Annotated in this window: 46 protein-coding genes and 8 tRNA genes; 12 read left to right on the top strand and 42 right to left on the bottom strand. The window is 31.1% G+C overall.

What is annotated here, in order from left to right; genetic code table 4:
* Window positions 1–382 precede the first annotated feature (382 nt).
* The 12 genes from T329_RS0102815 to gyrA all read right to left on the bottom strand — a co-directional run bounded on the left by T329_RS0102815 (window position 383) and on the right by gyrA (window position 11,109).
* Window positions 383–1,582 (bottom strand): YitT family protein, encoded by a 1,200-nt coding sequence (locus T329_RS0102815; RefSeq protein WP_029608922.1) that lies wholly within the window; start codon window positions 1,580–1,582, stop codon window positions 383–385.
* 39 nt (window positions 1,583–1,621) lie between these two features.
* Complete coding sequence (locus tag T329_RS0102820) at window positions 1,622–2,353, bottom strand: DNA-processing protein DprA (RefSeq protein WP_029608923.1); 732 nt, start codon at window positions 2,351–2,353, stop codon at window positions 1,622–1,624.
* Between the two features lie 112 nt (window positions 2,354–2,465).
* Window positions 2,466–2,744, bottom strand: coding sequence for a 50S ribosomal protein L27 (rpmA, locus tag T329_RS0102825; RefSeq protein ID WP_029608924.1), 279 nt, complete (start codon window positions 2,742–2,744; stop codon window positions 2,466–2,468).
* 4 nt (window positions 2,745–2,748) lie between these two features.
* Window positions 2,749–3,048 carry a 50S ribosomal protein L21 gene (gene rplU / locus T329_RS0102830; RefSeq protein WP_029608925.1) on the bottom strand — a complete coding sequence of 100 codons (300 nt, stop codon included), beginning with the start codon at window positions 3,046–3,048 and terminating at the stop codon, window positions 2,749–2,751.
* Between the two features lie 137 nt (window positions 3,049–3,185).
* Window positions 3,186–3,440 carry a hypothetical protein gene (locus tag T329_RS0102835; protein WP_029608926.1) on the bottom strand — a complete coding sequence of 85 codons (255 nt, stop codon included), beginning with the start codon at window positions 3,438–3,440 and terminating at the stop codon, window positions 3,186–3,188.
* 98 nt (window positions 3,441–3,538) lie between these two features.
* Window positions 3,539–3,967 carry an MscL family protein gene (locus T329_RS0102840; protein WP_029608927.1) on the bottom strand — a complete coding sequence of 143 codons (429 nt, stop codon included), beginning with the start codon at window positions 3,965–3,967 and terminating at the stop codon, window positions 3,539–3,541.
* 23 nt (window positions 3,968–3,990) lie between these two features.
* Window positions 3,991–4,818, bottom strand: coding sequence for a nucleotide exchange factor GrpE (grpE, locus tag T329_RS03800; RefSeq protein WP_029608928.1), 828 nt, complete (start codon window positions 4,816–4,818; stop codon window positions 3,991–3,993).
* Between the two features lie 2 nt (window positions 4,819–4,820).
* A complete protein-coding gene (gene hrcA / locus T329_RS0102850; protein ID WP_029608929.1) occupies window positions 4,821–5,825 on the bottom strand; it encodes a heat-inducible transcriptional repressor HrcA in 1,005 nt (334 codons plus the stop codon).
* An 85-nt stretch (window positions 5,826–5,910) separates the two neighbouring features.
* Window positions 5,911–6,123, bottom strand: a complete 213-nt coding sequence (gene rpmE / locus T329_RS0102855) for a 50S ribosomal protein L31 (RefSeq protein ID WP_029608930.1) — start codon at window positions 6,121–6,123, stop codon at window positions 5,911–5,913.
* 23 nt (window positions 6,124–6,146) lie between these two features.
* Window positions 6,147–6,743: a 30S ribosomal protein S4 gene (gene rpsD / locus T329_RS0102860; protein WP_029608931.1), complete on the bottom strand. Its 597-nt coding sequence runs from the start codon at window positions 6,741–6,743 to the stop codon at window positions 6,147–6,149.
* A gap of 184 nt (window positions 6,744–6,927) precedes the next feature.
* On the bottom strand, window positions 6,928–8,442 hold the full coding sequence (locus T329_RS0102865; protein ID WP_029608932.1) for an MAG5620 family putative phospho-sugar mutase: 1,515 nt from the start codon (window positions 8,440–8,442) through the stop codon (window positions 6,928–6,930).
* 21 nt (window positions 8,443–8,463) lie between these two features.
* Window positions 8,464–11,109: a DNA gyrase subunit A gene (gene gyrA, locus T329_RS0102870; RefSeq protein ID WP_029608933.1), complete on the bottom strand. Its 2,646-nt coding sequence runs from the start codon at window positions 11,107–11,109 to the stop codon at window positions 8,464–8,466.
* A 243-nt stretch (window positions 11,110–11,352) separates the two neighbouring features.
* On the opposite strand from gyrA, the gene cypl reads away from it, so the two are divergent.
* From cypl to T329_RS0102895, 5 genes are all read left to right on the top strand, one after another.
* Complete coding sequence (gene cypl, locus T329_RS0102875) at window positions 11,353–12,729, top strand: ABC transporter thiamine pyrophosphate-binding lipoprotein p37/Cypl (protein WP_029608934.1); 1,377 nt, start codon at window positions 11,353–11,355, stop codon at window positions 12,727–12,729.
* A complete protein-coding gene (locus tag T329_RS0102880) occupies window positions 12,719–13,471 on the top strand; it encodes a phosphonate ABC transporter ATP-binding protein (protein ID WP_029608935.1) in 753 nt (250 codons plus the stop codon). The genes cypl and T329_RS0102880 overlap by 11 nt, the downstream gene beginning before the upstream one ends.
* A complete protein-coding gene (locus tag T329_RS0102885) occupies window positions 13,435–15,183 on the top strand; it encodes a PhnE/PtxC family ABC transporter permease (RefSeq protein ID WP_029608936.1) in 1,749 nt (582 codons plus the stop codon). Before T329_RS0102880 ends, T329_RS0102885 begins: the two co-directional genes overlap by 37 nt.
* Window positions 15,184–15,269: 86 nt before the next feature.
* Entirely contained in the window at window positions 15,270–16,670 is a 1,401-nt protein-coding gene (gltX, locus tag T329_RS0102890) for a glutamate--tRNA ligase (RefSeq protein WP_029608937.1), read from the top strand.
* Window positions 16,661–17,071 (top strand): hypothetical protein, encoded by a 411-nt coding sequence (locus tag T329_RS0102895; RefSeq protein ID WP_029608938.1) that lies wholly within the window; start codon window positions 16,661–16,663, stop codon window positions 17,069–17,071. The genes gltX and T329_RS0102895 overlap by 10 nt, the downstream gene beginning before the upstream one ends.
* Window positions 17,072–17,288: 217 nt before the next feature.
* On the opposite strand, the gene metK is transcribed toward T329_RS0102895, so the two are convergent.
* From metK to T329_RS0102930, 6 genes are all read right to left on the bottom strand, one after another.
* On the bottom strand, window positions 17,289–18,431 hold the full coding sequence (gene metK / locus T329_RS0102905) for a methionine adenosyltransferase (protein ID WP_029608940.1): 1,143 nt from the start codon (window positions 18,429–18,431) through the stop codon (window positions 17,289–17,291).
* Between the two features lie 191 nt (window positions 18,432–18,622).
* On the bottom strand, window positions 18,623–19,006 hold the full coding sequence (locus tag T329_RS03880) for a hypothetical protein (RefSeq protein ID WP_156933793.1): 384 nt from the start codon (window positions 19,004–19,006) through the stop codon (window positions 18,623–18,625).
* 676 nt (window positions 19,007–19,682) lie between these two features.
* Window positions 19,683–20,390 (bottom strand): hypothetical protein, encoded by a 708-nt coding sequence (locus T329_RS0102915; protein WP_156933794.1) that lies wholly within the window; start codon window positions 20,388–20,390, stop codon window positions 19,683–19,685.
* 146 nt (window positions 20,391–20,536) lie between these two features.
* Window positions 20,537–21,352 carry a hypothetical protein gene (locus tag T329_RS0102920; protein WP_029608943.1) on the bottom strand — a complete coding sequence of 272 codons (816 nt, stop codon included), beginning with the start codon at window positions 21,350–21,352 and terminating at the stop codon, window positions 20,537–20,539.
* A gap of 4 nt (window positions 21,353–21,356) precedes the next feature.
* Window positions 21,357–22,712, bottom strand: a complete 1,356-nt coding sequence (locus T329_RS0102925; protein WP_156933795.1) for a hypothetical protein — start codon at window positions 22,710–22,712, stop codon at window positions 21,357–21,359.
* A gap of 56 nt (window positions 22,713–22,768) precedes the next feature.
* Complete coding sequence (locus T329_RS0102930) at window positions 22,769–23,557, bottom strand: hypothetical protein (protein ID WP_029608945.1); 789 nt, start codon at window positions 23,555–23,557, stop codon at window positions 22,769–22,771.
* A gap of 217 nt (window positions 23,558–23,774) precedes the next feature.
* On the opposite strand from T329_RS0102930, the gene rpmF reads away from it, so the two are divergent.
* The 4 genes from rpmF to eno all read left to right on the top strand — a co-directional run bounded on the left by rpmF (window position 23,775) and on the right by eno (window position 28,189).
* The gene (gene rpmF / locus T329_RS0102935) at window positions 23,775–23,975 is read left to right on the top strand and encodes a 50S ribosomal protein L32 (RefSeq protein WP_029608946.1); all 201 of its coding nucleotides are present in this window, start codon (window positions 23,775–23,777) and stop codon (window positions 23,973–23,975) included.
* A gap of 95 nt (window positions 23,976–24,070) precedes the next feature.
* Complete coding sequence (locus tag T329_RS0102940; RefSeq protein WP_029608947.1) at window positions 24,071–25,669, top strand: hypothetical protein; 1,599 nt, start codon at window positions 24,071–24,073, stop codon at window positions 25,667–25,669.
* Complete coding sequence (thiI, locus tag T329_RS0102945; RefSeq protein WP_029608948.1) at window positions 25,659–26,798, top strand: tRNA uracil 4-sulfurtransferase ThiI; 1,140 nt, start codon at window positions 25,659–25,661, stop codon at window positions 26,796–26,798. The genes T329_RS0102940 and thiI overlap by 11 nt, the downstream gene beginning before the upstream one ends.
* Window positions 26,799–26,812: 14 nt before the next feature.
* Complete coding sequence (eno, locus tag T329_RS0102950) at window positions 26,813–28,189, top strand: phosphopyruvate hydratase (protein WP_029608949.1); 1,377 nt, start codon at window positions 26,813–26,815, stop codon at window positions 28,187–28,189.
* Between the two features lie 48 nt (window positions 28,190–28,237).
* On the opposite strand, the gene T329_RS0102955 is transcribed toward eno, so the two are convergent.
* The 16 genes from T329_RS0102955 to T329_RS0103030 all read right to left on the bottom strand — a co-directional run bounded on the left by T329_RS0102955 (window position 28,238) and on the right by T329_RS0103030 (window position 38,796).
* The gene (locus tag T329_RS0102955; RefSeq protein ID WP_051630146.1) at window positions 28,238–28,963 is read right to left on the bottom strand and encodes a signal peptidase II; all 726 of its coding nucleotides are present in this window, start codon (window positions 28,961–28,963) and stop codon (window positions 28,238–28,240) included.
* Complete coding sequence (gene ileS / locus T329_RS0102960; protein WP_029608951.1) at window positions 28,956–31,631, bottom strand: isoleucine--tRNA ligase; 2,676 nt, start codon at window positions 31,629–31,631, stop codon at window positions 28,956–28,958. The genes T329_RS0102955 and ileS overlap by 8 nt, the downstream gene beginning before the upstream one ends.
* Before the next feature lie 111 nt (window positions 31,632–31,742).
* A complete protein-coding gene (locus tag T329_RS0102965; protein WP_029608952.1) occupies window positions 31,743–32,924 on the bottom strand; it encodes an NADH-dependent flavin oxidoreductase in 1,182 nt (393 codons plus the stop codon).
* Window positions 32,925–32,927: 3 nt separating this feature from the next.
* Entirely contained in the window at window positions 32,928–33,965 is a 1,038-nt protein-coding gene (gene lplA / locus T329_RS0102970) for a lipoate--protein ligase (protein WP_029608953.1), read from the bottom strand.
* The gene (locus T329_RS0102975) at window positions 33,943–34,806 is read right to left on the bottom strand and encodes an SIR2 family NAD-dependent protein deacylase (RefSeq protein ID WP_029608954.1); all 864 of its coding nucleotides are present in this window, start codon (window positions 34,804–34,806) and stop codon (window positions 33,943–33,945) included. The genes lplA and T329_RS0102975 overlap by 23 nt, the downstream gene beginning before the upstream one ends.
* Before the next feature lies 1 nt (window position 34,807).
* Window positions 34,808–35,152 carry a glycine cleavage system H family protein gene (locus T329_RS0102980; RefSeq protein WP_029608955.1) on the bottom strand — a complete coding sequence of 115 codons (345 nt, stop codon included), beginning with the start codon at window positions 35,150–35,152 and terminating at the stop codon, window positions 34,808–34,810.
* Window positions 35,136–36,137, bottom strand: coding sequence for an MsnO8 family LLM class oxidoreductase (locus T329_RS0102985; RefSeq protein WP_029608956.1), 1,002 nt, complete (start codon window positions 36,135–36,137; stop codon window positions 35,136–35,138). The genes T329_RS0102980 and T329_RS0102985 overlap by 17 nt, the downstream gene beginning before the upstream one ends.
* Window positions 36,138–36,373: 236 nt before the next feature.
* The gene (locus tag T329_RS0102990; protein ID WP_029608957.1) at window positions 36,374–37,993 is read right to left on the bottom strand and encodes a CTP synthase; all 1,620 of its coding nucleotides are present in this window, start codon (window positions 37,991–37,993) and stop codon (window positions 36,374–36,376) included.
* A gap of 108 nt (window positions 37,994–38,101) precedes the next feature.
* Window positions 38,102–38,177: transfer RNA gene (locus tag T329_RS0102995), tRNA-Phe, on the bottom strand.
* 1 nt (window position 38,178) lies between these two features.
* Window positions 38,179–38,254 (bottom strand) — tRNA-Asp (locus tag T329_RS0103000).
* Between the two features lie 3 nt (window positions 38,255–38,257).
* Window positions 38,258–38,334, bottom strand: a tRNA-Met gene (locus tag T329_RS0103005).
* Between the two features lie 34 nt (window positions 38,335–38,368).
* Window positions 38,369–38,461, bottom strand: a tRNA-Ser gene (locus T329_RS0103010).
* Between the two features lies 1 nt (window position 38,462).
* Window positions 38,463–38,538 (bottom strand) — tRNA-Ile (locus T329_RS0103015).
* A gap of 21 nt (window positions 38,539–38,559) precedes the next feature.
* Window positions 38,560–38,636: transfer RNA gene (locus T329_RS0103020), tRNA-Met, on the bottom strand.
* Window positions 38,637–38,640: 4 nt separating this feature from the next.
* A tRNA-Ala gene (locus T329_RS0103025) sits at window positions 38,641–38,717 on the bottom strand.
* 2 nt (window positions 38,718–38,719) lie between these two features.
* Window positions 38,720–38,796 (bottom strand) — tRNA-Pro (locus T329_RS0103030).
* A gap of 156 nt (window positions 38,797–38,952) precedes the next feature.
* Here T329_RS0103030 and T329_RS0103035 point away from each other — a divergent pair.
* Window positions 38,953–39,999 (top strand): Cof-type HAD-IIB family hydrolase, encoded by a 1,047-nt coding sequence (locus tag T329_RS0103035; RefSeq protein WP_051630147.1) that lies wholly within the window; start codon window positions 38,953–38,955, stop codon window positions 39,997–39,999.
* Window positions 40,000–40,161: 162 nt separating this feature from the next.
* Here the strand turns inward: T329_RS0103035 and T329_RS0103040 are convergent, their stop codons facing one another.
* The 5 genes from T329_RS0103040 to T329_RS0103060 form a co-directional block, all read right to left on the bottom strand.
* Complete coding sequence (locus T329_RS0103040; RefSeq protein WP_029608959.1) at window positions 40,162–40,833, bottom strand: hypothetical protein; 672 nt, start codon at window positions 40,831–40,833, stop codon at window positions 40,162–40,164.
* A 513-nt stretch (window positions 40,834–41,346) separates the two neighbouring features.
* Window positions 41,347–41,706, bottom strand: coding sequence for a hypothetical protein (locus tag T329_RS03885; protein WP_156933796.1), 360 nt, complete (start codon window positions 41,704–41,706; stop codon window positions 41,347–41,349).
* Window positions 41,707–41,847: 141 nt separating this feature from the next.
* Complete coding sequence (locus tag T329_RS03685; protein ID WP_036461473.1) at window positions 41,848–46,890, bottom strand: beta-N-acetylglucosaminidase domain-containing protein; 5,043 nt, start codon at window positions 46,888–46,890, stop codon at window positions 41,848–41,850.
* Window positions 46,891–47,033: 143 nt separating this feature from the next.
* Complete coding sequence (locus tag T329_RS0103055) at window positions 47,034–49,022, bottom strand: transglutaminase domain-containing protein (protein WP_029608960.1); 1,989 nt, start codon at window positions 49,020–49,022, stop codon at window positions 47,034–47,036.
* Between the two features lie 11 nt (window positions 49,023–49,033).
* Window positions 49,034–50,386, bottom strand: coding sequence for a M17 family metallopeptidase (locus T329_RS0103060; protein ID WP_029608961.1), 1,353 nt, complete (start codon window positions 50,384–50,386; stop codon window positions 49,034–49,036).
* Between the two features lie 167 nt (window positions 50,387–50,553).
* Between T329_RS0103060 and T329_RS0103065 the strand changes: the two genes are divergently transcribed.
* Complete coding sequence (locus tag T329_RS0103065; RefSeq protein WP_029608962.1) at window positions 50,554–51,864, top strand: hypothetical protein; 1,311 nt, start codon at window positions 50,554–50,556, stop codon at window positions 51,862–51,864.
* Window positions 51,865–52,457: 593 nt separating this feature from the next.
* Entirely contained in the window at window positions 52,458–53,147 is a 690-nt protein-coding gene (locus T329_RS0103070) for a hypothetical protein (protein ID WP_029608963.1), read from the top strand.
* Between the two features lie 7 nt (window positions 53,148–53,154).
* Here T329_RS0103070 and gap read toward each other — a convergent pair whose 3' ends face one another.
* The 3 genes from gap to T329_RS0103085 all read right to left on the bottom strand — a co-directional run bounded on the left by gap (window position 53,155) and on the right by T329_RS0103085 (window position 57,461).
* Window positions 53,155–54,162, bottom strand: coding sequence for a type I glyceraldehyde-3-phosphate dehydrogenase (gene gap / locus T329_RS0103075; RefSeq protein ID WP_029608964.1), 1,008 nt, complete (start codon window positions 54,160–54,162; stop codon window positions 53,155–53,157).
* Window positions 54,163–54,381: 219 nt separating this feature from the next.
* Window positions 54,382–56,757 carry a phosphoketolase family protein gene (locus tag T329_RS0103080; RefSeq protein WP_029608965.1) on the bottom strand — a complete coding sequence of 792 codons (2,376 nt, stop codon included), beginning with the start codon at window positions 56,755–56,757 and terminating at the stop codon, window positions 54,382–54,384.
* Window positions 56,758–56,900: 143 nt separating this feature from the next.
* A complete protein-coding gene (locus T329_RS0103085) occupies window positions 56,901–57,461 on the bottom strand; it encodes a hypothetical protein (protein WP_029608966.1) in 561 nt (186 codons plus the stop codon).
* Window positions 57,462–57,671: the final 210 nt, after the last annotated feature.

The raw sequence follows: 57,671 nt of genomic DNA on the forward strand, positions 1-57,671 counted from the left end.
TAATCAGAAGAAAATATAAGAAAGGATTTGACTTTAATCTATTGTCTGAAGAAGAGCTTAACGAGTACATCGATTCAATAAACAATATGCCAAGAGAAATTTTAGGTTGAAAAACATCCAAAGAAGTTTTTCAACGTTATTCTTCTGTTAGTGTGTAATCACACTAAGAAAATTTGTTGCACAAATTTATGTCGGTTTTACAAACCGAGAATTTTCTAATTAAAATAAATAAAAAACAACGTGCTCAACCATGAGTTTGCACGTTGTAATATAATAAAAGTAAGTGTTGCACTTGAACCTTCATTATAGGATAATTAACTTGTTATGAGTTAATTATTTTTTTGTTTTTTTAAACAAAAAAAACATTGCCGATGCAATGTTTTTAATCCTCATCAACAAAATGTGTGTTGAATAAGCCAAATGTTTTCGTCACTGGACTCACACTTATCCAAATGGTTGGATGAAGTTGTTTTAGGTCTTTAATAATGTTTTTAGCCTCTAAAAGCAACATCGTTGTTTTTAGTTTATAAACTTTTTCACCTGTATAACCACTTTTAATTTCATAAATTGAATAAGCGTGTCAATAATCAATATCTTTAAAGTAATTCAACACAACATCGAATTTGCCTGAACAAGATATTTCAAGGTTAACTTTTTTGTATTTTGGATACAATAACGAAACTAAGCCATTAACTACACCAATATATACAAACGAGGTAACTTCGCGCATACCAAAGTACACTCTTGATTGTGTTGGTTTGTATGTCACTGCATAAGAACCCTTCTCGCTAGCTGTATACACATGCTCGATTGAAAGATTATGCGGTTTTACAATTGCAAAGATAATTAAAAAGATCATTGAAGTCACTAAAGCTATAGAAGACAAAACAACGCCAATACTTCTTTGTTTAGTTGTTGAGAAATAATACCCAATAATGTCTGTTCCACCAGTTGAACCACCAAATTTTCAAGCTAAAGCAATTGAAGTTCCAATAAATGCAGACCCAATTAAACCATTGGCTAAAATTGGTCAAGTCGTCGGGTTTTCATATACAACGCCATCTAAAATTATTACTTTTTCTCACCCTGGTGCCACGTTAAACACTTTGTGAAATAGGCCCGATATAGAACCGAATGAAGAACTAAACTCATAAGTCAATAAAAAGTTTATTAATATTTGGAATAACATAAACTCGAGCGTATGCAATGAAAATGATTTTTTAATTCTCCATCCAAAAATTAGGAATAAAGGTACGTTGCAAGCTAAGTACATAACAGCAAACCAAGGTTGAGCAGATGGAAATATTAGTGAAATCAACATTGGTATTCCCGAAAGTCCAGATGGTATTGTTTCTGATTTTTGTAAAAATACTACTACACCAAAGTTAAACAGGAACGCAGCCAACAACATGTATAGTGTTCTAATAAAATACAGTTGTTTTTTCTTAGTTTTTGTTTCTTTTTCGTGTGGGTTGCGATAATCATAAGCATGTGCCCCCATTTTGTAATCTTTTATTTTTTGATTAATTTTTCTAACGGCTACATGTTCAGATTTTTTCTGTGTTTTTGGTGTAATTTTCATGAATACAATTATAGTGAAAAATGTATTTTTTGCAATAAATTAATACGTATTTATATCGGCAATATGAGTGATTAAATTTGCACCATTTTTAAGCAAAAAATTGTTGCCATCTTCTAAATCTATGCTTGGGTAGCAATACACCTCTTTGTTCAAATCTGCAAATTTTGAAGCCAAATTTATTATTCCACTACCTGATTTAGAACCATAAATTATTAGCGATTGCGATAAAGCTGCAATTAATAAATTACGTTCTTTGAATCTAGCTAATTTTGGGTTTACGTGCGGTGGATATTGACTAATATATAGATCATTATTATTAAAAGCATTTGGCTTATTATATGAATGACCATTTGCTAAAACATGAATAATGTTTTGATTTTGTTTTTTAAATTCATTAATGATTTTAGTATCAATATCAGTAAAGTCACTAGTTATTAGCGTAAATTGTTTTGCTAATGACTCAATTGAATTTTTCATATACAAATCTATATTTGCGCTGAATGTGTCTCCTGTAATACACATTATCTTTTGATTCAATAAATTTATATCACCTTGATAATAAATTACATATGGCGGATATTTTAAGGCTTTAAGAATTTGTGGATATTCTTCATCAAAAACCGTTACGAACTTAACGCCCAAACGTTTTAACATGTTTATAACCTGTTTTATATTAGATTCACTTACTTTCTTTTTCTTGGCTAGATTTTTAAAAATCTCGTAATTGTTTCCCTTGTTAATAAATGAAAAGTAGACTAATAATTCATTCATTTATACCTCCGCTTATATATAATCGTTTTTAGCCGATAAAAAATATAAAAAGGAAAAAATTATGATTTTTATACATAAAATTCAATAAAAAATCAGCCATTTGGCTGATGAATTATTGGTTGTTTTTTGGTGTAACAACTCTTGTTTCATATACAGAGGCGTAGGTACGATTTCTACGTTTTTCAAATTTTACATATCCTGTTATTAAAGCATAAATTGTGTCGTCTTTACCAATTCCTGCATTTGTACCTGGGAAAATTTTTGTTCCTCTTTGACGGAAAATAATTGATCCCGCTGTACAGAATTGACCATCACCTAGTTTGATACCTAATCTTTTACTTTGACTATCACGTCCGTTTTTGGTAGATCCACCAGCTTTTGTTTTTGCCATCTTACTATCCTACAATCTTTTGAACTTCAACACGTGTATAAGGTTGACGGTGTCCAAGTTTTCTTTTGTGAGTTGATTTAGCATTGTGACGGTATACAACGATTTTTTTGCTTTTGCCTTGTTTTTGGATTACTCCTTCAACATAAGCTTTTTCAAGATATGGTTTACCAATTTTATCTCCAACTAGTAATACCTTGTCAAATTTAACAACTGAACCTTCTTCACCTTCAATTTTTTCAATGAAGATTGTTTGTCCTTCTTTGACTAAAATTTGTTTTCCTCCAGTTTCAATAATAGCTAACATGTCTATTAATCTCCTGAATTTTGTGGCTCATCTTTAGGGTGGCTTAATGCTCTTGGTTACCCGTTCAGAATGGTTACAAAAAAAGTAACGTCTAAATTATAATGCACATTAGCTTTTTTAATAATATTTTTTACATTTTAATAGCTTAAGTAAATTGTTTTGTAATGTGGTGTTACTTCAACTTTTGGTTCTTTAGTTTCATTACTCCACTTTACAGAACTGGTACCTATTTTATTCTCGCCTGAGCGAGAAGTAAACATGCGAACAATATGGGCGATGGCACTAACACCGGAGATAACAAGTGGCGCTATAGCTGTAACTACGCTTAGTGCGGATCCACCATAAATGTTGGCTTGTTCTTTGGTCGATACTTTCCTAAAATTATACTTCATTTATACCTCCTATAGCAATTTACACATTCATATGCTTGAAACTACTAAAAAGAAAAAAATTAGTAAAAACTGAGTAAAAATTCAATAAAAAACAAAACCTATTGTTGGTTTTGCTCATGTTTTGCGAAATGTTGATTTAATTTTTGTAGTTCTAATAAAATTAATTGGTCTGTATCGGGTTCAACGATAGGTTCTGGTTTATCTTCTTTTTTAAGTTTTAATAATTTTCTAAAGTCAATAGATGCTTTAATCAAGAACACTACCATTAGCATTAGATAAATTACAAATGTAATAATAATGAATGCTAGAAGTGCTGATAGGAATTTACCAATTAAAACTGAACCAATTTGTCAATTCTCAACATCTGATGAGCCCATCAATTGTGAAATTGGGGGCATAATAACATCTTTAGCTAATGATTGAACAACTGCGTTAAATGCGGTACCAATCAATAGACCAATTGCTAGCATGAACATATTGCTTTTTTTAACAACTGCTCATGCGTCTTTACTTGCTTTCTTAAACATGTGCATAATTATAACAAAAAACCTTATTTTTCAACAGATTCTTTTTTACTTAACACAACTAGAGCTGGCTTAATCACTCTGTCTTTAAGTTTATAAGCTTCTGAATTAACTTTAACAATTGTGTTTGCTTCTTTTTCGTTATCAATAACAAACTCGAGTGCTTTTTGATAGCTAGGATCAAAATTTGAGCCAACTTGTGGCAATACTATTTCAAGGCCGTGTGATTTAAACACATTTTCAAGCATTCCTAAAACCATCTTGAAGCCACCAACGTAGGTTTTTACGCCTTGATCAGTGCTATTAACTCCTGATTCAACAGCCATTTTAAAAGTAGAATATGGATTAGTAAAGTCTTCAAAGAATTTTTGTAACGAGTACTCTTTAATGCGATCAATTTCTTCTTTTGGGGCTGTAATACGTGTATTTTCACTTAATTTATTGCTTAGTTCACGAACTTTTTCTTTCAAAGTTGCATTAATTTCTTCTAGAGCTATGAATTTTTCAGATAAAATTTTTAGCTCTTCACTAGTACGTTCAAGAGCTTTTTGTAAGCTTTGGTTTACTTCATTAGCTAATTGATTTTGTGTTTTAAAGCTCAAGTTAATTATTTCAAAAGTTAAAGTTTTGCCAGCGTACTCACTTTCAGCTTGTGCATCAAAAACTACAGTCACTTTATATTTTTTTGCTCAACCGTGCTCCAGAATATATTTATCAATATCAGCATGAATTTGGTTTTTACCTAATGCTAATTCATAATTTTTCTTTGAAATTTCTTTATTGAACTTGCCATTTTCAAAAATTTTGATATTGGTTTTTAAAATTGTACCTTCTTTTATTTTTGTTGAACTCATATTTACTCCTTGTTTTCCTTATCAACTATTAAATCTTCTAAAAGCTTAATAGCAGCTATTGAACGATGATAATCCATTCTGTTTGAACCGACTAAACTAATTTCACTTATGCGTCCAGCACTATTGATTTTTTTAGTAATTATTGAACTATGATCATCCCTGATTGAAATTTTTAATTTAGCATCATCATCTAAATCGTTTTCAATAGTTTGCCAAATTGACTGATTTTCAATTAAATACAAAATATTTGACAAGTCTGGGCGTGAAATATCATCCGCTAAAATTATTTTATCTTTGCCATACACAATGTTTTTGTTTTGCAATTCAAAATCAAAAACGTTGTTAACCATACTTTCTAGAATAGATTCATAATTTTTGATTTGAGCAGCCAAAATTGGTGCTAAACTGTCCGCAGTTTCACGCAATTTTAGAATAGGTACATCTATTAATCTTTCTTTAAAAATGCGGATTGCGATTCTTAAATCAGACATTGAGCTTGAACCTAAATCAAGTGAAACAGTTCTATGGCTTACTTCCCCATAAGACGTAACCAAGACGATTGTGGCATCTGATTCGGATAAGGGTACTAGCTGAATACTTTTTAACGTAGCTGACTCATTGGTTTCACCAGCCACTAGTGTTATACCAACTGTGTCTGAAATTACTTGGCAAGCCTCCTTAACGGTTTCGTCAATATTGCTACGTCTGCGTGCAAAAATATCTTTCATTTTTTCACGCAATGTTTTTGAATCATGAGCTACTAAATTTGCCGCATAATAGCGATAACCTTGAGCCGATGGAATTCTGCCACTTGATGTATGAGTTTTTTCTAAATAGCCTTGTTGTTCAAGTTCTTGCATGATATAACGTACTTTAGCGCTAGAAAAGGGAATATTAAATCTGCTTAATAAAGCGCTAGAACCAACAGGAATGCCGGTTTCAATGTATAAATCTATGGTTCATTTTAGTATTTGTTTTTGAGTCTCATTTAGTATGGTTGTATTCATAATAAGAATTATAGCATAAATTTAGCAATTTAAAAGTTAGAGTGCTAAATTAAGCATACAAAAAAACACTTGCGTGTTTTTAAGATTATTTTTTGCTTGATTTTGCAAGACGTTGGTTGAATTTGTCAATCATACCTGTTGCTTTTGTTTTAGCTCTATCGCCTGTGTAAGCAACGTGGCATCCTGAACAAACGTCAACAGAAATTGATGATTTTGTTGTACCGAATAAGAATTGTGTATTACATGTTGAACATACAACTTCAACTTTGTTGTATTGTGGGTGAATATCTTTTTTCATAAATATCTCCTTGACTTAGTTAATTATTTTGAATAGAACTCAACAACTAAGTTTTCTTTAATTTCAGGTAATACTTCACTTCTTTCTGGTAAACGGTCTAATTTAGCATCAAATTCTTTTAGTGTAATTCAAGCTGATGTTTGTTTTGCTTCTAAATTAGCAACGATTTGTACATTTTTTCTTGATTTTTCTTTAAGAGTAATTGTTTGACCAACTTTAATTGTCATTGATGGAATGTTAGCTTTTTTGCCATCAACTAAAAAGTGGTTGTGTGCTACTAATTGTCTAGCTTGTCTTCTTGTGTTTGCAAAACCTGCACGGTAAACTAGGTTATCTAGACGTGATTCAAGTAATTGAATTAGGTTTGTACCCAAAACACCTTTGATTTTTGTTGCTCTTTCAAAGAATTTTTTAAGTTGTTTTTCACTTGTTCCGTAAACAAATCTAACTTTTTGTTTTTCATATAAGTGTAAACCATAGTCTGATAATTTTACACGTTTGTTTCCGTGTTGACCTGGTGCGTAAGTTCTCTTTTTACCTTTTGAGAACTCTTTGCCTGTTTCAAGAATTGAAAAGCCATAACGACGTGATTTCTTGAATACTGGACCTGTATATCTCATGTTTCCTCTTTCTGCATAAAACATTAAAAGGGATTAACTCTGCTAATGAAATAGTTATTTAATGATTTCAGTTTTCAGCTGACTTACTTTCAAATCAAAGGAACGACTATTTGTAATCAGTATGTTAACCTGCTGTAATATGCCTTTCAATTATAACAAAGGAAGTAAAAAACGTATATAAATACTATTTAATCTTTTTTTGTTTTATAAATCTTTTTAAATCTTTGATTATTTTATTAATCAATAGCGTGATTTTGAATTTGTCGGTAAACGAATAAACAGATTTATATTTGTATGTAATGCGTAAATGAGTGGTTATTTTTAATTCATTAGCTGAGGGATCAAAATAGAAAATTAATTCGTGTTTTTTGTCAGTTTGAATTCTGAATAAAAATAATAATGTTGTGTCTCATTTATTGATTTTTTCAATAAAATAACCACTTTTGGCTAAATTATTAAGATTGAATTGATCTATAAATTCCGTTATGGAATCAATTGTTAAGTTTGTAAGTTTGCATGAAGTAGTGGTTGTTTTAGTTGAGCCAAAATTTTCAATTAATTTATTATATTTAAAGGTAAATAAATTATTTCTATTAGCATATGAATTCAACATCCATACCAGACAGATCATAAAATAATAATCATTGATTTGTTTTGAGTATTTTGGGTTGGCAATGAAGCCATTTTTACTGTAGGCGAATACATAAGATTTATCGTTTAGTACACTAAAACGTGTATTTTCGTCAAAATATTCATAGTAAACATGATACTGCAACAACAATTCTTTAATGTTGTTAGGAGCATCAAAAGGAATTAAAACTTTAAATTTAGACACATCTATTTGTGCGCGTTTGTACTCTTCTAAATAAAAGTCCAAATACACTAAAGCTAAGGAATGAATATCCATAAGCTTATATTTATTTTTTAAAAGAAAGTGAACTGAAAAAGTATTTAATTCATCAAAGTGAAAAACATTATTTATTTCTTTATTCCTATAGTTTTTAGTAAAAATATTCAGTAAAAATTCTAGATTATACAAACTTACTTTACGTTTTCGAAACTTGAAATCACTATTGTAATTAGTAACTAGCTTTGTCATTATCTGTAAAGCAAAATTATTGGCGTGTGATAATAAACTCATGCTTTTATATCTTTGTTTAATATTGACAAATGGCTTAAGCATGTGTTCTTTAGATGTTAGTGTATTGACTAGTCTATTCAGATCTAGTTTAATTAGATCCATTGTTTCAAAATCAATATTAAATACTGAATTTGATGAGTAAATTTGTTCAATATTTGCATATTGTTCCAGTGATAAATATTCAAGTTTTGAGTTTAAAATCAGTAACTTTACGCACTTGTTACGGGTATCAACTACAATCTTGATTACATAGTCAAGATTGTAGTTTTTAACGCAAAATTCATCAACCATCAAAGGCACAGATGTGTGTTTATCATAGGTGTAAACCAGATGGTTGCGATATTGCAAATATCTGGCTATCTTAGATATGTATTGCCCTTGGCCAAAACCTTCCATTGAAACCAGAATCTTACTTTTAGCTTTGATATTTTCACTAATTGCTTGGGCAAGCAATAAAAAAGAATAAAGACTTACTGGATCTTTATCGGATTTATTCGTAAAGACAAAGGCATGATTACATAAAATCAATTTATCTTTAACTAAACCGTTTTGCTCCATTTTGCTTTACTCCGTATTTATTTATTCAGCTTGAGAATCAGTATTTTTGATCACTTCCACAGCTTGAATTTGTTCTTTATTTTTCAAATTAATTAATTTTACACCCTTACCGCTACGTCCGATTTCATTGATTTGTGACATTGGAACTCTAATTGTAAATCCACTGGTGGTGATAATTAATAATTCATCATCTCGGTTTACAAAGCGTGAAAATACAATGTTTCCAGCAGATTTGGCTTTAATACCAATTACACCTTTTCCACCACGGTTAACTAATCTAAACTCATCGTGATGAGTAATTTTTCCATATCCTAAGGCACCAATGGTCAACACCATTTCACCTTCTTCGCTACTTGAAGCAGAGACTACGTATTCATTTTCATCAAGTTTGATCCCTTTTACGCCAGTAGCAACACGCGAAATAGGTCTAATATCTCCTGAATTGAATTTAATTACTCTATCAACGTTATTTGCAAGGATAATTAGTGAATCATCTTTGATAATTGTTGCTCTAACTAATTCATCACCTTCAATCAGTTTAAACGCTAATTTACCATTTGAATTTATTGTTTGGTATTCACTAATTGGTGTTTTTTTAACGATCCCGAATTTGGTTGAAGTGAATAAATATTCGTTGTCGTTGTATGAATTTACTGGCAAAATTGAAATAATTTTTTCTTCATTTTTAACATCAAGAGTTGGGACTAAGTTCACAAAAGGAACACCCTTAGATTGACGAGATAATTCTGGCAATTCGTGTGCACGAATTCGGTACACACGTGCTTGGTTAGAGAATAAGAATAAGTCTGTGTGTGTTGAACAAGTTATTAATGAGGCAACATCGTCATCATCGTAAGTTTTCATTGTAGTAATACCAACCCCACCACGACGTTGAGTTTTGTATTCATCTAGATCCATTCTTTTTACGTATCCGTTTGCAGAAGTAGTAATCACGATTTCACGCATTGGAATTAAATCTTCATCAGTAATTTTTGAACCTGCTTCTAGATTTATTTGGGTTCTACGCGCATCTGAATATTTTTCTTTTACTTCGTTTAATTCGCTAATGATTAGTTTAATTAGTTCGTTATGATCGGCTAAAATCAATTCTATTCTTGCAATTTCAGCAATTAAAGCATTCATTTCTTCAATCATATTTTCAATCGCAAGGCTAGTTAAACGACCTAAACGCATATCAACGATAGCTTTTGTTTGTCTTTCACTTAGACTAAAACGTTCAGCAAGACGTGTTTGAGCGTCTGCATCATTTTTAGATTTTTTAATAATTGCTATTACTTCGTCAATATTTTCAACAGCAATTTTCAATCCTTCAAGAATGTGTAATTTATCTTTAGCTTTTTCCAAATCAAATTGCAATCTTCTTGTAACGACGTCTTCTTGGTGAGTTAAATACACCTCAATGGCTTGTTTAATGTTTAATAATTTTGGCTCGCCATTAACTAAAGCAACAAAGTTGACGCCATAATTTACCTGTAAATTCGTTTGCCGATAAAGTTTGTTTAATAAAACGTGTGGATTGACATTTCTTTTAACGTCGATAACAATTCTTATACCTTCGCGGTTAGATTCATCACGAAGATCGCTAATTCCTTCAATTGTTTTATCTTTAACTAATTCAGCAATTTTTTCAATAATTGCTGTCTTTTTAATTTCATAAGGAATTTGCGTAACTACAATTCGGCTTTTGCCGTTTGCAAATTCGTCAATGTGGGCTACTGAACGAATAGTGATTGAACCTCTACCTGTTGAGTATGCCTCTTTAATACCTTGATTACCTAAAATCGTGGCACCCGTTGGAAAATCAGGCCCAGGCATTAATTGCATAATTTCGCTGATTGTAATTTCTGGATTTTGAGCAACCGCAATTGTTGCGTCAATTGCTTCGCCTAAGTTGTGAGGTGGAATATTGGTTGCCATACCAACTGCTATACCTGAACCCCCTGTAACTAAAAGATTAGGAAAGCGAGAAGGTAAAACAACTGGTTCTTTTTCGCTAGCATCATAGTTATCAACAAAATTTACTGTATTTTTCTTGATGCCATCAAGCATTTCTGAAGCAAGTTTACTCATTCTTGCTTCAGTATAACGCATTGCAGCAGCACCATCGCCATCAATAGAGCCAAAGTTACCGTGGCCATCAACAAGCGGATAACGCATTGAAAAATCTTGAGCCATTCTAACCATGGCTTCGTATACTGAAGAGTCACCATGTGGGTGATATTTACCTAAAACATCCCCAACTATACGCGCACTTTTTCTGTGCTGTGAACTATGAGTAATTCCTAATTCGCTCATATCGTAAAGAATACGTCTATGAACTGGTTTTAAACCATCCCTTGCGTCCGGCAGTGCCCTTGACACAATAACACTCATTGCATACTCAAGAAATGAGTTTTTCATTTCTTTATCAATTTCAATTGGGTGTAAACCATCTAAAGGAGTTTCAATAATTTGACTTTTAACTTCGTAATCATCTTTATTTTGAGGAATTTCTTCTTCCTCTTCTTCAACAATATTTACCTCTGGTTTAAAAGCAACAAACAATTCTTCTTCTGGAACTAAATCTTCATCAAATTCAGTAGGTTTTAGCTCTAAATCTTGGTCATTAATTAAACTTTTTTTAGGATCTTTATCATTTTTTGACATGGCAACTCCTTATAAATATTAATATTTTAAATTATACCAAAAAGATGTTTTTTATTGAGATGATTGCATGCTTAAAATAATTAATATTAAAACTTATAAATTTATATATTAGTTCTTGTTCTTGCTATAATTTAAACGACAAGGGTGCTGCAAGTGCGGCTGAGATATACCTATTAGCAGATCATGGTAATTCATGCGTGGCTAGTTATATTAGATTATTCCTTTGTCAAAGGAGTATTTTTTATGAAATTTTCAAGAAAATTAAACATTTTATGATCTATTTCTGGAATTAGTGGATTTGCAGCTTTAGCAACTGCGTGTAACAATCCAGTAGAAAAAAAACCAGAAACAAAAGATCCACTTCAAGCAGAAAAAGAACAAATTGAACATCTTTGAGATAACACAATTACCATTGTAAACGAATACATTAATGATGGTTTTGGCCCTGCCAACGAAGGTGATGAAATTCCTCAAATTCAAAAAGACTTTTTAGCGTTGCTTTCTGCACGTTTTAATGCCTTAAAAGAACAAGACCCTCTAACCAAAGGTCTTCAAGACGTTAAATTCAAAATAGCAACAGACTATGATAAGCCTGCTTACTATTCAAAACTAGAAAACGATAATAAAGACAAAGACGTTTTTATTGCTAACTATTCAACATATTTCCAAAACTTTTTTGATGCAAATAGACAATTTAAACGCAATTTAGATGTCAACTTAATCGCTCAAGCAGCCACATTAAAATTCAAATGACAAGCTTCAGATAATGATTATTATGTTGACGGTTCAGCAACAGACAAATTAAGAATCACAGCAAACAAAAACAATGAAGTATGAGTTAAAGACACTGGCTATGATTTCCCTGATTGAAAAATTGCTGAAAGCAAGGGGAAAGTACATTTTGATGGCTCAAAATATACAACTTTTTACTCAGATAACGAATTAACATATGTATATCATGGTGCAATTTTAATTGCAGGAAACTTGCAAAAAAGACAACAAATTATTCGTGATTGAGAAGCAAAAGATTGAGATAAGTTTGTAGCTCACGGAATTTCATACAAAGAAAAAGAAAGTTCAGGTTCATACAAATACCAAGTAGCTTTATTAGCTCGTCATTTCAATAAAACCGTCGAATTTGTCAATGAATACTTGCAATCATCAAATGCTAATGTAGTCGCTACAAAAAGCCCAAGAGATCAATTAGGCCGTGCAGCCACAACTATCACACCTCACATTGGCTTTGACTATGAAGGAGCATACAACTGAACAAGATACAAAGAAGGTCGTGTACGTTATGAGCCAACAGGCTACATTTCACAAAGACCTTATGATGATCCAGAAAATGTTGTAATTAGAACACTAACACTAACTAACCCAGCAGCTTATGATGTTGCTTTAGGACGTAAAGGTCTATCAAAAAAACAATCTGAATTGATTGGTAAGGCATTACAATCACTTTCATTACAAGAAAATACATACGGTATTTACACAGGTTACAACAAATTTATGCCAATTACTATGGATTTATTAGAAAAATTTTCTAAATTACAAATCCAAGCTGAAACCACTCAAAACCTAGTTAACGATATCCCTGCAATTAGCACAAGTGGCCAATAACATAATTAAACTTGATAAAGTGGATTTAGCATACACAGCCAAATCCGCTTTAATTTTAAAAAACATCAATTTAACTATCAATCAGGGAGAAATGGTGGCTGTTATTGGTCCTAGCGGGGCTGGTAAAAGTACACTATTTAAAGCATTGGTAAATGCTATTAACGTTAAAAATGGTCAAATAACCTTGTTCAATTCAAACACAAGCAATTGAAAAAGAAAAGATTGAGCCAAGAATATTAAAAAAATTGGTTTTTTAACACAAAAACCAAACTTAATAAACACTGAAAATGTTTATGATAATGTCAAACGAGCATACATTGATTATGATAATTTTTTCTTCAAAATGCTAGGCATTTTGAGCAAAAAACAAAAATTTTTAATCGCTCATACTCTAGACGAATTAGGTATATTGGACAAGATTTTCTATAGAGTTAGCGATTTAAGTGGTGGTCAACAGCAAAGGGTTGAAATAGCTAAATTATTGGTTCGTAATGTTGACTTAATTTTAGCCGATGAACCTACCTCAAATTTGGATAATCAAACCAGCATTGAAGTGTTGAATATATTGCAACAATTAAAACATAAAGGGAAAACAATTTTGGTGAATATACACGATTTAAGCTTGATTAAGGAAAATTTTGATCGTGTTATTGCTATCAATAATCAACAAATTATTTTAGATAAAACAACAGATAACATAGAACAATGAGAACTACAAAAAGCAGTAACCAAGATGGTATAAATCAGCAAAGTACTTTTTTCAAGTATCGTTTTGTTAGCACAAAATCAAATCAACAAAGCAGTTGAAAAATACGCCCTATATTTAAGCATTTATTTTGAATTGCAATAATTGCAATAATTGCGTACTTTTTCTATGCACAAAGCAGCGCTTTTAGAGCTGATAATTTTAAAATTGTTTGACAAAAAATCCAAAACTTATTTGTTTTTAGCAATAAAAATCACCAAAAAACAGGATTTTTTAGTGGTGAGTTCACAAACCTATGAAATGATAGCTTTATAGCTTTATGAGTAACCATTAAATATGCCTTAGTGGGAACTTTTATTGGATTTTTATTTGCCGTGGGCACATCCATTCTTTCATTTGCTAGAGCAACTAATAAATATACAGCTTTCGTTTTTAAAATAACAATGTTAGTGCTGCGATCAGTTCCTGAATTAGTATTCATTACACTTATAACAGGAACATTTAGAAATGAATTAGCGTTGCTAATAGTTTATGCATGATTCACTTGACTTTGATTACATAAATACTATATCGAAATACTTGATAATGTTGATTTAACACCATATTTTGTATCAATTAATCAAGGAAATTCACCTTTTAAAGCCTTTATCAAAGAAATTGTTCCGAGAGTCAAACAAAGATTCAATGCCCTATTTATTTATTCATTCGAATCAAATGTTCGTTGAGCGTCAATTTTAGGGGCGTTAGCGCTGCCTGGAATTGGTATATTACTTAAATATGCATCGGCACAAACTTTTAATTTTGTTGAACTTGGTATACCTTTACTAGTTATGATCATTTTCGTTGGCATATTAGAAGTGGTAAATATATTGTTCAAAAAATTCCTTTTTGAAGCTAAAACACAAAAAATTTATACAAAATCTCAGTATAAATTTGCAAATTATGAACAAATATTCAAAAAAATAAATGTTCGTAAAATCGTGCTTTACTCAATTTATTTACTTTGTATAGCATTAACAATTTATACATTAGCAACCACCCGCTACTTACTTTTTGATACTGCTAGCACAAAAGAATTTTTCAAAAACTTTTTAAAACCTGACTTTAGTATCTTTAATCTAGGCTCATCAAGTGTTACAAACAATCCCTTATTAATGTTTTGACAATCATTTCAATTTAGCGTTTGTGCCCTTTTCATATGTATTGTTTTAACAATAATTTCAATAAGATTCCAGTCTTTACATTTGAATAAATACCCAATCGCTATTTTATTTAGAACACTAAATTCTCTAACTAGAATTTTGCCAACAATTGTGTTGATTTACCTATTTTTACCGCTATTTAATACAACTTTAATGGTTTTAATTATTGTTATTGGCGTGCATGAAATGTCTTCAAAAGCTAAACAATTAAGTGAGGCTGTTGACTCACTTGACGAGGAAGTTATTGCGAATATGAGAATGCAAGGCTATACCAACAATGCAATATTTACTAAATATGTTTTAGCAAGTATCAAAAGAGATTTTATAGCTTTAAGTATTTTTTACTTTGAACTAATCTTTCGTTCTTCAATAACATATGCAATTTTTTCAGAAGGTCAGCTAAGTATAGGCTCGGGAATAATTAAATACATGGATGCAAAAAACTTTCACCCCGAAATTGCACTAGCATATGCTTGAGTTGGAACATTTTCAATATTGAGCATCAATATTGTCGGCAAAATCTTAACCAAAAGAATATTGAGATAGTTAAATTTAAGCTAACAAATTGTTAGCTTTTTTATATATAATTATAGGTATTAATTATTAGAATTTATATACTTTTAAGGAATATTATGAGTACAAAAATTAGAACTAGATACGCACCAAGTCCAACGGGATATTTACATATTGGAGGTGCTAGAACTGCGTTATTTTGCTATTTATTCGCAAAACATTTTGGCGGTGACTTTATTTTCAGGCTAGAAGACACTGATGTTAAAAGAAACGTTATTGATGGCGAAAGAAGCCAGCTAGAAAATCTAGAATGATTGGGTATTATTCCAGATGAAAGCCCACTAAAACCTAATCCAGCTTGTGGCAAATATCGTCAAAGTGAAAAACTTGATCGCTACAAACAAATTGCCCAAGAATTGCTTGATAAAGGCTTAGCATACAAAGCTTACGACACTGCGGAAGAATTAGAAGCTCAACACGCTGAATCAGATGCAAAAGGGATCCCTTCTTTTAAATATGATCGTAATTGGTTAAAAATTAGTGAAGAAGAAAAACAAAAAAGAGACGATCTTGCTCAATATTCAATACGTTTGGCAATGCCTAAAGATGTTCAATTAGCTTGAAATGACCTTGTTCGTGGCGAAATTAGTTTTAACTCTTCTGATATTGGTGACTGAGTTATTTATAAATCTGACGGCTATCCAACATACAACTTTGCTGTGGTAGTTGATGATCACGATATGTCAATTTCACACGTTTTAAGAGGCGAAGAACACATTACTAATACACCAAAACAATTAGTTATTTATAACGCATTGGGTTGACAAGCACCTACTTTTGGACATTTAACAGTCATTACCAATATGGAAGGTAAAAAACTTTCAAAAAGAGACACTTCACTTAAACAATTCATTGAAGACTATAGAAATGAAGGCTATGTTGCTCATGCTGTGTTTAACTTTTTAAGCTTATTAGGTTGAACCGCAGAAGATGCTAGTGAATTAATGAGTAAAGACGAAATTATTGCTAAATTTGATCCGCAAAGACTATCTAAATCACCTTCTAAATTCGATGTGGTTAAAATGCAATGATTCTCAAAACAATATTTTAAATCTATTCCTACAGACGAGTTGGCATCAAAACTAAACATTGACCCTGCAAGCGAATGAAACCAACTTTTCATTAATACATTTAAAGAAAGCTGTGCAACATTGCAAGAGCTAAAAGATCATTTAGTTCAATATCAAAATAAAGACTTAACTAATGCACCAGAATTAAATGAGGAAGAAATTAGGGTTGCAAAACACTTCAATACCTTAATTCAAAATACTGATTTTACAGTTGAAAACATTCAAAATATTATCAACCAAACTAAAGCAGAGTTAGCAATTTCAGGTAAAAAATTATTTATGCCAATTAGAAAAGCAGCAACTTATTTAGAGCATGGTCCCGAGTTAGCTAAAGCTATTTATTTATACGGCGAAGACTGTGTAAAAGAAAGATTGAGCAAATGAAAATAAAATTTCACTCAATTGCCGATCAAGAAGAAAATAATAATGTTGTGGAATTTGAAGCTGAAGCTTCGTACGAAATTACGCATTTTAAAGACATTTTCGACAATGATAAACAACATTTTCACACATTCACGTTTACAGACCCTCAAAACAAACAACCTGTTCGTATTGAAATTAATGATTCAAGAGTAAATATCTTGAATAATCATGCAACCCTTGAACTTAGACACAAAAAGTTTCATAGTGGTTCTCATGTAAATGCCAATGGAAATAAATTTAATCTAAAAACGTTTATGAACGCTTGTCAAGTTGAAGATACAAAATATTACTTTGAGTATGAAATTTTCAGCGTTAATAATGATCCAATGGGAAAATTTAAGATAACAATTACAAAAATCGATGAATAAAAATCCAAGTAAAATCTTGGATTTTTTAATTATTACTGAGACTTTATTAGGCTTGAGCTGCTCTAGCTGCTCTTCTTTCGTCTCTAGCTTGTTCTTTTTGTAATTTGTGCAATCTTTTAGCTGCACGTTCTTTATTTTTTAGTCTAACAATTTTTCTCATGATTTCCTTTGTTAAATAAATATATACTTGTTTATTTTAGCATAAACAAGATAAATTCTAAATTCTTTCTTTAATGTATTGTTTAATTTGTTCTACCTTGTTTAAACGTTCTCATGGTAAATCAAGATCTTCACGGCCAAAATGACCAAAATAACTTGTTTGTGCATAAATTGGATTTTTTAACTCAAGATCTTTAATTATTGAAAATGGGCGCAAATCAAATAAATTCATTACTACTTCTTTGATTAATTCACGATCAACTTTTTCGGTTTCAAATGTGTATACGCTTACCGAAACTGGCTCAGCCACGCCGATTGCGTATGAAACCTGTATTTCGATGCGATCTGCTAAACGCGCGGCGACTAAGTTTTTAGCGATTCATCTGCATGCATACGCTGCTGAACGATCGACTTTGGTTGCATCTTTACCACTAAATGCTCCACCACCATGTCTAGCTGCTCCCCCATATGTGTCAACAATAATTTTACGGCCAGTTAAACCAGTATCACCAATAGGACCGCCAATTACAAAACGACCTGTTGGGTTAATTAAAATTTTCTCCGGCAACTCTAAATTGTATTTGCCCAAAACTACTGAAATTACTTGGTTTTTAATAAAACTATTGAACTCTTGTTGGTCATAATCTCCACTGTGTTGAATTGACATTAGAACTGTGTCTACTTTTGTATTTGCTGGATCGCTATAGTCAATAGTTACTTGACTTTTCATATCAGCACCAGCTCATTTAAATTTACCTTCAATTCTTAATTTGTCAGCTAATTTAACTAACTCATGTGCAAGAGTAATTGCTAAAGGCATATAAGAACTTGTTTCATTTGTTGCATAACCAAACATGATTCCTTGATCACCTGCCCCAATTTTATCTTCTGCTAAAGTAACTCCTTGACTTATATCAGCGCTTTGCTGTTTAATATCAGTAATAATTTGTACATTTTCAGTAAAATAACCCAATTTTTTCAATATATTTGTCGCTATTTTTTTGACATCTACAACTGCGTTTGCACTAACCTCGCCGCCTATTAAAACAATGTTACCACTCGCCATCGTTTCTACAGCCACACGAGCATTTTTATCCTGAGATAAGTAAGCGTCCAAAATTGTATCTGAAATCTGGTCACACACTTTGTCTGGATGACCTTGGCCTACACTCTCTGAGGTAAATAATTTTTTAAACTTCATAAAAAAACTCCTTTGTTGTAAAACAAAAGAGTTGTGTACCACAAACCATTGAACATGTTGGAGTAATTTATACTCCCTGACGTTCCACCTTCCATTATTTGGGGTTGGCATGCCTCATAGCTGTCAAGCTAAGCAACTCTTTATGTTTTAACTAATGATAACTAATTTTTATTTATTCAAAAATGAAAATACTAATTTATTATGTATTCATTAAAAATGAATTTTCGTTTGGACCAAATATAAAGTCTTTCATCTTCTGTAATAGTGGAGTCTGAATCATTTAAAGGCGTTATATTTGAATAAAATAACAGTATATAAAGATTATTTTGAAAAGTTTCAAAATTTTTATTAAATACAAAATTAGATAAAACTGAAGCTTTTACTATTGTTTGACTCTTGAATAATCAAGTGAAATTTAAGTTGTCAATCACTAGATTAAATTTAAACTGCTTGTCATCAAAATAATCTTTAATATTTAAATTACTTAAATCGACCCTTTCTTTCGATTTATAAATATCATCGTCATTTGCAATACGTGTTTCACTTTTTAAAAGAAGGATTTTAGTATGAATCAATTTTATCAAGATAACAAGTATGTGGATAAAAAATAAGATAGTATAAATCGAAGCAATTGCTGGGTAAACAATATCTAATATCTTTTGTGAATTAAATGAACCTAAAATACCAGAGCCTTCAAATAATACGGAATATAGGATTGGTATTAAAACTATAATAACCAAAATTATTAAGCTAATTAATTGAATGATTCAGGAAAAAATTAATTTATTTAAACATTTTAAAAGATAATCGTAGTGTCTTTGGTTAACGTGATTGCGTGATTGTATACTTGATATCATGTATCTGGATGCATCCATATAATATCCTTGAAATAGATTTCCACCTATATTTTTAAGTAACCATCAATTAATAATGTTTTTGATTATGTATACAAAATAAAAAATATTAAACTTGCTAAAAAAACTATGATTCTATTGTGCATGATTATCCTAATTTATATATTACAGTAATTGTTCAAGTAAATAACAGCATGTTTGTTGCGTCAATATATTAATATGTAAGAATGCGTACAGCTACCCTAGAATAAAGTATATTAATCATTATCTTAAATTGTTATTCAGTCACAATTTCGTTAAATATTTCAATACGTTTGGATCAAATATAGCAAGATTCTTGTAGTGAAATAGGTTGATTTTCCTTATTTTTAAGATTATCGCCGCTTGTAAACAATATCTAATATAGATTATTTTGATATTCTTCAAAATCTTCCCCCATAGCTAATTCTGTAATTTCTTGTGAATCTAATTTAATCGTTTCTCCATAGAAATATCTCAGGATATGGTTATTAATTTCAAAGGTCATGTTAAATTGTTTGTCAAAAAAGTAGTCTTTTAGTTCAAAATTTACAGAATTGATGCTTTCATCCTCAATTGCACTAGCTTGCAAATCATTGTTCAATGATTGAGCTATCTGAACAATATGTTTTGCTTTAAAGCATTTGACCAATAGTCCTGAAACAGCATAAAATATATAAATAAGAAACAAAACCGCTAAAATAGGTACCACAACAATTCATAACGATCTTATGTCTTTAGCGACTGTTGGTGCAAAATCATCAGAATTTATATTAAGTATAACGAACGGTAATGCAAAAAGCAACGTTGATATTAAATAAAATATGGTTAATAAAAATACGAAGTAAAATTTGCGCTGTAAAAATGAAATTTTCTCATTGTAATCAGTAAATATTCAATCGCTATAGCGTTTACCTTTATGTAGGTTTTTAAAAACATTTTTTGGAAATGTAATTACCAATGAAATCAAAAATATGCTTGAAATTTTCTTGCTAATTTGCAAATTAACTGCCAGTATTGTAAATCAATACAAACAAATTAAGCCCAGCCATACAATAAAGATTATAAACATAATATCTAGAGTCATATTAAATTTATCCTATGTTGTTTCTTTAAATTATTGCAAACAAGATTTGCATAATTTAAAGCATCTGATAATCAAAGTATAAAATTTATATAAATTTTGTGCAATTACAAATTCCATAATGAGATTTCGTACACAAAAATAAATAATTAGTTATTTAATTGAGCAAAAATCTCTTTTCGCATTGATCACACAAAGCTTATTTCACGAGTTGTTATCAATTTGTCATCTTTTTTTAAAATACCATTTGATGCAAGTAACAAAACATGTAAATTGATTTCAAAAGTTTCGTAGTCGTTTTCGCTAATAAAATTAGTTAGATAGCTAGAATCTAATGTAATCCGTTTACGGTGCCACAATTTTAGTATCGGATCATGAACTTCGATAGACATTTGCAACAAATTATCTATAAAATAATCTTCAAGTTTAAGGTCTGAAAAATCGAAATTTTCACTTTGGATATTATCAGAATTTGTAAATTTATTAAGTTCTTGTGCGGCTATAATATTTTTTTTAGACAGAGCATAGGAAATTAACATTTTTAAAAACACAACGCAAAGATATATAAAAAATAAGATTAAAAGTATAAACCCGAATACGTAAAATATATCCCTAATATCTCTAGCAGATTCTTTAAAAAAATCACCTGTAAAGCCACTAAATATAAAAACACCTAACAACAAAGTTGCAATCAATAATAAAATATGTAAAGCGAATAAAATAGCAGTTATTTTAAGTAAAAATGAAATCTTTTTGATGAAATATGTAAATATCATATCAGGATAGCGTATACCATTATTAACATTTTTAAATATATTTTTCGGTAGCGTAATGTACAATCCTAAAAAACTATTATTTTTAATTTTTCTAGACACTATAACAATAGTCGAAATAACAATCAAACCGGTGGTAAAAGAATATAAAGATCATGCGCTAAGTAAAATAAATATTAAATCTACGTTCATTATTTTACCCTAAGTTGTCTTCCTTTGTTTTATTAGGCAGAGACTTGATATATCAGCCTTTGTTTTTGTCAAATACCTTAGTTAATTTATAAAAACGTAACTCAAATTTGCTCATTTTTAGCATTTCGGAAATGGATTTTTCTTCGCCTGTTTTTATGTTTCTAAACACCGTGTTTTCTCCGCCTACGCCTCCTAAATTATATGAGTTGGTTTGAGGCGTTTCATTAACTACAACCCAGCGTTCATCATCTAAAAACTTACTCAATTTTAATATTCTATCACTTGCCGCTTCTAAATCAACAAAGGCATTGTTTATTAACTCAACGCGTTTTAGGTTTTCGGCAAGTTCGGCAGATGCAAAAAAAGCACCAGAAGCTTGCAATATAGGTGTTGCAATCGATGGAGGTTTAAGTGCATTTGTATTTAAAACTTTACTGTTTTTGTATAGCAGCATTACTGACTGTGTGAGCACAACACCCTTTTTAAAAGCGGTTTTTGTTACTTTAAATTTTAACTTTTCAGGAGTATATTCATCTAGATTAGCAAATATTTTAGCGAATGAATTTATATTTTTCACATTGTTTTCTTCCATAGAAGCTCACGTTTCCAAAAGACTGGAAACACTTGACAATGCCGATATACTTATACCCAAGATGTAAGCGGCACCCACTAACGCTCCCCCTGTTATAATGGATAAAAAACTCGCAATACCTGAAGTGAGGCTCCCTAAAATTACAATTGCATTAATTGATGCAGAAACCGTTCTAATCTTTTTTATAAATTCTAATCTCTCATTAATATCAGTGCTTTTTACTAATTGAGCCAATTCTTTAATTTTCTCGATGTTACTAAATAAATCTTTAGTGCTTGCCGATCCGTCAATATTGACAGAATAGTTCTTCTCATTGTCAGTAACTAATCTATCATAATATGAACCAATCTCTGTTTTTATCTCGCGGAGATTTTTGAAATAATCATTTGCATAGGAAGTAATGCCATTTTTAATAGAATCATTTACTTTTGTTACAAATTGATCTTTATGCAATAAAATCAAATCAACATCTGATTTTGTAATTAATCCTTGCTCTTTGTATGAGTTTAATACTTTGAAAAAAAGTTTGGCTTTTTCTTCCATATTCATAGCGTTGAATTGCTTGCTACTTAGTGTAGTTTTAGAGGTAATTTCTCGAACAAAATTTAATAAAAAATCCTTATTTTCAGTGTAAACATCAATAACTTTGCTTTGAGCATAGTTAAAATCTTTATAATCTTCCATTTCATAATCAAAAGTGTTGGCCATCATGACAGGTTGAGAAATCTTAACTAGCGATGTGACTGCATTTATCAATTCAAGTTTCATAGATAATATTATATATTCTACAAAAGAAAAAAACAGCCTAAAGACTGTTTGATTATCTATTTTTTAGAAATTTGATTGTAAATTTCACTGCGGTTTGTCCATATAAATTGCAACTCTTCCAGAGATAAAGTAGCTTCTGTTTTTAATTTACCAAATTTACCAAACAATAAACAGTATAGCTGCGTCTGGAAATCATCAATATTGTTTGTTTTTATGAATTTAGTTACATCTTTAGCTGAAGCCGAAATTTTGCCCATAAAAAAGTTGTAGCGTCAAACGTTAATAACTTCGGTGTTTAAATTTAATGAGTCTTGTGAAAAATAATTTGACAATGTTAAATTAGTATTATTGTTAGGCGTGTTATGTATAAATTCTGAATCTAAAGAATCACTCAATTCACTTGCTTTTTTAAGTTTATTAATTGAATTAACAGCATAATAAATCGATACTGAATATCTAAACAAAATTAAACCATACAAAACAAACAGTAAAGATCAAACAACAACATTAACAGGGTCTTTTAAAATTAAAGTAATATCAACGTTATTTTTCTTGATTTGGGTAGCGCCTACAATAGCTATTGCTATATAAGAAAGTGTTAAAAAAGATAGACAAAAGATTGCATAAGCGAGTATTTTTTTCATTTTCGATGTTAAGAAAACGAACATTTTTTGGTCAAATTTATACCCTTTAGTAACGTTATCGAAAACATTATATGAAATTGTTGTATAAAGTCCTGCCAGGGCAAAACCGCCAATTTTTTTAGCTGATATTGTTTCGATTATGGTTGCCACAACAGCCAAAACGGTCATTACTCCCACAATTAGTAAAAATGAATGCGTCATTTTGCCTCCTCAAAAAAGAAAATTTGATTACTAAAGTAATATACTAATTAATGACAACTTGTTGCATGATGAGTGTATTTTTTAGTCTAATAATCAACTAATTAATTGGATAATTTATGATTGTCTTTTTGTTTACGTTTTAAACAATTTGTCTTATAATTACATTACGTTATTTTAATAACTTATTAAGATCTTATAAATATTAAAAGGAGGAATCATGGCTATTGTTCCAAAACGTAAAACATCCAAACAACGTAAACACAAAAGACGTACTCACGATGCTTTAACACCTCAAAACCTAGTAGCTTGCAAAAACTGTACAAGTTATATTCAACAACACAGAGTTTGCCAAAAATGCGGTTTCTACAAAGATAAAATCGTTGAAGGCTACAAAAGTTTAGACTCACGTAACAATTAATAATCCAGTGCACTTTAATCTGCGTATGCAGATTTTTTTATTTTTTAAGCAATAAAATGAGTGTTATTATTCATATTTAATTATAATTAAATGATATGACTAATACTAAAACCATACTGATTTATACCTTAATTGCTATTATTTTTACTGTTGCACTAGCTATTGAAGGCTTGCTTATTTATTTAGCCATTAGAAAAAATAAATTGCAACACTATAAGAAAAATATTGAAAAATGAGCACGCAAAATCAAACACAGCAACTCAAATAATTCTGCTACGCTAGAGCGTTTTAAATCAATTTCGCAAACAGTGAATTTGCCCATTGATCTAGAGCAAAAGCTAATTAACTTATATAAACAAATGCAAAATTGCACCAAAACAATTTCACCTCTAATGCAGAATTTGAACATTTCAATAACAAAATACAATCTCAAACAAGCAAAACTAATTTACCCAAAAGTAAAAACAAATTTTCAAGAATTTGTCACATTAAATAGTGAATTTGAATCATTAAGCAACACTCTAAACACTCACTGAAACACAATTGAGATTGTGGCTCTTAATGCCTATGAAATGATCAAAACTCTTGAAAAAATTATTGAAGAAAGCAAAGATAAAATTCCTGTTTCGTATAAATCAATAAGCGAAGAGTTAAAAAAACTAAAACAACAAACAACATTGCTAGAGCAGCAAAAAGAATCTAAAAAAATTCAAGATGTTTCCGCTGAATTAAATGCTCATGATCGAAGATTAAGAACTTTTGCTGACAAGGTAAGTCATATTGAAAACATGGAATGATTGGCATTTAAACATTTACCTATGTTGTACGATAATATTAAGAATATTAAAAATCAAGCATCAAATCTATCTAAATTAAACGCAATGCTAATTAATATTCAAGACAATTTTGTTAATACGCCATACCAAAACACAATAACTTTAATCAGAGAATGATTATTCCTACACTACATTATCGATAAAACGAATAAAAATACTGAATCTTTTATTGATTTTGCCAGTCAAAATTATCCAACTATTATTCAATTTGCAATTCAATCTCAAGAAATGCTTAACAGAATAGAGAATTTTATTCAGCCAACCAAGCATTCACTTTGACAACATTTATTAGCTAAAACGCAAATATTGATTGATGATTTGCAAAAGGCTTTTGACAGTCTACAAAGCAAAAAAACAATTGCTCTGATTGATTTTCAAGCCCAACTAGATTCGGTTTTGCTGCTAGCTAATGAGTTAAATCAATTACTTTTATCACTTGAATCATTACAAATGCACCACGAATACAACAAATATTATTTAAACATTATTGAAAGCTGATATTTAAGCATTATCGCTCAACGTGCTAGCGTGGAAAATAGCACTCAAAACGAGTCAATGTTCAATGAGTTAGTATCTTTACATCAATATATATTTAGTAGCAAAAGTCAAAACATTTCAGTGGAATTAGCTAAATTTATTGAAAAAATGCAACAAACATACAAATTAATTACTAAAGCAAAAACATATGAATTTATGTGCGGAGAAATAATCAAAAAAATTGCTCGCTATCGCATTGAAAACGAGTCAGTTGATCACAATATAAATATAGCTATCGAAAAAATTAATTCAAAAAATTACTCACAAGCATACAGATTATTAATCAATACAATTAAAAAGGAGAAATTAAATGTACACTAAGATTTTAATTAGATACGGCGAGCTGACCCTAAAGGGCAAAAACCGTCAAAATTTCATTGATGCTCTGGCACGTAATATCACTAAAATTATTGGTGAAAAACCAATTGCAAAGTTTGACCGTATGTATCTTTCTTATTCACAGCACAACCTTGAAAAACTTCAATATATTTTTGGAATTAGCTCTTATTCTCCAGTAATTGAAGTAGAAAATGATAAAGATCAAATCTTTCAAGCTGCTAGCAATTTAATTGATTCAAATACTAAAACATTTAAAGTTGCAGCTAGACGTAATAACAAAAAATTTGAACTTAGTTCTCAAGAAATCAATATGCAACTAGGCGGATATATTTTGGATAAATTTAGCCACATTGGTGTTGACGTACATAACCCTGATTGCACTATTAATGTTGAAGTTAGAGACAAAAGCACATACATTTTTAAAGACTATACAATCGGTTTAGGTGGCCTACCAGTTGGAATTTCTGGGCGCGTATTGCACTTGATGAGTGGAGGAATTGACTCGCCTGTAGCGGCCTTTGAATTGATGAAAAGAGGCTTAGAAGTACATTTTCTTTCTTTTGTTTCTCCACCCCAAACTGACGAAAGAACTATTGAAAAAATGAAACAACTTATTGGTGTTTTAACAAATTATCAACCCAAAGCAATGTTTTATTTAATTGATTATTCACAAATATTGAACTATATTGCCTTAGTATCTAAGCCTGCCTTTAAAATCACTTTACTGCGTAGAAGTTTTTACAGATTAGCTTCTACATTGGCCGACAAACTACATTTTATTGCTCTTTCAAACGGAGAAAATCTGGGTCAGGTAGCTTCACAAACACTTGAATCTTTATCTGTGATCAATGAATCCAGCTCAAAATTGGTTTTAAGACCTCTTTTAACCAAAGATAAGGTTGAAACAATCAACATTGCTAAAAAAATTGGCACATACCCAATAAGCATAGTAAGTGCTAATGAAACTTGTGAAATGTTTGCGCCTAAAGAGCCAGTGACAAAACCGCAATTAAGTGCTGTTTTAGAGCTTGAAAAAGAATTATTTGAGCTTAACGACTTTGAATCGACTATAATTAATAATAGTGTAGAAGTAATTAAAATCGAAAAATAATTTAAGGAGTATATATGTCAAAGATTATCGATATTTATGCTAGAGAAATTTTAGACTCTAGAGGAAATCCTACAATTGCAGTAGAAGTAGTTACTGAGCTTGATGCAGTTGGAGTAGCAATGGTTCCTTCTGGAGCTTCAACAGGAACTAGAGAAGCTTGCGAACTTAGAGATGCAAACTTCCCAGAATTTAAAGACAACTGATATGGTGGCAAGGGCGTAATGCAAGCTGTTAAAAACGTTAATGAAATAATTGCACCAGAAATTATTGGTTATGAAGTTAGTGACCAAAGATTTATTGATTTAAAAATGATCGAATTGGATGGCACCAAAAATAAAACAAAATTGGGTGCTAATGCTATTTTAGGAGTTTCTTTGGCCGTTGCTAGAGCAGCTGCTCAAGAATGCGGATTGCCATTATATAAATACATCGGTGGTACAAATGCTAGAACATTGCCAGTGCCAATGTTGAATGTTATGAACGGTGGTGCACACTCATCTAACACCGTAGATATGCAAGAGTTTATGATTATGCCAGTAGGTGCAAAAAGCTTTAGAGAAGCATTGCAAATGGCCAATAAAGTGTTCCACAATCTAGGAAAATTACTGAAAAAAGAACACGGAACTACTGTAGGCGATGAAGGTGGATATGCGCCAAACCTAAAATCACACGAAGAAGTTTTAGACTACATGGTACAAGCTATTAAAGCGGCTGGACTAGTGCCTGCCACTAGAGGTGAAAAAGCGGTTGCGATTGCTATGGACCCAGCATCAAGTGAATTTTATGATGAAGTCAATAAAAAATATGTGTTTAAAAAACTTAAACAAGCTATTGATGAAAAACGTCCAGGTTTTGAACATTTACAAAATGTTAAGTTAGAATACACAACCGAAGAAATGGTTGATTACTATGAAAAATTAGTTGATAAATACCCAATTATTTCTATCGAAGACGGTTTAGCTGAATCTGATTGAGATGGCTTTAAACTTATGAAAGAGCGTTTAGGTGACAGATTACAAATCGTTGGTGATGATCTAACGGTAACTAACCAAGAAATTCTTAAAGAAGCAATCAAAAAAGATGTAATGAATTCAATTTTGATTAAATTAAACCAAATCGGATCGCTAAGTGAAACTCTTGACACTATGGAGCTAGCTCACAAAGCTGGATTTACATGCGTTGTGTCGCACCGTTCAGGTGAAACTGAAGATACAACAATAGCTGATTTAGCTGTTGCTTTGAATACAGGCCAAATTAAAACAGGTTCATTATCAAGAACAGATCGTATTGCTAAATACAATAGACTTTTAGAAATTGAAGAAGAATTAGGTGAAACATCGCGTTTTGATGGCGAAAGAACATACTTTAATCTAAAAAGACATGTAGAATAATAAGGCTTTTGCCTTATTTTTTATTGAATTTTATTGAAAAAATGAGGATTAATCCTCATTTTTAGTTTCTGGTTTAGATTCAACATTTTCTTGCTGTGAATGTTGATTTGTGGCCAGTGCATTTTTTTCTTTTTGTTCATCAATGTATTCAGCAATCAATTGAATAAAGAAATAAAGTATTAAACCAATAGAACCACACACTAGCGACACATCGGCAATGTTGAATGTTCCTAGTTCCCTGCCTTGCCATTTCTCTAGAAAGCTGGCAAAAATAATATCTTTAACATGACCTGAAAACATAAATCTATCAAGCATGTTGCCTACATTACCTGATGCAATCAAGGCAAACATAATAATCATCGTTTTAGAATCAGTTAAAAATGGAACCGCCAATAGTGCTAGAAAAATAATTACGCTAAGTGCTTGAATAATATAAACGGTTGTTTTACCTTTTCAGGGCAAAATGGTAACTCCGTGGTGTTCAACTGAGCGAATCCCAAATATAGCATTTACATACAAAACAGTGCGATCACCCTTAAAGTTTTCATAGTCTTGTCATTTAAACAATAAAGATTTAGTAACTTGGTCAAAAATAAGAAAAATCAAGAAAATTGACACAAAAATCAAGTAATTAATCAGTATTTTTTTCTTGTTATTTTGTCATTTGTTCTTTAATTCATTTCCATAATGCTTAAATTTATCTTTTAAATCTTGCTTGCGATCTGATCAAGTTTTTTTCTCTTTAACATTTAAGCCATCAACTTCTTTACTCATTATTTCCTCTTGAAGCTATAACTCTATTGCACAATGGGCATAAATCATTTTGAATTTGACTTGGCAAGAAGTGATTTCAGCATCTTTGGCATTTTAAAGATTCAAATGTTTCAACTTTTAACTCGTCGCCAAATTCAACTAAACCAACCATTAATAATTGTTTCAAATCCAATGATTCAATAAATTCAGATTTAGGTTTTAAAGTTAATTTAACTTCATTACTACGGTTGATTGAACCGTCTTTAATTGCTTTTTCAATTGCTAAGTTAACTTCATCTCTTAATTCAAAGAATTCATCTCATTGTTTAATTAGTTTGGTATCAACTTCTTTTTCACGCTGAATTGCTTCTAAATGTACTGAAATTTGTTTATTTTCTTTTGAAAAATGTTGATAAGCATCCTCAGCGGTGGTTGGTAGAATTGGAGCTAAAATTGTGATTAAAAACTCTGCAATTTCGTATAGGTTAGTTAAAGTCATACGACGATTAATTGAGTCAAATTCTTCAACATAAAGAATATCTTTAGTTATGTTTAGATAAAAACTAGAAAGCTCAATTACGTAGTTATTTAAAAGCTTAATACCATTAATAAATTTGTATTCATCAAATGATTTAAGCACGCTGGCACGCACATATTCAAGTTGCTCTTTAATAAACGCATGCACACCTTTACGTGGCAGTGAAGCTTCATAATTAAAGCCATCAAGATTACCTAGTAAAAACTTAATTGTGTTACGTATTTTTCTATAAATATCTGAGTTTTGATTCAAGATGGAATCAGAAATGGTTACATCATTTGTGTACTCACTGTTGGCTACTCAAAAACGTAAAATATCAGCACCGTGTTTTTGAATAACTTTAAACGGATCAACGGTGTTACCTTTTGATTTTGACATTTTTTCACCTTTACCATCTAAAACAAAACCGTGTGAAACTAAATTTTTATATGGAGCTATACCTCTAAAGGCAACAGAGTTAATTAGTGAAGAGTTGAATCAACCTCTATATTGGTCACTTCCTTCTAGATATAAATCATAAGGAGCTTCAATTTGGTCATCAATATCTACGGCTAGGGAAGTAGATCCTGAATCAAATCATACGTCCATAATGTCTTGTTCTTTTGTGAAACCTTTACCTCTGAATTCGTCAGGTAATAATTCATCAGCTTGTTTTTCTCATCAAATATCTGCACCGTTTTGCTCAATTAATTCAATAACATGATCAAAGATATGGGCATCAAACACTGGTTTTTCATCAGCATCATAGAAAATAATTAAAGGTACACCTCATGTTCTTTGACGTGAGATTGTTCATTCGCTATGATTTTGAATCATATTTGTAAGACGTTTTTTAGCTCATTCAGGATATGTATTGACATCAGTTAGTGAATCAATAATTTTATCTTTAATTTTGTCAATTGATACAAATCATTGCGGAGTTCCCCTGAAAATAATTGGTTTATGTGTTCTTCAATCGTGTGGGTATGAGTGATTTATTTTACCTGCTTGCACAAGAAGATTTCTTTGGCTTAATTCGTTGATTATTTGTTCATCGGCTTTTGAGTAATATTCACCTTGATACTTGCCACCTAGTTCACTAATTTTACCATCATCATTGATATGCATAATTTTGACTAAATCGTATTTGTTTCCGATTAAAAAGTCATCTTCACCAAACATTGGAGCAATGTGAACTAAACCAGTACCCGATTCAAGAGTAACGTGGTGACCTAAAACTACTGGACTTAAATTATTGTTTAGTGCACTAATGTATTTAGACCCAGAAATTTCGCTTGCAGGTAATGAATTGATAATTTCATAATTTTCTCAACCAAAAATCTTAGTAACTTTTTCTACAAGTTCGCTAGCAACGATGTATCTATGATCGTTGTATTTAACCAGTGAATATTCAAATGATTCACCTAAAGCAACTGCGGCATTAGCAAGTAAAGTTCATGGTGTTGTTGTTCAAATGATTAATCTATCGCCTGCTTGAAGGTTGGCACTTGAAGGTTGTACAAGTTCAAATGAAACATAAATTGAAGGGCTATCAATATCTTTATATTCGACTTCTGCTTCAGCTAATGCTGATTGAGAAGAAGGAGATCAAAATACAGGTTTTAAGCCTTTATAAACTAAACCATCTAGTACCATTTTTTTGAATAATCTCAATTGTTGAGCAACAAATTTAGGATCTAAAGTTACATAATACTTGCTAAAATCAGTTAAAAGTTGCATTTGCTTGAATTGTTCCATTTGGGCTTGAACTTGCCCTAAAGCATATTCTTTAGCTCTTTTTCTTAACTCCAATGGGGTTAATTCGTTTTTGTTAAGTTTTGCTTCTTGCAACATCTTGTGTTCAATTGGTAATCCGTGTGTATCTCAACCAGCAACGAAAGGAGAATAAAATCCATTCATAGATTTATAACGAACAATGATGTCTTTAAGAATTTTGTTTAAAGCGTGTCCAATGTGCAAGCTTCCGTTTGCGTATGGAGGACCATCATGCAACACAAAAGAAGCATTGCCTTTATTTTTGGCTAATACTTTTTGGTAAATTTCATTATCAAGTCATAATTGTCTAAATTCAGGTTCTTTTTTAACTAAATTTGCCCTCATATCAAAGTTAGTTTTGGGCATGTTTAGCGTATCTTTATAGTTTTTCTCCATAAATTGCTCCTTAATATAATTAATTTTTATATTATACCAAAACTATTATTTTGCCCGCAAGTTAGCAAATCAAAAATATCAGCCGTTTTTTGCTGATATTTACTGAAATTATTATTCTTTTACTGAATTTTTTTCTAATTGCTCAATCGAACTTACAGGGATAGTTTCACATTTAGAAAACATTCCAACCAGCCCTTTAAATGAGTTCGCAGGAATAGCTAAGTCATCAAGTTGTTCTGGCAATAAATTCAAATTAATTTTGTCAATTTGATCTGTTTGGATTTTGTGTACAAATTCTGGATCAGCAACAAACACTGAACTTAAGCCTACTAAATCACTATATTCAAAGGCTTCTAAACATTTATCAGGAGTGTTGATGCCACCCGATGAAATAATCGGCAATCTATTTTTAAAGTGTTCATATACAACTTTATTGATAAGTTGACCCTTGAATTCGCATTCTGATCTCACTTTATTCAAGTAGATATCGTGACCCCAGCTAGCAATTGCTAAATATGAAATTTTTCCTTTTTCAAGGACTTTATCAACTAATTGATTGAATTCTTCAACAGTATAACCTAAAACATCGCCGTATGTTTCTTCAGGTGTGGCTCTAAAGCCAAAAATAAAATCTTTATTTGCGTATTTATCAATAGTTTTGCGTATTGCTTCAACTACTTCTAAACATAATCTTGATTTATTTTCAAAGGTTTCAACTGAGTATTCATCTTTTCTTTTATTAACAACACGGCTAAAGAAAGTTTGAATCAATAAACGTTGTGCCATTGAAATTTCAATGCCGTCAAAGCCAGCTTTTATGGCCCTCAAAGTGGCGTCAGCATAATCTTGAACAATTTGTTTAATTTGGGCTTTATTTAATTCAAAAACCTCATGTTCAAATGGATAAAAATTTTTTTCGTATGAAGGGCCATACAAATGTTTGTATTTTTTTAGGCTAGCTTGTGAAAATTTACCAGCGTGTGCTAGTTGCAAAATCGCTAAATTTCCTTGAGATTTCATTGAATTTGCCAGTATTTTTAGCGATTCTATATCTTCATCACTTTTGGCACTATAGCCATAATCAAAAAGTTGGCCAAATTCATCAAAATATGTTCCGCCGCTAATTTGTAAAGGTGCACTGTTGGCTCTTCGTGCTGTATAAGCACTCTCTTCAGGAGTCATTTTCCCATCTATTGTGGTTAAATTCAGCGTCATGGGACTAAGTACAAAACGGTTTTTTAAAACATGATTATTCAAAACAAAAGGTTCGAATAATTTAGCATATTTACTCATTTTTTATTCCTCATCCATGATAATTTTGGCAATTTCCAATGGGTTAACTTCGTTGAAAAAGTATTCTTGTACATTTGCTTTAGCAAAAGCTTGTGCAAGATCTTCAACAGTCATTTTAGTGCTTAAAATGTCTTGCTCAAGCTGAGTTAAATCTTTTTTGGTAAAAAAGTCTCCGCTAATTTTGAATTTAGCAATTCTTTGACCTTCAACAGCTAAAGAAAAATTGATTGTACCAATAGCTAAACGTGCATCACGGTTATATTCATAACGTGGACTTAAACCATAGTTTCAGTCTCAGTTTTTGTATTTGGTGTTAACTAATTCATCAACTTGCTCTCAGTCTTTTTCACTCATTTCATAGCGTTTTATAGTTGATAAATCATCTGTTTTGAAAAGCTTTTTAATGAATAAATCTTTAAATTCAAAGATTGATAAATGTTTGTATTGTTCATCAAAATATTCGCTTAATGGAGCAACACGTTGTCTAACTGATTTAACACCTTTAGCTTCTATTTTTTTACGGTTTGGATTCAAAACATCAGTCATTGCGTCGTAGTCAACATTGTATAAAAGCGAGTTGCCACCATAAATAATGTCGTCAACTAGCATCATAGCAGCACCTGAAACTTTACGGCCATCAATTGTTAAATCATTTTTGCCGCTTTGAGTTACATTTTTAGCACCTAACTCTTTTAAAATTTCAATTGTTGGTTCATAAAATTTAGCGTAGTTGCCAATAATACTTTCGTGTTCATTATAGGGAATTAAATAGCATACATTAACTGAGTTTGAATCAATGTAAATTGCGCCACCACCAGTATTTCTACGTACAATTTCAAGGTTTTTTTCTTTTAAATATTTGAAGTTGACCTCAACTTCAGGGTTTTGGAAATAGCCAATTTGAATGTGTGGATCAGCAACACTTGGAAACACAATTGTGTCATCAAGTTTAAGGTGCTTCATAGCTCAAATTTGAATCGCTAGCCAATAAGCTCCATCCTTAATGTATTTGCCATTTCTAATTGGTTCTACTAAAATCATTTTCTTCCTTTAATAAGCTGGCAATAGTTTCTTTAATATCTTGAGTTCAGACTGTAGTTTTAGGTTTAAGTTCGGCTGGTAATCTATAAGATTTATTATTCATTGCTAAATAATGTGCATTTTGATATTTTTGGGTCATTTCTCAGAATGGATGTTTAATTAGCATTGGTGTAGAATAACCTACGCCAATTTCTCAAAATAAGATCTTTTTATCTTTATTTTGCTCAATAAAATACTCATATTTTGCTTTTTCTCCAAAAAAGCGTTCATCTTCAACCATCCCTTTGCCTTTTAGTCTTTTATTAACTTCTAAGAAGTCATTGCATTCAGGACAACGCGGAATGATATCCAAATCTACTTTCATGTTTTTTTGTTCAGCGATCATTTTACGCACCGCATCATCATTTGAATAACGGCGGTTATGGCACATTTGTGAACATTGTAGCAAGTTGTATTTACCTTGAATGTAAAAGATTTTATCTTCATCAAATTCAGCAGCTTCCAAAGCATTATCTGAGTTAGTTGTGATAATAAAATAATTTTTATTAGCTAAAAATTCTTTAAGTTTTAAAAAGCTTTCACTTGCCGGTTGATCAAAATAGTTTAACTCCATAAATCTTGAGTGGAATGCTCAATAATTTTGAATATTGTCAAAATGATAAACGCTGGCCTGCAGCATATCTAAAAACTTAAATTCGTCAATAAAATCCTTGAAATTTGCCTCAAAACGAGCCCCGGTATAACCAATGCCATCAGCGCTTGTCATACCTGAACCAATACCTAGAACTATTGCTTCAGCTTGTTCAATTAAATTATAAAGTTGCTTGATATTTGTTGACATATTAAAAGTCTTCTAATGATGCAAAAACATCTTTGTCAATATCGCTTAAAATCATAATTCAGCTTTGTGAATCATCGTGTGAGCTAACTAATGATGGTTTGTCTAATGCTGCTTTGTTTCATTCCACAACAGTTGCGTCTAGTGGCATTTTTAAAGTTAAAACTGCTTTAGAAGCTTCTAGCGCTAAGAATTCATCATTTGTGTGTAATTTAGTTTTGTCTGTGTTTTTAAATTGAACATGTCCAACAGTTCCAATATCATCTTGCATTTCTGGGGTCATTCTCAAGTAGTATTGGTCTTTTCCTTCGATTTTTTCAATAATTAAGTATTTAATAATCTTTTTCATTTTGATCTCCGTTTCTATTTTTAAAATATTGAGCAACAAGTTTTAAAGCCCTTTTGCGATCACTTAAATTTTGCATTGTTGGCAGCACCATTAAGTGATCAACTTTTAACTGTGTGCATAAATCATCTAGCATTTTTACATCCTCAACTGAACTCAATTTGAACACATTGCGGTAAAACTTATCAAAAAGTTTTTTGCTATCTTCATCGAAGACATACTGGTCTAATATTGCTTTTGTTGGATAAAACTCAAAGGCGTTAAAGTTGTGTCTAAATAGAGCCAATAATTTTGCGTTTAGGTCTATAGATTCAGTATTTTCGCCTGAAACAACGTTAACGCTTAAACCAATATCTGTAGGCTCATAGCCCCAAATTTTTTTGTATGTGTCGATGTAGGTGTTTATAACAGCAGATGCATAAATTTTTGATGGATTTAAAAATCAACCATAATTTATTTTGAATCCATTTTGTGCAGCAAAAATTGCACTTTCTTCAGATGTGATAAGCATCACTGGCGTAAAAGCTTTGTTAATGTGAGGATTAACTTTTAAGAAATTACGCTCTGTTTTAGAAGTATATGTAACAACCTCAAGCAATTTTTGATAATAAGAATTGCTATCTTGAACAGTATTGAACAAAGTTTTAACCTTTTCAGTTCCTGCGTTGCTCCCAAATCCAAAGATAAATCTGTTAGGGTGCAATAAATTCAGTGTATTTATTTGCTCAGCAACATTGAATGAAGGATAATGCTTTAACATTATTCCACCACAACCAAGTTTAATTGAATCTGTTTTGTTTGCTAAATGATTTAGAAGGATAAGCGGACTAGATATCACTAGCGAACCAACATCGTGTTGCTCGCTGATTCAGAATGAATAATAATTTAGATCCTGGGCATATTTGCACAATTCTAAAACATCGTTATATGTTTTTGAATTGTCTTGACTATAATCAAATAACCCATGCTCTAGTACACTTATCTTCATGCTTAAAATTATAAATTATTGACAAATTAAGTTCATTTTTTTGTTTGTCAATATGCAAAAATTGGAAACAATTCCAAATATTGCCTAAATTAGCAATTTATGAGTATTTCATACACGTTTTTTGTATAAAAATCAAAAAATTATTCGCTTACTTAAATATCATGTTTTAGGTAATTTAACAAAAAATTTTGTATGAAGACAAAAAAACAAGGCGTTTAAGCCTTGTTGATATTAAATTATTTTTTATTTTTGTTGTTTCAGGTTGCTTCTAAAAACTTGTCAAAAAGAGGGTTAGATTTGATTACACGAGTGGTAAATTCTGGGTGGTATTGAACACCTAAATAGAATGGGTGATTTTTAACTTCGCAAATTTCAGCCACTTTTAATTCTGGGTGAATACCTGAGAAAACAAATTCATCATCTTCAAGAGATTTACGGTATTTATCTGCAATTTCATATCTGTGTCTGTGACGTTCGTAAATTACATCACTACCATAAATTTGCTCCGCCAAAGTTCCTGGTAATGCTTGAACTTTATCCTCACCTAAACGTAAAGTTCCACCTAAATTCATTGTTTCGCCATTTTCGTAGAATGGAGTTAAAACAAATTCTTGCTTAATGCCTTTGACTTCAAACTCTTTACTTGTTGCGTTTTCAATACCTTGTCTACGTGCTTGAGCAACTGACATAGCTTGAAAACCTAAACAAATACCTAAAGTAGGGATTTTATGTGTTCTTGTGTATTCAGCAGTTTCAACTTTTGAATAAAAGCCACGTACACCAAAGCCGGGTAGAATCATTACACCGTCATAACCAGCCAGTTTTTCATCAATATTTTTAGGAGTTATATCGCTAGAATCAATTAATGTGTAGTTTAAATCAATATTTTGGTGAGCTGCAGCTATTTTTAAAGATGAAATGATTGATAAGTATGCATCTTCTAAGCCAGTATACTTACCAACAAGCAATAAATTAAGTGGTTTTTCGCGTTTAGCTAGATATTTTTTGGTAAATTCGTTTCATGTTTTATTTGCATTTGGATCGATTTCTTTTTCAATTCCAAAGTGCTCGTAAATAATTTTTACAATTCCACTTTTTTCTAAAAATAGTGGAATTTCGTAAATGTTAGCCTTGTCAGGAATGTTAATAACATTTTCTGGTTTAATGAAAGCGTTTTCGCTGACTTTTTTAATAATTGAGCTTTCAATCCCTTCTTGTGAACGAAGTAATAATAAATGCGGGTTGATACCAAATGAACGCAATGAAGATATTGAAACCTGGCTAGGTTTAGATTTGTATTCTTTAGAAGCTGATAAATAAGGGATAAACGCTAAGTGCGAAAACATTACATTTTTAGGGTATAAACTTGCAAATTTACTGATCGCATAAATGTAAGGGTTTGACTCAAGGTCACAAACAGTTCCCCCGATTTCAATTAGCATAAAATCAGGTTGTTTTTTATCTGCTAAAGACAAAATAATGTCAATGATTTCATCGATAACGTGTGGCACAATTTGCACGGTTTTTCCATGATAATCACCTCTACGTTCTTTTTCAAAAATACGGGTAAAAATTCTTCCTGTTGTAAAGTTTGATTCTTTGGTAAGTTTTACGTCAATAAAACGCTCATAGTGGCCTAAGTCAAGGTCAGTTTCGCCTCCGTCGCTAGTTACATAAACTTCACCGTGTTCAATTGGGTTCATAACCCCTGGATCAATGTTTAAATATGGGTCTAGCTTAAGCACAAAAATGTCAAATCCTTGAGCTTTTAATAAATTACCAACGCTAGCGGCAGTTACACCTTTTCCAAGTCCACTTAAAACACCACCGGTTGTAAAAATAAATTTAGTTTTCATACGCCTCCTGACAAATAATTAAAGTTATGTTGTAATTTTACAAAAAATATTGCTTTTTGTATATAAAAAGCAATAAAAAAAGCCCGATTGGGCGATTTAACAATCATATGGTGGCTCCGGCAGGAATCGAACCAGCGACACACGGAGCTTCAATCCGTTGCTCTACCTACTGAGCTACAGAGCCATGGCGGTCCAGACGGGAATCGAACCCGCGATCTTCTCCGTGACAGGGAGACGTATTAACCACTTTACCACTGAACCAATTGGTGGCGGAGGTTGGACTTGAACCAACGACCTCAGGGTTATGAGCCCTGCGAGATACCGAGCTTCTCCACTCCGCGATATGGATTTAAATAGGTGCCTTTGCTAGGCAAATGGCGGGTGATGAGGGATTCGAACCCCCGCGGGCCGTGAAGCCCCTGCTAGTTTTCAAGACTAGTCCCTTCAGCCGGACTTGGGTAATCACCCGTGGTGGACCTAACTGGATTCGAACCGGTAACCGACCGGTTATGAGCCGGTTGCTCTAACCGTTGAGCTATAGGTCCATAACAGTTAGATTTCCATATTGGTAGCGTCGAAGAGAGTCGAACTCTTGACCTTCCGGGTATGAACCGGACGCTCTAACCAACTGAGCTACAACGCCATAATGGTGGAGGATATGGGATTCGAACCCACCACCCCCTGCGTGCAAGGCAGGTGCTCTAGCCAAATGAGCTAATCCCCCAATGGTGAAGAAGACAGGATTTGAACCTGCGACCACTTGGTCCCAAACCAAGCGCTCTACCAAGCTGAGCTACTTCTCCGCTTGTCTTTTGTGCTAAAAGCAAGATTATTATAACACATAAAAACGAAGTGCAAAATTTTTTAAAACTTTTTTTGTTAATGCGCCTACCTTATTTATTAATGATATTTAAGCAGGAATGTAATAAAATATTTGCAATAGAATTATGGAGTAAATTATGAAAAAACAAATTAAATTATCAGATATTTTATTTAATGAATTCAAACGTGATTTAAGCATTGAACAAACACAATTGCTTAAATATTTACAAATTGATAATATTGCTGAATTAAATCCAGTATGTTTGTTTAGAATTATTAATCAAAATACTGGTGAAGAAATAGTTGCAAAAATCAAAAAAATAGATCAAAACGTTAGTTTTATTGAGCAAAAACTAAGCATTAATGATTTTGATACATTTGTTTTTGATATGGACGGTACATTACTAGATCAAAACAAAAATATAGTGCCGGCTAACTTAGAAATGCTAAATAAATTAGCTAAAATGGGTAAAAATATTTGTATCGCTACTGGTAGAGCCATTTTTATGCTAGATAATTATTTAGATAAAATTCCTTACAATAAACCATTTTTATGTGCTAATGGTGGTATGGTATATGACCACAAAAGCATGCAAATGATTTCCAACTTCAATATTAAACATGAAGATGCATACTTATTAATGGATAAGTGTGAAGAATTAAATCTTGGTTATTATGTATTTTGAAGCAACGGATTGGTGGGAGTTAATGTTGAAAATTCTGTAGATTTTAAAACTAGAGATTATTCAAAAATGATGAAACCAGAATTTTGAAAACTTAATCCCGGCAGATCGTTTTTGGATGATAAAAAAATATGCAAAATTTTAGTAACTTTTGATGCACATCAAGTCGATGACATAGCAAAATTTGCTGAGTATGTTAAAAACTTTAAATCACTAATTGGGGTACAAACACAAAAAAACTTTTTCGATGTTGGTGAACCAAGCTCAAAAGCTTTAGCCTTAGTGTCAATTAGCAAAGATTATGATATTGATCTTACTAAAACTGTTGCTTTTGGTGATGCTAATAACGATGCACCTACTTTTGAAGTAGCAGCTCTATCGTGTGCTCCGTTAAACTCAATGGAAAATGCTTTGAATGGTGCTACATTTGTTTCACAAAAAACATCAAATGAAGACTGAATTGCAGATTTTATTGAAATGCAATTAATAAACAAAAAGTAATTTTTCAATAAATTTTGTTTTAAAAAAATCAAAAAATTAACATTTTTCAGATGTTAATTTTTTGTTAGATTTATTTAATGCATCATCTTAATGCTGTACAAAATAATTTTTGACATTTAAACATTAATACCGTATCTTTATTTGTGTAGCAAAACGTATAAATTAATTTGTTGTTACAACAGGAGTTCTTCAACCCTCATGAGGTTTTAATGGATCTTGACTAATTATTTCAGCTCATCCATGTTTACTCTCAGATCAGAAGGATTTTGAGTTTATTAGCAATGTTTGGCTATTTAATTTATACAAATCATTGAAAAATGATCAATTATTTTTAAACTCATTATATAAATCTAGTTTATATTTATAAGATTCGTGATTAGCAAAATCGACAAAAACGGCAACTTTTTGATTTTTATATTGCGAAACTAAACTTGAAATATCTATTCTTATATTAGAGTTTATTTGCTCATTATCAGAAACGGTTTTTAGGGTTGTTTTTTTAATTAAGAAAAATCTTATAAAATTGATTCCACTGAGAGTTTGAATATCGTAGTCAACTAAATATTCGTTGATATCAAAATTACCTTTTACATTAATATCTACAAACGTTGCTACTGAGTTATCATCTAATTTACTGCTTTCATTTGGGTTGTTTCAGTTGAAATATAATTTATTTATATTCACACTTACAAGCCTATTATTTTTTACATACTTATTTGTTGAAGAAAAGTTGTTGTTAAGTATGCGCGAGCGTAAATCTGAGGCATTAAAATCATCATTAGCTAACATTTTTTGGGGATCATATGGAATATTAATATTTTCTAGTTTGCTCATCAATGCAAATTTAGATAAATTTTTGAAATCATTATAGCTAGAATTATTTGTTGGATTTGATTTAATTTTATCAATGATTTCGGGTATTTTTTGGTCTAATAATGTAATTTCAACAGGATGATTTTTATATAGATCGTCAAATATTTCTTTCTTAATTTTTGGATTTATTATTCAAGCGGAAAGCTCCGAAATATTATTACTTTTTTAAACATTTGTTGATCTAAATAAATACTTTTTAGCAAATCATTGAAAGGTTGCACTTCATTATCACTATGACTTACATATAAAATATCATAAATTCTATCCCTTAGCAATCTCATTTGTTGGTTATTCAATTCCCCTTGCAACACATCAACCAAAAGTTTGATGTCTACCGCATCACTAATAGGTCTAGCGCCCTCACTTATATGCAGTTTGGTCTTAATTAAATCAGTTGCTTTTTAATGATTATTTGAACAAGAAACTACAGAAGAAGTAATAAATAATGCTGGCGTAGATATCAATAATGCATTTTTAACTATTTTCATTTGCTACCTCATCAAAAGTTGAGACAAGTTCTCAATTATGGTTATTTATTACGTATTTTTTGTATATTTGTCTTAGTTTCGAAATGTATTTCAGATATGGTTGAATTCGTGGGTGATTTTTGATTATTGAATTAATTGATGTGTATTGCGATAATTCAAGATAATCAGAGCTTAAGTAAAATATATAATTTAACAATACATCTAAATAATATTTTAATTCTGATAGACTAATCTCAAAATTGTAATCCGATCCATTTGAACTATTATTTATATCAAATCTTAATTGTTCAACCTCAGTATGTTTTGTGCTACTTATTTTTTCATATACTATCTCCTTATATAGCAAAAATTATACTCCCGCCAAAAATAGCTAAAAATTTTTGTGGAAGTGTTCCACATTTTGACTTTTTGCCTTATAAATAAGCTTTTCAATAAAAAAACTAGCCTGTTGAAATAGCTAGTTTTTTAAAAATATTTGGTTAATTTATTAATTTTGTTTTTTTCTTCTACGACGGTTAATTAATATACCAGCTAATACAGAAATTCCCAGTGTTATGACTGCTAAAATAATGTAGATATATCAACCTGAGCCTTTTGTTTCATCTGTGCTTGGAGTTACATTTGAAGCATTATTTGAATCTTCAGTTTTACTTGCTGAAATTACATCATTAATTTTTGATTCGATTTCAGTTAATTTTTCAATTGTTTTAGCCTGATTGATTTCATCTTGAAACTCGTCTTTTTGTGCTTGGTTAGTTACTTGATCAAGTTTTGTTTCTAATTCAGCTTTTTTAGTTTCAAAAATGATAATTTTGTCAGCTTGCTGATCAAGCACTGATGTTTGATCAGTAGTTAATGCTTTATCTAACTCATCTAAAATTTGTTGTTTTTTAGTAATATCTTTGATTAAATTAACTTTAGCTTTAACTAAATCGCTAGCTTGTTTTAATTCGCTTAGCTTTTGTTCAGCCAATTTAGTTGATAATTCATCAAGTAAAGCTTTAATGTTTTCTTGGGTAGCATTATCAATACGTGTGGCAAAATCGCCTTTGTCTTTTATTTGCTCTAAAATTGATCTAGCAGTTGTTTTTGCTTTATCTAGAGAATCAGCAGCAAGTACAAGAGCATCTTGTTTAGATTTAATTTCAGCAATAATTGCGTTTGCATCTTGTTTTGAAATTTGCGCTGGCTCTTGCAACAAGTTGTTTAATTTTGCAAAAGTATCTTGATAAGGTTTATATGACTCTGGTGTGTAAATTCCATTTTCGTTTGAAATTTGACTAAAACTTAACTGTTTTAGTTCATAAATTTTGCTATCTCTTTGCTCATTAGCTTGATTTAAAGCAGATTTAAGTTGATCTAAAGCCTGTTGAAGTTGTTCTTTTGTTGCGTTTGAATTGGCTGCTATGGCTTCATTAGCTTGTAAAGAATCTTTAACTAATTTAGCTTCTTCAGGTCATTTAAGCTCAAATTTAGCTAGGAAAGTATCTGCCAATTGTTTTGTATCGTTATATTGAGAAGCAATTTTACCTAAATCGTTTTGTTTTAGTCTAGATACTAATCTATCAAATTTTGTGTTTAATTCTTTAAATTCAATAGGTTTTGTATTTGTATCAGCAACTTTTTGCTTAATTTGTTCAACTAATGTTTTTAGATCTTGATATCCTTGAGCTTCAAAGTGCTTTTCATTTAAAGCATCAAATTTATTAGTGTTTAATGTTGCTTTTTGTTTTTGTAAATCAGAGTCCGCTAATGCGTCTTTAGCCTCATTATATTTAGCAATTAAATCATCAATTTGTTCTTGAGTTAAATTTTGTTTTGAATCCAATGCAACTTTTACATTATTGTAAGCGTCTAGGTATTTAGAATATGAATCTGGAGTATAGATTTCATCATCATTTGAAATTTTAGTATCAACAATTTGTTGCAGTTTTTCGTAATTACCCTTACTTGTTGCGTCAGCAATGGCTTTTTCAACAAGTTTTTTCACTGAATCCACAGTTGATTGTTTTACATAAGGTGAATTAATTACGTTTTGTGCAATTTGTTTAGCTTGTTCATACTCATCTTTAGAATCTTGTGTTCAAGAATCATAATTTGTTGGTTGAGTATTGATTAAGTTTGTCAATTCGTCTTTATTTACGTTTGTATTTGTGTTTGTATCGATTGCTTGAATTTCAGCAATTGAAGGTCTTTTATCGCTTCAAGCAAATTTAAGCGCTTTAATTTTTTGATTTTCGCCTAAAGGCAATCTAAAGTCAGTAACGTCGTGTGACAATGTACCTAATTCAACTTCACTTTCTTGGTTTGTTGTTTTATCAACAACAATAGCTTTAACAACCGCATTTGAGTTTTCACCTTTAGTGATGATTCTTAAGTCTTTATTATTGAAGTAATTTTCTTTTACTGTGTAAGTTAAATCACCATTAGCTTTAGCTGGTGTATAAGCTGTATTTAAGTAGTTATCATCAAGTTTTGCTGGTGTAGAGTTTTTGTCAACTTCAGCATGGTTATTTCCACTGAATCTTGAGTCATTTTCTAGGCTGATGTATGTTCCTTTATTAACTACGATTTCAGTAATGTTGAATCATCTACCTTCAGGGTAGTTAGCTTTAAGCACAAATTTAATATATCTGGCACGACCGCCACCTACATTATCATTTCCTCAGTATCTTTGGTTTGGATAGTTTAAATCAATTGCACCTTCTTCAGTTAAGTATAAGTCAAGGTTTTGGTTGGTGTCAATTTTATCATCGCCAACTTCAAAAGCTTTTGTTCAATCAGCTTCGTTTTCCGTGTCTTTTGTTGAGAAATATACATCAATATCTCTTGGGTAGTCTCAAAAGGCAGTTCCTGCGTAAATTCTAATTGATTCTAGATTTACTTCAGCACCTAAATCATATACAATGTATTGCCCTTTATCTAGAGAACCGGCAATAATAGTTGATGTATTTAAGTCACCATCAAAGTTGCCCAAGTTGTGTCTATAGTCATTAAAGTGTGAAATATTGGTTTTGTGTAATTTACCAAAAATTAGGTTTTGAGGGTTATTAGCATTGGCAACACTAATTCCTGAATTATTTTTTTGCTCTTCTGAGTTTATAACAAAGTTTGTTACTCTTAATCAAGAATTTTCAGTGTTTTCTTCTAAGTTGGTTACTCTAACTGCAACTACATTTTGAACGTTAAGGCCGTTCACTTCGTATGGAGTGTTATCAGTTTTATTAACTTCTGTGTGTCCATTTAAATCCGTTCATGTTTCGCTATTTTCAACTTTGTATTGAATTTTGAATTTTTTGAACTTATCGTTGCCATCGCCCATTTTAATGTACAGAGAATTTAGAGTGATTGGTTTATTGATCGTTGCTTCAAAATAGTCATCTTTTTTAACTCTGTTATGTGCACCATCATGTGAACTACTATATACTTCTTGACTTGTGTTGTCTAATCTAAAAACATCTCCTGATGAACCTTGTTTAACTTGTCTATTGGTGCTAAATGTTGCATTAAAGTGTGATCGATCCAATATTTCATTATAAATATCGGTTGCAACTTTTTTTACTTCTTTTAGCAATGGTTGAATGTGTTGAGAACCTACTTCAGCGTTAAATGAATAGTCTAAGTAGTTGAAACGGTATGAACGTGATTTTTCAATTAATTCTAAAGCATTATTGTATAGTTCTGTGTATAAATCATCATTTTTAGTTGCTGATTTATTTTCTTTTAGCGCTTCAAGATAAAGTGCTAATCCATTGAATAAATCTTTAGCAGAATTAATTCAAGGCATGATTTCTTTTAATAATTTAGCATTTTGTTTTGATGCTTGTAATCTTGTAGCATGTTTTACAACTGCTTTGAATTTATTGATTAAAGAATCAATTTCTTCTAATGAGTATGATTTGTCAGCCAATTTGGCTTTAAATGTGTTTAATTCTTCTTTTAGTTCAACTGATTCTTCTAGTTTAACACTTGAATCACTAGCTTTATTAACTAAATGTTTAGCTAGTTCTCTTAGTGCTATTGATTCTTGAGTTTCTAGTTTTGAACCATTGATTAAGTGATTGAATGAAGCATCTAATGTCTTAGCAATTTGTTCTTCATTATTTCAGTTTTTTCATGAATAGCTAGCAGCACCAAATAGTGCAATTCTTGAAGCTTGTGCTTGTTGCATTGGAGACACTAAAACACCATCAATTTTGTCTTTACGATCTTGAGTAGTGAACGTGTCTTTAAAACCACCTAAAACAAGGTTTGCCTTAGATTTATCGTTTGCCGCCCAGTCAAAAAGTAATACAGGTTTACGGTTCGCGGTTTGTTTAAAGTTTTCTAAGTAAGCGTTTTCATCGTAGTTTTTAATATTTTTAACATTGTTTCCTGAAACAACAATCTCAACTTCGACTGGTAAAGTATTGAAATAGTTATCAGCTTCGGATTTGTATTCATTTACCAATAATTTAATGTTAGTGTTTAGATCAGTATATGTATTTTTAAGCTCTTTTAGTCAAGCAACTAAATCTTCCAGCAGTTTCTTTTGGTATTCTTTGTAGGTTGCATTTCTTCTTGCATCTTGAGCTTTGTTATCACCTGAATTATCGCCTTGAAGTTCATAGAAAGGCTTAATAAAATCGTTGGCTAAAAGACCTATTGAACGAGCTCCAGCTTCAATAACTTGGCTAAATTTGTTTTTTAAAGCAGTTAAATCAGCTTCATAGTTTGCAATTGTAGGGATTTGTCTTGCAAATGGGTGTAATGTATACACAAAATCTATGTGATTTTGTTTACTTTTTTCGATTAAAGGCTTAATATCATTATCCAATTCACTTTGAGAATATAAATCTCTTCATTGTAATCAGTGTTTTGAGTCTTCTTTAGATGCATACACGTAGCTGTTTAGCTTGTAGTGTGAAGCTCACTCTAAATACTCAATTCTTTGTTCTTTGGTTCATTGTGAGCCAAAAAAGCCTTCAAAAATACCACGCATTCTAACATCTGCATAGTCCTCAATGCTAAATTCTTTGATCTCTTGACCATTCAATTGGCTAAAAACGTGTCATAAAGTTGTAGCACCATAAAATGCAGCCTTGTTATCTTTAGCTAACAGAGTAATTTTGTTAGTAACGTTGTTTAGAATGTAACTGTCATTTTTTTGTTTTAATTCATCACTAAATTGAATGTTATCGGCTTGAGCTAATTCATCAACTAATGTATCTGCGTTATCTTTAGTACCAACTAGAATGTTAGTTTTGCCTTCAATAACACGTCTAGATCTACTAAAACTAATGTTTTTTGAAATCAATGAGCTTTCTAAACGTTTAATAGTAGCTTGATCAACTCCATCTTCATACACAATATTAACGTTGTCAGTGATTATGTATTTTTTGCCATTGTACTCAATTTTTTGTACATTTGGATAAATATCATATTCATTGGCTGTTGGTTGATTAGCTTGAGCTGTTGCACTAATTGTAGCAGTTAAACCCACTGAGCTAATAATACCTAATACAGCACTAAATTTCTTCTTTGATTTCATAATACCTTCCTTATATAGATTGCTATATTATAATACATAACTGTATTTATTGTATATTTTTCATTATACCGTTTTAACGTGTACAAAATATCAAAAAGAACGCCTCCAGGCGTTCAATAGCTAAAAAACTAAAATTGCATAATTTATTCAACAATATACTCAAAATTATTTCTTTTTGCAAATTCACTTACTAATTGATTAAAGCTTTTTGTAATTAAACTAGTGCGTGGCGAAACACTCACGAAAGCGTTAGGATCAATGCTTGTTAGTGAATTTGGTAAATAAACTTTTTGTAAATTTGGTAAATATTTAAATACTTCGGCGGGAATAATGCTGATGCCTTCGTCTAATTTAATTATTCTAAGATTATCCTTAAATGAAACTTCTTGACCTTGTAATTTTGTATTTGCATGAATTTGTAAAATTGAATTAGCTTGTGCGATTGCTAAAAGTTGAGAATAGTCGTTGTTGTATAAATTACCTTTATAGCTGGCAAATGAATAATTTCCAGGTTCTACATCAATAAATTTTAATGAAGCGAGATTAAATAAATCTTTTGCGTCATACATTTGACTAGCACGTTGATGCAACGTTATTTTATTTTGTTTATATGCTGAAGGTGTATACAAAATGCGACTAAAATCTTTGCTGTATAAAAGAGCGTCAAAAGTAGAATAATTTGGGTTAGTTTCACTTGCAGTTATTGCTTCAAGTGAACCTTTTGTTCCTTCGTATTCAAGATTGTTGATATTACCACCTAATTGAATAGATTTAATGCTCTGTGAATTCAAGATTGTATTGGCAATATTTTGCACTTTAAACGTTCCTAAAGTGTCTGGAACAATTACATTTTGAGCACTTGAGTTTTTCAATGCTACGCCTTTTCAGTATTCATATTGATTATTTTCAAAGTTATATGTGTAATTCAATACTCTAATGGCTTTATGGTCATTAGAAATTTGGCGTGAATCCATGCGTTCATATTTACGGCTCACTGAACCTCAGGTTGCATCTGAATGATATCACTGATTGGTTTCTGGATCTTTAATCAAGTTTCATTGGTGATCTCCAGCTGAAGATCAACCAATGACCATTACACTTTTAACACCAATCATGTCTAGTCATTCTTTATATAAAGAGCTATATCCACCACAAACTGCGTATTTGTGTTGAATGATTTCTCAAGGATTAATACGTGGAAAATTATTGGCGTTAGCATATTTAACATTAGTTGCAATTCAGTCAAAAATAGCATCAATTTTGTTTTTTAAACTCATGCCAGCTTTTAAAACTTTGGTTTCTAAAAAGTTTCTAACATTTGCTTTTTGTTCTTGTGTGTAGGTAAAATCTTCAAGCGACTCAATAAAACTGTCACCACCATATGAAATAAAATCAATTGCTTCTTGATTAATTGCTGCGTTTGCTTCATTAACGCTACCATTTTGTTTTTTGGATACTGCATTTATTGCATCTAATTCAGGAACATTATTACTATTAGCTGGTGTGTTGGTATTTTGAGGATTATTTTTGTCATAATTTTCACCAGCTCAGCTAGGTTTAATATCAGGTTGTGACTTAAGAGTTTCTTTTTGTTCGCTCAATGTTTTATACACATTTTGCAATTCTGATGAGTATTTTTTCAATAAATCTTGGCTTTTTGGATCTTTAGACATAGACTCAATAGAACCAAAATTATGAATAAATTCGTATGCGGTGTCAATCAATGACTCATATTTATATTGAGCTTCATTTTTCAATGATTGGGCAAAAGTTAATAATTGAGTTTGTTGTTCTAATATTTGCGATTTAAGGTTATTTTGATCTTGTTTTACATCTTCAGGTTTGGCTTCTGGTTTTTTGTCAGCCTCATCTTTTTTATCTTCTTTTTCATCGCTTTTATTGTCAGTGTTATCTTTTTTGCCTAAATCATCTTTTTTATCTTCTTTTTGATCCTTGCCTTTATCTTCGCTAGTTTTTTTGCTGTCTTCAGATTTAGTTATCTGAGTATCTTTTTGTTCAGAAGGTTTTTTAATTTCAGTCTTTTTTTCTTGAGTATTATTGCAAGCTGAACTTAAAACTAACCCAGAAGTTAGGCTCAATCCAGTAGAAATAAGTAAGAGATATTTTTTCATGCTTTCCTAAATTATTTTAATATTGCAAACTCAACTAACGTATCTAGTAAAGCACCCATTGGTTTACCTTTTAAATCGGCTGTACCTGCAATATCACAGTGAATGTAAGGAACGTTGTTGGTAAATTCTTTTAAAAACATTGCCGCTGTGTTGTGGTCACTAGTTTCGTCATTATTATAGTTGTTTAAATCTGCCACAATACTTGCTGTGTTAGGTTCGTGAAAATCTTCATGCATTGGCATTCTTCAAACTTTTTCATGTGCGTTTTTAGCAGCTTGAGCAAAAATTTGTCAATTTTGTTCATCGGTTGAATAAATTCCTGAATATTGTGAGCCTAATGTTCTCACCATTGCACCTGTTAAGGTTGCAACGTCTACCAGTGTAGTTGCATTTAATTTAGTAGCCGCATAGTAAAGCCCATCCGCTAAAACTAAACGTCCCTCAGCATCGGTATCAGTAACCTCAACAGAAATTCCAGCCATTGATTCATATACGTTTTCAGGTAATGAAGCATCACCGTCTTGACGGTTATCAGTAATGCACATAACTGCTGATACATTTTTTTGTATTTTTAATTCAGCTGCAGCTTTGACTGCGTACGCTGCAATTACAGAACCTGACATATCATATTTCATACCTTCCATGTGGTAGCCTTTAGTGTTCATGCCACCAGTATCAAAAGTAATTCCTTTACCAACAAAAACAACTTTTTCATCGCTTTGTGGATTACCGCTGTATTCAATAACCACAACTCTAGGAGCATAGGTTGAACCTTTATTAACTGAAAGCAATAGGCCCATGTTTAAATCTTCTATTTGGCGTTTATTTAAAACGGTAACCACTAAGTCTTTATTTTGAGTAAACTCATCTCTAATGTATTCTGCTAGCATTTCAGAATTACAATAGTTTTCGGGCATAACTTGCAAATTACGAGCTGAGTTTTTGTTTAATGCTATAGTTGCGAATTTGTTAGCTAATTCAGTGTATGAAGCATCATTAAACAAGAATGTGAACTCACGTTTTTTAGGTTGCTCTTTTTTCTTGTTGAATAAAGTTGCCTCGTAAAAAAGTACTCTTGAATAAAAGGCTTTGATTACATCTTCAATTGATAAAGAAGCGTGTACAAATTTTTCTACTTTAATTTGCAAATCTCTTTGTGAGCTTAGAATATATTTATCAATTAGCTCAACTAAACCATAGTAGTCTAGCTCTTTTTCAATATAGATATATGCTTCTTTTTGCTCAACAAATTCAGTAATTTGTCCGTGTTTTTTTGAAATTAGATCACAGCATTTTTGGTCATCAAATCAAAGCGGCTCTAATAAAAATTTATCATTTCTCATTGTTGAATAATATTTTGTCATTTCAACCTCCAATATTTATTTTTTAATTATAGCAACTCAGCACATTAATTGCTCTATTTAACTAAAAAGAATATTAATTATTATCCAGCTTCATCAATCTATTTTTCTATCATGTATCGCTATAATATATGCGATATATTGTTAATTTTTGAGTTTTTAGGAGCAAAATGTTAAGAAAATCAATCTTATTATCGGCGATAACTTTTACACCTTTAATCACTGTAAGCTGCGTCAATAACAAACCAACCGAATTTGAGGAATTTATTAAGGATAAGACTAATATATCTGTAAATGAAAAACATATTTTTAAACATTTTGTTGATGACAAAGGATATGATTTTTCACAAAGATTTGTCAAGGCACTTAACTATATATATGAAAATATCGATCCCTTCGAAAATAATATATTGGCTAGAGATTGAATCAATATTAACCAGAAATTAAACGGTTTAATCACATTTTTGAATAATTCCTCACCAGATAAAAATAAACAATTAAATGAGGCAAAAGTTGCATATATTATATATTTATACAAATATCTTCGTTCAAGAAACAAAAGCATAAAATACAATTTAAATGAATACTTAATTAATCCAAAAAAGAACAAATTAAGCAAAAATAATGCAGATTTTAACTATATAAAATTTAATATTAATCATTTTGTGGAAAACATTTTCCCAAATGATAAGTCCAAATCGTCAGTTGACAGAAATTTTTGGAGTGATATAGTCTACGAACACAGACAACTGTCGGAATTCAAATATGATATTGTCAAACCAATTTGACAATACAACGATTTTTGGCGTAACCATTACACAGATGATAACATAAGCTTAGCTAAGGAATTGAATTACTCTTCAAACAAAAACTTAGCTTATACACCCTACTCATTAAATACAAACAAACTTGTTTATAATCAAAAGAGATTTTTTGCTGACCAAGCCAGAGTTGATTATTTAAATGTTGGTTATAGCGAGGTGTCACATGTTTTATCATTTGAAATGAATGCAAAATATGATCCTAAAAACATTAGAATATATCCAGGAATTCACTATGGACAAACAAAAAATGATTTCAATAATATTATATTTACACTAGCTTATGAACCAGAGTTAATGGATTATCAAGACTTTAGTTCATATTGAAATATGAAATTTGAGTCCAAAAACACAAATAATGAGTATAAAACCTATCATCTTAATATAGATAGATTTGTTAAAAAAGTTGATGATTCTATTAATTTAGATAAAAAAACTATTATTTGGTTTAATCAACTAGGTACAATTATGCAAAGCTATCCGCAAGCATACATGGTCACATCACTAAATCCTATATATTTAGAATATTTTAACCGTCATATTAAGCAAAACCATAATAATTTTATGTTAGTTACAATGGATAGTATTGAAATAAATCCTACAAACTTTACTCGCTGAGATGAAATTGAAGAACATTTATCATCTGGTAAATTAGATTAATAATGTGACAAATTCGTATGAATACAAAAAGCTTGCTCGCATGAGCAGGTTTTTTAAACGTTATTTAATTTAATCTAATATTTTGGCATTATCTAATTTTGAGCTAGCCTGAATTATTTTTCTATTTAGTTCATCTTTTCTAGACTAAACTAAGGTTTAAGAGTTATTATAATTTTGCTGAGGCTTTTGTTTTAAGTTTGTCTAGTTCTAAATATTCTTTATGTCGTGTTGCAAATTGGGTTTGTGAATCTGTATTTTTGAAGTTGCAATTAAATCTATTTCTATCATTATCGCATAAACCAGTCAGATTGGTCAAGATTTTTAGTTTCTTGAACAAAATGTGATGCGAATGAACCTGCATTATAAATAAATATGAAAAATTTACAACAGCTATATAGCAATATACACTATATATTGAGTTTTAAACAATCATTGTATTACAAAATGAAATATTAATGCACTATAAAAATCAAAACCTCACTAAAGTATGCACTGACTTTTGCATAGTGAACAATATAAACCCCATGGTTAATACAAAAACGATAGTTTTTCCTTTTTTTAAAAATTTGTGTGTTTCCATAGTATGTTTTAACATGAACATTAACAACAACACTTATAAAGAATTAGTATTTACACTATATTTGATTTACTCACAATTAAATTCTTTTAGCTTAATGAAATGGAGTAAAGAAGGTATTACACATAATATAAGAATTAAAGTGGTCTGAAATTCAAAATTTTTTATTCATTCTTTAAACTTGACAAGATTAGTGAAACAAAATTTAATGCCCAAACGGCCTTATAAATTAGTTGGTGACATTATGAGCAACAAATATGTTTACAGCAATATTGCTAATGAAATGAATAAAAAAGATAGATTTAATAGCAGTAAAAAAATAAACGCACTGGAAATAATGATAAAAAATATTACTAACCCACATTTTTTCGAGTATTTCAAAATTAAACCAATCACAAATGGAAAAAATGTATACGCTAAATCCGAGTGCATACTTATAAGCCAGGAAATAAACGACAAACGCGTGTTATTACATTGCAAAATTGGTAATATGTATGGCTTAAACATAAGTAAACATAGGTCTGTCTACTGAAATAATAGAAAAGATACAATCAATATAGTTGTTATACCGTTTTCAATTAAGTTAATACATAAAAACAATATTAACACACAAAATTTATTGAAAATTGATTGATTTTTTGTTAATTGAAACCAAAACGAATACAACTTAGATAGGATAAATAAAAATGAGCTAGGGCTCATTTAAATCATCATTAAGAAATTTTTGCTCAGTGTCTTACAACTCTTACTAATTGGGAAACATATGACATTTCGTTGTCATATCAAGCGAACAATTTATATATTTTTTGTCCGTTTGCTTCTTGAATTTTGGTTAAAGTAGCGTCAAAAATTGAACCAAAATGTGAATTGATAATGTCAGAAGAAACAATCGGATCTGTGTTATATTTAAATGATTCATTTGCTGCTTTAGCGAATGCTTCGTTTAATTCTTCAACAGTTGGTGATTTAACTAATTGAACAGATAAATCAATAATTGAACCAGTAATTGTTGGCACACGTAATGCTGAACCATTTAGCACTCCAGTAGCTTCTGGAACAACTAAACCAATGGCTTTAGCAGCACCTGTTGAAGTTGGCACAATATTGTGGCCTGCGGCTCTAGCTCTACGTAAATCACCTTTTCTGTGTGGACCATCTTGCAACATTTGATCACCTGTAATTGAGTGAATTGTAGTCATATAACCATTAATTAAACCAAAATTGTCAACAAGTACTTTAACAACAGGGGCTAAACCATTAGTTGTACAAGAAGCTGCTGAAACAATTTGATCTTCTTTGGTTAAAGTATCGTGGTTTACGTTGTAAACGATTGTTTTAACATCGCTTCCAGCAGGTGCTGAAACTAAAACCTTTTTAGCACCAGCTAGAATGTGTTTGTTGGCTAAAGGTTTTTTAGTGAAAAAGCCAGTACATTCTAAAACAACATCAATCTTTAATTCAGCTCACGGTAAGTTTTCTGGGTCTTTTTCAGCAAAAACCTTAATTTCTTTGCCATCCACAAATATGGCATCAGCTTCAACTCTAACATCATTTGTTAAAGGACCAAAAGCTGTATCGTATTTTAATAAGTGTGCTAGCATTGCTGGATCAGTTAGGTCGTTAACTGCCACAACTTGAATATCATCGCTTCCAATTTCTAATAAATGGCGTAATGTCAAACGACCAATACGTCCAAAACCATTAATCGCTATTCTTTTCATATTTGCCTCCATGAATTTATTTTCTATAATAATTTTACTCTTACCTTGCAAATATATCTAATACAAGTTGTAAAATGTGGAAAAAATTAAGAATTATTTCCACAAATTGTAATTTTTTTTGCTAAAGATCAAATTAAATGATATAAATATCACTTGTTTGTATTATAATAGGCGGCCACATTCGTAAGAAAAAACTCACTGCAATTGAGTGAGTTTCACCTATTTAATACCTTCTCATTTTCAATTTTTAACTTCATCAATGTCAGTTCCGTGTTCACGGATGTATTGAGTGTGGTATTCAAGTGTTGAATTCATTTTATTGATAAATTCGTTTGCTTGATTGCCATAAACTGCTTTAGCAGCACTGATAGACATGTGGAAACGGTCCATGTGAGAAAGTTGACGAATATCAAATGATGTTGTAATATCACCATGTTCACGATATCCGTGCGGGTGTAAGTTTCTATTTTGTCTAGTAAAGAAGATATCTCTTAATAAGCTTTCATAACCATGGAATGCAAATAAGATTGGTTTGTCGCTTGTAAACACTTGATTAAATTCTTCGTCACTAATTCCACGATAATCAACTGAAGGGTGTCTTAGTTTTAAAATTTCTACAACGTTGACAAATCTAATTTTTAGTTCTGGGAATTGTTTATTTAGAATTGAGATAGCTGCAAGAGCTTCAATAGTAGATTCGGTACCACTAGCTGCCACAACTAAATCAGGCTCTTGATCTAAACTTACATTTGAAGCTCAATCAATTACTTTGTAGCCCTTATCTGCTAATTCTTGAGCTTCAGCAACACTAAAGAATTGTTCTCTAGGTTGTTTTGAAGCAACTATTAAATTTATTACATTTTTTTCTTTAAATGCTTTTTCACTAACCGCTAAAAGAGTGTTTGTGTCTGCTGGTAAGTATTCTCTGACCACTTCAGGGCTTTTATCTGCTAGGTGACCTAACATACCTGGGTCTTGGTGTGTATAACCGTTGTGATCTTGCTGGAATGCGTTAGATGTAGCAATTAAGTTTAATGAAGGTAAATCATTTCTTCAGCTTAATGGTCTACATTTATTGATTCATTTTAGGTGTTGGGTAACCATTGAATCAACTACACGTAAAAAGGCTTCATATGAAGCAAATACTCCATGACGACCAGTTAATACATAGCCCTCTAAAAATCCTTCAGCTTGGTGTTCAGAAAGTTGTGAGTCAATGATTCTACCTGCCGGTGAAACTTTTTCATCTAAAGCAGGATCTGCATAATCTAGTCATTGACGATCAGATACCTTAAGTACATCAAATAATCTGTTAGATTTAGTTTCATCAGGACCAAAAATTCTAAAGTTAGTTGGGTTGTTTAGAATAATGTCAGCGTAGTATTTAGATAAATTAGCCATATCTTGAGCAATAACACTGCCCGGTTTGCCAACTTCAATAGCGAATTTAGTTCAATCATTTAACTTAAGCTCTTGAGGGTTTAATCCACCGTTAGTAGCTGGGTTCATTGACATTCTTTTTTCACCTTTTGGCGCAATAAAGAATTCATCTTTAAGTTTGCCATTCTCATCAAATAATTCAGAAGGTTTATATGATTCTAATCAAGCTCTTAATTCACCTAAATATTTTTCATCGCCAGCTTTGGCTGGTAATGGAACTTGGTGTGCTCTAAAGCTACCTTCAATTTGATTGCCGTCAAATTTACTTGGGCCAGTTCAGCCTTTAGGCGATCTAAAGATAATCATTGGTCAAATTGGACGAGTTTGTTCGCTAGCTGTTTTTTTATTTGCTTGTGCTTTAATAGCAAGAATTTTTTCAATAGCATAGTCTAATTTTTCAGCCATTTCAGCGTGATAATCAGTAACTTTTTCAACTTCTACAAAGATTGGTTCTCAACCGAATCCGCTGAACAAGTTGGTTAATTCTTCATTACTTCTTCTTGCTAAAATTGTTGGGTTAGAGATTTTTCCACCATTTAGGTGAATAATTGGTAAAACTACACCATCGTTTTTAGGGTTGATAAAGGTATTTGAGAATCAACCAGCCATTAATGGCCCAGTTTCGGCTTCACCATCACCAATAACTGTAGCTGCGATTAAATCAGGATTATCTAAAATTGCGCCAGTCGCATGTGATAATGAATAACCTAGCTCACCACCCTCGTGTAATGAGCCTGGTGTTTCGGGTGCGGCGTGAGAAGCTGTACCACCTGGGAATGAGAATATTTTAAATAATTGTTTCATTCCAGCTTCATCACGTGTGATGTTAGGAAATAATTCAGTATATGATCCATCTAAGTAAGAGTTGGCAACCATAACTTGACCACCATGTCCAGGACCTTCGATATAAAACATGTTTAGGTCGTATTTGTTGATTACTCTATTTAGGTGAGCATAAACAAAGTTTTGACCAGGAATTGTTCCTCAGTGTCCAATTGGATATACTTTAACATCATCAGATTTAAGTCCATTTTTCATTAATGGATTATTTTTTAAATACATTTGACCAACAGCAATATAGTTAGCTGCTCTTCATCAAGCATCTACTTTAGATAGATATTCTTTAGAATCAAATTCAATATTTTTGTTTTTCATTATACTCCTATATAACAAATGTTCTATTTGCTAATGTATTATATTAAATAATCTATTTAATCCGTCTATTGTTGTCAATGAAATCGTAATTTTAAGGAATCAATATTCAAAATAAAAAAACGATCTGAGTAGATCGTTAATGTTTAAATGTATCAAAATGGAACTATGATCATTAGGGCTTGGTAGGCAGGTTTAATTCTCGCTTTGTAAATATGTAAGTTAACTCCAACCACTATGGCTCGGATTAGTCAGCAACCAACAATTATTAAAACCATGCTAATAGGTGCAAATAATGATCCAGTACGCATAAGATCTTTAGGATTAAATATTGAGTAGAATTGATCAGCAAAAACTAAATTAGCCATAAGTCAAGAAAAAATCAATAAATTGTAGATAATTTGTCAGTATAAAGATATGCTATTGTATTTTTCTCGGTATTCATAATTGTTATCTTTGGCTCTTAATACACGGAGATAAATAAATATATTTGTGTATAGATAAATCAATAAATAGTTAATGCCAAATGCTGTTGAATATCAAAAACTTGAAGCTGCAAATCTAATATCAACAATCCTGATTAGCAAATAAGACGCTAACATTAATAAATTTGTTATTTTCAAAAGTTTAATTTGATGATTTTGTGCAATATTTTTGTTTAGTTTACCAAAAATGTAATGCGACAATGTTAATTCAAACAAATACATAAAAGCTAGACAAATTAAGGATATATATAATCACAGATAATATGGCCTATTGTCAGCTATGTATTTGTCATAATTTATGAATTTGTATATATGCTCTAGAGGTAAAAATATAAATATCAAAAAACTCAATAAAATATAGATAAAAGTTATAGATTTTAATTTATTTTGCTGAATTAATTTTAAATTAGATTTTAATAAAATCAATTTACC

It is taken from the genome of Mycoplasma simbae ATCC 49888 (genome assembly GCF_000702705.1).
GTDB classification, from domain to species: domain Bacteria; phylum Bacillota_I; class Bacilli_A; order Mycoplasmatales; family Metamycoplasmataceae; genus Mycoplasmopsis; species Mycoplasmopsis simbae.